The organism is Alteromonas sp. CyTr2 (assembly GCF_947311905.1).
GTDB lineage: Bacteria > Pseudomonadota > Gammaproteobacteria > Enterobacterales > Alteromonadaceae > Alteromonas > Alteromonas macleodii.
In genome coordinates this window covers 1-57,671 of record NZ_CAMZMZ010000008.1, presented here as the reverse complement: position 1 = coordinate 57,671, position 57,671 = coordinate 1, and the positions used below count along the sequence as shown (strand labels likewise).

49 protein-coding genes and 1 pseudogene (1 of these 50 running past the window's edge) are annotated in these 57,671 nt (G+C 43.2%); 35 read left to right on the top strand and 15 right to left on the bottom strand.

Annotation, left to right across the window (positions count from 1 at the left end; genetic code table 11):
• On the bottom strand, window positions 1–457 hold the beginning of the coding sequence (locus tag QME20_RS06820; RefSeq protein WP_281715674.1) for an FAD-binding domain-containing protein. Its footprint begins 1,175 nt before the window's first position; 457 of the gene's 1,632 nt are visible here — the first part of the coding sequence; it begins with the start codon at window positions 455–457; the stop codon falls past the left edge of the window.
• Window positions 458–469: 12 nt separating this feature from the next.
• Window positions 470–1,777, bottom strand: coding sequence for a DASH family cryptochrome (locus QME20_RS06815; protein WP_281715673.1), 1,308 nt, complete (start codon window positions 1,775–1,777; stop codon window positions 470–472).
• A 111-nt stretch (window positions 1,778–1,888) separates the two neighbouring features.
• Here QME20_RS06815 and QME20_RS06810 point away from each other — a divergent pair, with 111 nt between their 5' ends.
• From QME20_RS06810 to QME20_RS06790, 5 genes are all read left to right on the top strand, one after another.
• Complete coding sequence (locus tag QME20_RS06810) at window positions 1,889–3,313, top strand: deoxyribodipyrimidine photo-lyase (protein ID WP_281715672.1); 1,425 nt, start codon at window positions 1,889–1,891, stop codon at window positions 3,311–3,313.
• A gap of 3 nt (window positions 3,314–3,316) precedes the next feature.
• Window positions 3,317–4,855 (top strand): cryptochrome/photolyase family protein, encoded by a 1,539-nt coding sequence (locus QME20_RS06805; protein ID WP_281715671.1) that lies wholly within the window; start codon window positions 3,317–3,319, stop codon window positions 4,853–4,855.
• Window positions 4,842–4,994: a DUF2256 domain-containing protein gene (locus QME20_RS06800; protein WP_014949565.1), complete on the top strand. Its 153-nt coding sequence runs from the start codon at window positions 4,842–4,844 to the stop codon at window positions 4,992–4,994. The genes QME20_RS06805 and QME20_RS06800 overlap by 14 nt, the downstream gene beginning before the upstream one ends.
• A 163-nt stretch (window positions 4,995–5,157) precedes the next feature.
• Window positions 5,158–6,534: an MATE family efflux transporter gene (locus tag QME20_RS06795; RefSeq protein WP_281715670.1), complete on the top strand. Its 1,377-nt coding sequence runs from the start codon at window positions 5,158–5,160 to the stop codon at window positions 6,532–6,534.
• 80 nt (window positions 6,535–6,614) lie between these two features.
• Window positions 6,615–8,507, top strand: a complete 1,893-nt coding sequence (locus QME20_RS06790; protein ID WP_281715669.1) for an IucA/IucC family protein — start codon at window positions 6,615–6,617, stop codon at window positions 8,505–8,507.
• A 188-nt stretch (window positions 8,508–8,695) separates the two neighbouring features.
• Here QME20_RS06790 and QME20_RS06785 read toward each other — a convergent pair whose 3' ends face one another.
• The gene (locus tag QME20_RS06785) at window positions 8,696–11,671 is read right to left on the bottom strand and encodes a Tn3 family transposase (protein WP_049586311.1); all 2,976 of its coding nucleotides are present in this window, start codon (window positions 11,669–11,671) and stop codon (window positions 8,696–8,698) included.
• A gap of 234 nt (window positions 11,672–11,905) precedes the next feature.
• Window positions 11,906–12,820, bottom strand: coding sequence for a site-specific integrase (locus QME20_RS06780; protein ID WP_281084604.1), 915 nt, complete (start codon window positions 12,818–12,820; stop codon window positions 11,906–11,908).
• Window positions 12,821–13,024: 204 nt separating this feature from the next.
• Here QME20_RS06780 and QME20_RS06775 point away from each other — a divergent pair, with 204 nt between their 5' ends.
• The 7 genes from QME20_RS06775 to QME20_RS06745 all read left to right on the top strand — a co-directional run bounded on the left by QME20_RS06775 (window position 13,025) and on the right by QME20_RS06745 (window position 22,331).
• Window positions 13,025–13,975 (top strand): DNA-binding protein, encoded by a 951-nt coding sequence (locus QME20_RS06775; RefSeq protein WP_018624881.1) that lies wholly within the window; start codon window positions 13,025–13,027, stop codon window positions 13,973–13,975.
• 183 nt (window positions 13,976–14,158) lie between these two features.
• A complete protein-coding gene (locus QME20_RS06770; RefSeq protein ID WP_281715668.1) occupies window positions 14,159–14,461 on the top strand; it encodes a hypothetical protein in 303 nt (100 codons plus the stop codon).
• 98 nt (window positions 14,462–14,559) lie between these two features.
• Window positions 14,560–15,792, top strand: coding sequence for a TolC family protein (locus QME20_RS06765; RefSeq protein ID WP_045980007.1), 1,233 nt, complete (start codon window positions 14,560–14,562; stop codon window positions 15,790–15,792).
• Window positions 15,793–15,808: 16 nt separating this feature from the next.
• Window positions 15,809–17,119, top strand: coding sequence for an efflux RND transporter periplasmic adaptor subunit (locus tag QME20_RS06760; RefSeq protein WP_045980006.1), 1,311 nt, complete (start codon window positions 15,809–15,811; stop codon window positions 17,117–17,119).
• A gap of 16 nt (window positions 17,120–17,135) precedes the next feature.
• Window positions 17,136–20,330, top strand: a complete 3,195-nt coding sequence (locus tag QME20_RS06755) for a CusA/CzcA family heavy metal efflux RND transporter (protein ID WP_018624877.1) — start codon at window positions 17,136–17,138, stop codon at window positions 20,328–20,330.
• A gap of 176 nt (window positions 20,331–20,506) precedes the next feature.
• A complete protein-coding gene (locus QME20_RS06750) occupies window positions 20,507–21,409 on the top strand; it encodes a cation transporter (RefSeq protein ID WP_045980005.1) in 903 nt (300 codons plus the stop codon).
• A gap of 34 nt (window positions 21,410–21,443) precedes the next feature.
• Window positions 21,444–22,331, top strand: coding sequence for a cation diffusion facilitator family transporter (locus QME20_RS06745; RefSeq protein ID WP_045980004.1), 888 nt, complete (start codon window positions 21,444–21,446; stop codon window positions 22,329–22,331).
• Between the two features lie 980 nt (window positions 22,332–23,311).
• Here QME20_RS06745 and merA read toward each other — a convergent pair.
• From merA to merR, 5 genes and pseudogenes are all read right to left on the bottom strand, one after another.
• Window positions 23,312–24,949, bottom strand: coding sequence for a mercury(II) reductase (merA, locus tag QME20_RS06740; protein WP_012801201.1), 1,638 nt, complete (start codon window positions 24,947–24,949; stop codon window positions 23,312–23,314).
• A 10-nt stretch (window positions 24,950–24,959) separates the two neighbouring features.
• Window positions 24,960–25,405, bottom strand: a pseudogene (merC, locus tag QME20_RS06735) (organomercurial transporter MerC).
• A 13-nt stretch (window positions 25,406–25,418) separates the two neighbouring features.
• A complete protein-coding gene (merP, locus tag QME20_RS06730; protein ID WP_012801202.1) occupies window positions 25,419–25,694 on the bottom strand; it encodes a mercury resistance system periplasmic binding protein MerP in 276 nt (91 codons plus the stop codon).
• Window positions 25,695–25,728: 34 nt separating this feature from the next.
• A complete protein-coding gene (locus tag QME20_RS06725; protein ID WP_012801203.1) occupies window positions 25,729–26,076 on the bottom strand; it encodes a mercuric transporter MerT family protein in 348 nt (115 codons plus the stop codon).
• An 84-nt stretch (window positions 26,077–26,160) separates the two neighbouring features.
• Window positions 26,161–26,553 carry an Hg(II)-responsive transcriptional regulator gene (gene merR, locus QME20_RS06720; RefSeq protein ID WP_012801204.1) on the bottom strand — a complete coding sequence of 131 codons (393 nt, stop codon included), beginning with the start codon at window positions 26,551–26,553 and terminating at the stop codon, window positions 26,161–26,163.
• Between the two features lie 214 nt (window positions 26,554–26,767).
• Between merR and QME20_RS06715 the strand changes: the two genes are divergently transcribed.
• From QME20_RS06715 to QME20_RS06685, 7 genes are all read left to right on the top strand, one after another.
• Window positions 26,768–28,537, top strand: a complete 1,770-nt coding sequence (locus QME20_RS06715) for an IucA/IucC family protein (protein WP_281715667.1) — start codon at window positions 26,768–26,770, stop codon at window positions 28,535–28,537.
• Window positions 28,530–29,834 carry an AMP-binding protein gene (locus QME20_RS06710; protein WP_281715666.1) on the top strand — a complete coding sequence of 435 codons (1,305 nt, stop codon included), beginning with the start codon at window positions 28,530–28,532 and terminating at the stop codon, window positions 29,832–29,834. The genes QME20_RS06715 and QME20_RS06710 overlap by 8 nt, the downstream gene beginning before the upstream one ends.
• Before the next feature lie 74 nt (window positions 29,835–29,908).
• Window positions 29,909–31,162 carry a DUF6005 family protein gene (locus tag QME20_RS06705; protein ID WP_281715665.1) on the top strand — a complete coding sequence of 418 codons (1,254 nt, stop codon included), beginning with the start codon at window positions 29,909–29,911 and terminating at the stop codon, window positions 31,160–31,162.
• Window positions 31,159–32,004 (top strand): sugar phosphate isomerase/epimerase family protein, encoded by an 846-nt coding sequence (locus QME20_RS06700; protein WP_281715664.1) that lies wholly within the window; start codon window positions 31,159–31,161, stop codon window positions 32,002–32,004. The genes QME20_RS06705 and QME20_RS06700 overlap by 4 nt, the downstream gene beginning before the upstream one ends.
• 38 nt (window positions 32,005–32,042) lie before the next feature.
• The gene (locus QME20_RS06695) at window positions 32,043–32,378 is read left to right on the top strand and encodes a hypothetical protein (RefSeq protein ID WP_281715663.1); all 336 of its coding nucleotides are present in this window, start codon (window positions 32,043–32,045) and stop codon (window positions 32,376–32,378) included.
• A gap of 246 nt (window positions 32,379–32,624) precedes the next feature.
• Window positions 32,625–34,166 (top strand): PepSY-associated TM helix domain-containing protein, encoded by a 1,542-nt coding sequence (locus QME20_RS06690; protein ID WP_281715662.1) that lies wholly within the window; start codon window positions 32,625–32,627, stop codon window positions 34,164–34,166.
• 44 nt (window positions 34,167–34,210) lie between these two features.
• On the top strand, window positions 34,211–35,332 hold the full coding sequence (locus QME20_RS06685; protein WP_281715661.1) for a heparan-alpha-glucosaminide N-acetyltransferase domain-containing protein: 1,122 nt from the start codon (window positions 34,211–34,213) through the stop codon (window positions 35,330–35,332).
• Window positions 35,333–35,351: 19 nt separating this feature from the next.
• Here the strand turns inward: QME20_RS06685 and QME20_RS06680 are convergent, their stop codons facing one another.
• Window positions 35,352–36,725 (bottom strand): sensor histidine kinase, encoded by a 1,374-nt coding sequence (locus QME20_RS06680; RefSeq protein ID WP_281715660.1) that lies wholly within the window; start codon window positions 36,723–36,725, stop codon window positions 35,352–35,354.
• Window positions 36,722–37,411, bottom strand: a complete 690-nt coding sequence (locus tag QME20_RS06675) for a response regulator transcription factor (RefSeq protein WP_014949577.1) — start codon at window positions 37,409–37,411, stop codon at window positions 36,722–36,724. Before QME20_RS06675 ends, QME20_RS06680 begins: the two co-directional genes overlap by 4 nt.
• A gap of 160 nt (window positions 37,412–37,571) precedes the next feature.
• On the opposite strand from QME20_RS06675, the gene QME20_RS06670 reads away from it, so the two are divergent.
• From QME20_RS06670 to QME20_RS06660, 3 genes are all read left to right on the top strand, one after another.
• The gene (locus QME20_RS06670) at window positions 37,572–38,876 is read left to right on the top strand and encodes a DUF2254 domain-containing protein (RefSeq protein WP_281715659.1); all 1,305 of its coding nucleotides are present in this window, start codon (window positions 37,572–37,574) and stop codon (window positions 38,874–38,876) included.
• A gap of 1,755 nt (window positions 38,877–40,631) precedes the next feature.
• Complete coding sequence (locus QME20_RS06665; RefSeq protein ID WP_281715658.1) at window positions 40,632–41,828, top strand: tyrosine-type recombinase/integrase; 1,197 nt, start codon at window positions 40,632–40,634, stop codon at window positions 41,826–41,828.
• A gap of 204 nt (window positions 41,829–42,032) precedes the next feature.
• Window positions 42,033–42,383: a hypothetical protein gene (locus QME20_RS06660; protein WP_061095133.1), complete on the top strand. Its 351-nt coding sequence runs from the start codon at window positions 42,033–42,035 to the stop codon at window positions 42,381–42,383.
• Window positions 42,384–42,421: 38 nt separating this feature from the next.
• Here QME20_RS06660 and QME20_RS06655 read toward each other — a convergent pair whose 3' ends face one another.
• Window positions 42,422–42,778, bottom strand: a complete 357-nt coding sequence (locus QME20_RS06655) for a diacylglycerol kinase (protein ID WP_014976618.1) — start codon at window positions 42,776–42,778, stop codon at window positions 42,422–42,424.
• A 125-nt stretch (window positions 42,779–42,903) separates the two neighbouring features.
• Window positions 42,904–43,326 (bottom strand): universal stress protein, encoded by a 423-nt coding sequence (locus QME20_RS06650; RefSeq protein WP_014949582.1) that lies wholly within the window; start codon window positions 43,324–43,326, stop codon window positions 42,904–42,906.
• A 203-nt stretch (window positions 43,327–43,529) separates the two neighbouring features.
• Between QME20_RS06650 and QME20_RS06645 the strand changes: the two genes are divergently transcribed.
• On the top strand, window positions 43,530–44,006 hold the full coding sequence (locus QME20_RS06645; RefSeq protein ID WP_014949583.1) for a c-type cytochrome: 477 nt from the start codon (window positions 43,530–43,532) through the stop codon (window positions 44,004–44,006).
• A gap of 78 nt (window positions 44,007–44,084) precedes the next feature.
• Here QME20_RS06645 and QME20_RS06640 read toward each other — a convergent pair whose 3' ends face one another.
• Entirely contained in the window at window positions 44,085–45,716 is a 1,632-nt protein-coding gene (locus QME20_RS06640; protein ID WP_156086455.1) for an FMN-binding glutamate synthase family protein, read from the bottom strand.
• 339 nt (window positions 45,717–46,055) lie between these two features.
• Between QME20_RS06640 and QME20_RS06635 the strand changes: the two genes are divergently transcribed.
• The 3 genes from QME20_RS06635 (at window position 46,056) to bfr (QME20_RS06625) (ending at window position 48,706) form a co-directional block, all read left to right on the top strand.
• Window positions 46,056–47,627, top strand: a complete 1,572-nt coding sequence (locus QME20_RS06635) for a cation:proton antiporter family protein (protein ID WP_239240724.1) — start codon at window positions 46,056–46,058, stop codon at window positions 47,625–47,627.
• Between the two features lie 135 nt (window positions 47,628–47,762).
• A complete protein-coding gene (gene bfr / locus QME20_RS06630; RefSeq protein ID WP_014949586.1) occupies window positions 47,763–48,239 on the top strand; it encodes a bacterioferritin in 477 nt (158 codons plus the stop codon).
• Entirely contained in the window at window positions 48,239–48,706 is a 468-nt protein-coding gene (gene bfr, locus QME20_RS06625) for a bacterioferritin (RefSeq protein WP_014949587.1), read from the top strand. The genes bfr (QME20_RS06630) and bfr (QME20_RS06625) overlap by 1 nt, the downstream gene beginning before the upstream one ends.
• A gap of 122 nt (window positions 48,707–48,828) precedes the next feature.
• On the opposite strand, the gene QME20_RS06620 is transcribed toward bfr (QME20_RS06625), so the two are convergent.
• Entirely contained in the window at window positions 48,829–49,308 is a 480-nt protein-coding gene (locus tag QME20_RS06620; protein WP_156086457.1) for a hypothetical protein, read from the bottom strand.
• A 229-nt stretch (window positions 49,309–49,537) separates the two neighbouring features.
• Here QME20_RS06620 and ccoN point away from each other — a divergent pair, with 229 nt between their 5' ends.
• From ccoN to fnr, 9 genes are all read left to right on the top strand, one after another.
• Window positions 49,538–50,971, top strand: a complete 1,434-nt coding sequence (gene ccoN, locus QME20_RS06615; RefSeq protein WP_039220109.1) for a cytochrome-c oxidase, cbb3-type subunit I — start codon at window positions 49,538–49,540, stop codon at window positions 50,969–50,971.
• 15 nt (window positions 50,972–50,986) lie between these two features.
• Window positions 50,987–51,592 carry a cytochrome-c oxidase, cbb3-type subunit II gene (ccoO, locus tag QME20_RS06610; RefSeq protein WP_014979357.1) on the top strand — a complete coding sequence of 202 codons (606 nt, stop codon included), beginning with the start codon at window positions 50,987–50,989 and terminating at the stop codon, window positions 51,590–51,592.
• A gap of 1 nt (window position 51,593) precedes the next feature.
• Window positions 51,594–51,755, top strand: coding sequence for a cbb3-type cytochrome c oxidase subunit 3 (locus QME20_RS06605; protein ID WP_014949591.1), 162 nt, complete (start codon window positions 51,594–51,596; stop codon window positions 51,753–51,755).
• Between the two features lie 16 nt (window positions 51,756–51,771).
• Window positions 51,772–52,725, top strand: coding sequence for a cytochrome-c oxidase, cbb3-type subunit III (ccoP, locus tag QME20_RS06600; protein WP_156086459.1), 954 nt, complete (start codon window positions 51,772–51,774; stop codon window positions 52,723–52,725).
• Between the two features lie 224 nt (window positions 52,726–52,949).
• Window positions 52,950–53,429: a FixH family protein gene (locus tag QME20_RS06595; RefSeq protein WP_156086460.1), complete on the top strand. Its 480-nt coding sequence runs from the start codon at window positions 52,950–52,952 to the stop codon at window positions 53,427–53,429.
• Window positions 53,429–55,897, top strand: a complete 2,469-nt coding sequence (locus QME20_RS06590) for a heavy metal translocating P-type ATPase (RefSeq protein ID WP_281715657.1) — start codon at window positions 53,429–53,431, stop codon at window positions 55,895–55,897. Before QME20_RS06595 ends, QME20_RS06590 begins: the two co-directional genes overlap by 1 nt.
• 1 nt (window position 55,898) lies before the next feature.
• The gene (gene ccoS, locus QME20_RS06585) at window positions 55,899–56,129 is read left to right on the top strand and encodes a cbb3-type cytochrome oxidase assembly protein CcoS (protein WP_014949594.1); all 231 of its coding nucleotides are present in this window, start codon (window positions 55,899–55,901) and stop codon (window positions 56,127–56,129) included.
• Window positions 56,116–56,775: a sulfite exporter TauE/SafE family protein gene (locus QME20_RS06580; protein ID WP_156086462.1), complete on the top strand. Its 660-nt coding sequence runs from the start codon at window positions 56,116–56,118 to the stop codon at window positions 56,773–56,775. Before ccoS ends, QME20_RS06580 begins: the two co-directional genes overlap by 14 nt.
• Window positions 56,776–56,820: 45 nt before the next feature.
• A complete protein-coding gene (fnr, locus tag QME20_RS06575) occupies window positions 56,821–57,558 on the top strand; it encodes a fumarate/nitrate reduction transcriptional regulator Fnr (protein WP_014949596.1) in 738 nt (245 codons plus the stop codon).
• Window positions 57,559–57,671 lie beyond the last annotated feature (113 nt).

Here is a 57,671-nt window from a genome sequence, read left to right as displayed (position 1 = left end):
CCCAGTTCTGCTGCCATTGCTCACGGTGAGGCAAACCACGCATCACTGCGCCATACTGGGACTCAATATGGTTTATTTTCTTTTTCTTCAAATAGTTACTTACTGAAATATCACGGTTATGCGTAACGCTCAACCCTATTTCTTGGTAACTCCTAACCGCTGAAATGGCGTAGTGCTGGACAATAAGTTCGAGCGCATCAATAACTTCACAGTGTAAGGTCAGTAAACGGGCGTCTGAAGGCAACTGGGCGTTAATGTCGTCGATACTTTGCTGGATAAATTGCCAATGACGTATGTCCATATGCGGGTCGGCTATAAGGGAAGGTTCCCAACAAAAAAGCGGAAGAATGTTTTCGTTTTTTTCAACTGCACGGTAGAGAGGCTCGTGGTCTCGAAGGCGAAGGTCACGTTTAAACCATATGACAGTGACAGATTGTTTAAAATGTACTGGAACCATACGACGAACTAACTACAACCACTTTTTACGAAATTGGCCGTCCGAATCATAAATCTCAGTCTGCTTTTGAAGGTTGAACTGTCTGTGGCCGCGAGGGTCGCTTCCAACACCAGCTAAGTAAAGCCAATTGCCCCAATTACTCCCCGCATCGTAATCGATTAATTGATGCTCAAACCACGCTGCACCGTATCGCCAGTCCTGCCTTAGTTCGTGAACAAAACAGCTCGCAACCAGTTGCCTGCCTCGGTTTGACATATAGCCAGTTTCAGCGAGTTGTCGCATGCAAGCATCGACTATCGGGTAACCGGTTTTTCCTTCGCACCATAACGCAAAGGTTTCCGGACAATGCTGTGTCGACGGCTTTTTACCCTGGATACCGCTAAAACGAAACCAATTGGCCCCGTATTTATACTGTAACCAATGAAAAAATTCGCGCCAAAGTAATTCAAAGTATATCCAATAAGTGGAATCGTTTTTTTCAACGGTTGCTTCAAACTGTTGAACTTGCCGAATAACTTCCCGTGCAGACAGCGACCCGTTCGCTAACCAGGCCGAAAGCTTGGTACTGTCTTGCCAAGTATCTAAAGCGTTCCTTGTGTCTTTATACGTTGCTGCAGCTTTCCAATCGAAGAGATAAGTATTTAAATGCGTCAGCGCTGCTGTTTCACCTCCAACAAACGATGATTGAGACGGGCTTGGTAAATCAGTATCAATGGCGAATAAAAAAGACTCATCTAATTGCGGTGTAAAAGGGCTTGGTAAGCTTTCCATGGGTGGATGGACAGATAATGGCTTACAGTGCTTTTCCACTTTTCTGCGAAACGGACTAAAAACGTCGGGCATCTCTTCGATGTTGAAAGGAAGGGTTTGAGCATCAAATAAGCCAAACGTCGGAGTTTCTATTACTGTTACCGAATCGAAAAAGCGCTTTACTGTATTTAATTGTGCTCTCTCATCAAAACCACAGTGCTCGCTTACCCCAAGGTGAGAATATTGTCCGGACTTCATCAATTGAACTAAACACTCAGCAGGGTCGCCTTTGACAATGAGCAAATCATGTCCGAGCTTAGCTAATTGCCGTTTTAAATCCACAAGTGTTTGAAGCAGGAATGTGTGCCTATGTTTCCCCATAGGCGCAAAACCATATGTCGTAGGTGTAAACGCTTTATCATCAAGAATATAAAGAAAAGTAACCTGCTGAACTGCTTCACACAGCGCAGAAATAGCAGCATTATCGTGAAGTCTAAGGTCATGTCGAAACCAATATAAACCTCGTTGATTGTTGTTCGTACGTTTTGATTGTTGGTGGTGATTTATCATACTAATTTTGAGTACTTTTTTACTATTTCTACGGATCCTGAATCCGAGTTTTATCGTAGTACATGCAATACGAATAATATTAAGATTTGGCGCAATGCCTGAGGAAAAAAAGTGACCGTTCCCGTTAGTATAATGTGGTTCAGACAAGACCTTCGTGTAAAAGACAATCCGGCCTTAAACGCTGCCTGTGATATGGGAAAAATAGTACCCATCTACATATATGATGACACTGCACCTAATGGCAGAAAGCCTGGGGGGGCAAGTAAATGGTGGCTGCATCATTCACTCTCGTCGCTCAATAAACGCTTGAACGGACATTTACAAATATTTAGGGGTGACCCACAGACACTTATTCCAAAGTTAATGAAGTCATTTAACGCTAAAGGTATCTTTTGGAATCGGTGCTATGAGCCATGGCAAATAAACCGCGATAAAACGATCAAGAAAACCTTAATCGAGCATGATTATGAAGCCCATAGCTGTAACGGCAGCTTACTATGGGAGCCAATGAAAGTATTGAAGAAAGACGGTACACCGTATCGCGTATTTACACCCTACTACAAGAAGGGCTGCCTGCAGGTTGAAGAGCCTCGTTATCCCAAAGCACCACCCGCACGTATTACTTATGCGGATGTCGACAACGACAGCGATGGATTAACATCGCTAGATTTACTCCCTTCCATCAACTGGGATGCAACCATTGAAAAAGAGTGGTCACCAGGCGAAGACGGCGCCGCTGATAATTTAGCTGACTTTATTGAAAATTCAGCACGTAAATACAAAGACGGCAGAGACATACCGTCAGCCAATGGGACATCGCGTTTGTCGCCGCATTTACACTTTGGTGAAGTGTCTCCAAATCAAGTTTGGTACGCGATAAAAGACAAATTTGGAAATAGTGAAGACAAAAGCATTGAAACCTACTTGAGTGAGTTAGGTTGGCGCGAGTTCAGCTATTATTTGCTGTTCCATTTTCCTACTTTGCCTAATAAGAACTTCAACGAAAAGTTCGATAAGTTTCCTTGGCGCACAGATGCGAAAGCGCTCAAAGCGTGGCAAAAGGGAAATACAGGCATTCCTATCGTAGACGCTGGCATGCGCGAACTGTGGCAAACGGGCTACATGCATAATCGAGTTCGCATGATTGTGGGCTCGTTTTTAGTGAAAAATCTATTACTCAGTTGGCATGAAGGCGAGCGATGGTTTTGGGATACATTGTTGGATGCCGACCTTGCGAGTAACAGTGCCAGTTGGCAATGGGTTGCGGGTTCTGGTGCTGATGCTGCGCCTTACTTCAGGATATTTAACCCAATACTACAAGGCGAAAAATTTGATAAAAAGGGCAACTATGTGCGTAAGTATTGCCCTGAATTGAACAAGCTGTCAGACAAGTATATCCATAAGCCATGGGAAGCCCCTTCGGCGATATTGAAAGATGCAGGTATAGAACTTGGTAAGGAATACCCAAAACCTATTGTTGATTTAAAAGCATCGCGTCAACGCGCGCTAGACGCATTCCAAACATTAAAAGAGTAGGGTATGGCAGCACTCATTTTAGTTTTAGGCGATCAGCTTACCGAGACGTTGCCAGCGATTGCTAACGCAGTAAAAAGCAAAGACACAATTTTGATGGCGGAAGTACGTGAAGAAGCCACCTACGTTAAGCACCATAAGAAGAAGATAGCGTTTTTGTTTAGCGCAATGCGTCATTTTGCCAAAGCGTTGCGAGACGACAATTTTAACGTTAACTATGTTCATTATAGCGACAAAAACAATCAGGGCGATTTGCTCGCTCAGGTTAAGCATGAACTTAACGGAAATGATTTTGACGAAGTAAAGGTGACCATGCCCGGAGAGTACCGCTTACTCAAAAGCATGGAGCAATGGGAAAACGTGCTTGGCATACCCGTTAGTATATGTGATGACAATCGCTTTTTATCGTCCCCACAAGAATTTACGGACTGGGCTGAAGGCAAGAAACAACTTCGAATGGAGTTTTTTTACCGTGAGATGCGTCGCAAACACAACGTGCTCATGGAAGGAAAAAATCCCATTGGCGGTAAGTGGAATTACGATGCCCAGAATCGCGAAGCAATGCCTGAAACCCAGAGAGTACCGAAGCATTCTACGTTTGAGATTGATGACATTACTTCGAAAGTTATCGAGTTCGTAAAAAGCGAGTTTAGCGATCATTTTGGCGATATCAATCACTTCCACTTTGCGGTAACTCGAAAAGACGCACTCAGCGTATTGAATACTTTTATAGAAGAAAGATTACCTAACTTTGGTCAGTATCAAGACGCCATGGTGGAAGGCAAGCCTTGGCTTTACCATTCACATATCGCGTTTTATTTGAACTGCGGTTTATTGACGCCAAAAGAAGCCATTCATGCAGCCGAGCAAGCTTACCATGCAGGGCAAGTTCCACTGAATTCTGCTGAAGGGTTCATTCGCCAGATTCTGGGCTGGCGGGAGTATGTCAGAGGGTTCTACTGGCACTTTATGCCAAATCTAAAAACTGATAACTACTTCAATAACAGCCGCGCATTGCCCTCGTTCTTTTGGGACGCCCAGACGAATATGAACTGCATGCGCCAGTGTATTAAAGAAACGCAACAGAACGCTTATGCCCACCATATACAAAGATTGATGGTTATTGGTAATTTTAGTCTTTTAACTGAACTTAGTCCTGAAGAAGTGCAGGCATGGTATCTGTTAGTATATGCCGACGCATATGAATGGGTTGAACTTCCTAATGTTGCGGGCATGATTTTGTACAGCGATGGAGGTAACCTAGCAAGTAAGCCGTACGTCGCAAGCGGAAGCTACATCAACAAGATGAGCAATTACTGCAAAAATTGCGGATACCAAGTTTCTAAAAAGACCGGACCAAAAGCGTGCCCGTTTAACTACTTATACTGGCACTTTATTGACAAACACAAGGGAAAATTGAGCAACAATCACCGCATGGCCATGATCTATAAAACCTACGGGCGAATGAAAGAAGAAAATATCGAAACTATGAAGCAAGATGCCTCAACATTCCTGACTAAGCTAACGAAAAATGAAGAAGTCTGATTTACCCACCAAAATTTGTCCGGTTTGTCAGAGACCATTTACTTGGCGCAAAAAATGGGAAAAGAACTGGGAAAATGTACGTTATTGCTCAAAACGTTGCGCTTCATCAAAAAAGTCAAAACATCAAGAGCCTTGCTAACACAAAGCGAAAGCGCAGGTAATGAATTCATACCGTGAAAAATATTAACCCTTACCAAGACGAAAAAGCAACAATATATTAACAAGTGTGACAAATGTAACCTTAATTGATTGCGCCACATAACAAACTTAGGATTGCATTATATTGATTTAGAGAAGTAGTAATGTCACTTTCTACAAAAGATGCAATCTTACACAACCCGTTGCTCGGCACTTTTTTTAAGCAAGCTTTCTTATCGCTCATAGGGCTTGTTGCTTTAACGACTGCAAGTCTAGTCGATGGCATCTTTATAGGACAATATGTCGGTGCATCTGGGTTAGCCGCAGTTTCATTACTATTACCCTACATCACCTTTCTGGTCGCTCTCTCGTTAATGCTAGCCATTGGAGGAAGCGTATCGATTGGTACTTTTATGGGGAAGGGCGACACAAAATCTGCCAGTGCGCTATTTACACAAATAATCGTTGTTGCTTTAACGCTTAATATTATGTTGGCAGTGGTAAGCTTCGTTGCAGAGCCTTTTCTATTCTGGCTTCTTCACATTCCGTCCGATGTCGTACCGTTGACTAGAGAGTATTTGTCAGTAATCCGATGGGTGTTCATTTTTCAATTTTCTACGATGGTGTTTTACTATCTTGTCCGTGCAGACGGTTACACCAAGCTTGCAACTATTGCATTAGCATTGGGTGCAGTGACAAATATTTTACTCGACGCATTATTAGTGGCGTACTTGGGATACGGTATTAAAGGCGCAGCTTATGCAACGGCTGCTGCTCAAATTGTGCAGCTCTCTGTACTACTTCTTTATTTTGCTGACAAAAATCGTGCAATAACCTTTTCGACGTTTAATAAGCCATGGCGTCGTGTATTCAGAGCCGTAAAAAATGGATTATCTGAGTTTACTAATGAAATTTCTGTGGGTGTTCTTTTTCTTGTAATTAACACTCTGCTCGTTATCAATTCTGGCAGCATTGGCGTTGCGGCATATAGTGTAGTTAACTACTTTATCTTTTTAAGTATTATGCTTAGTTTCGGTATAGCAGATGCGCTTCACCTGCTCGTCAGCTACAACCGCGGAGCGAGCCACACGTCACGTGTCAATGCTTTCCTGCTTATAGCGCTAACTACAGCATTCATAGCAGGGCTAATATTGACGGTTTGTTTACTGTGGTTTAATCATGTTTTTGTGGCGCTTTTTATCGAGCCTTCCCAACAACAAGCTACTAAATACGCGTACACCATCATTTTATATGTTTGGCCACTGTTTCTTGTAAATGGCTGTAACGTACTACTCAGTGTATTTCTGACTGCAATTGAAAAACCATTACATTCCGCTGTCATAGCGTTAGGTAGAAGCATTTTATTCCCTGTTAGTTTCCTAGTATTGCTATTTCACTTCACGCCATCGCCCCTGGCTAATGAAGGCAACGACATCAACATTTCTTTCCTCGTTGCGCTGCCTGCGGCTGAATGGGTGACCTTTTTACTCGCAGTGGTTTTGGTTTATAAACATTACTACCTAAAAAATACCCACATGTAACAATTGTAAAATTTATTGCTAATGAGAACCATTCTCACTAGATTGACCCGGTAATTTGCTCATCTTAAAAGGGTCTGTACATGACTTCAGTAGCTAAGAAACAAGCTAATATCGCGTCGTTTCAAGCGTTTTTTAATGCTTATATTAAAGAAATCGATTCCGGTGTTTGGCACACAAAAGAAGACTGGGTAATTCGGACAGGAATACAGTTACAACCAAACGACAACTATGCCGTAGAGCTATATTTAACCTCTACTAATACTCGACTTTCAATATCAGCATCCTACCGCTCTACAGTAGGTCGTCATGCATTCACAGCAGTTTTCAAGCAACTCCCCAATAGTTTTCAATGGGAAGAAGTATCATTAGTGAACGCTATTTTGTTGCTTATTGACGAAATATACAGTGGTAGCAAAGAGAGCCATGAGCTAAATGATGCAGTCGACGAGCAGAGTTTAGAGCTTTACGCCAGAACAATCGAAAGCCATCAGATTATGGCGCTTTACTTAGAAAACCGTGCTGGCGATCCCGATCTCGCAAGTAATAAGTTTATTGATTCTGAACAAGCTATACTTTTTGGTCATTGGTTACACCCCACGCCAAAGTCAAGACAGGGCATGCACCGATGGCAGCATGAACTTTTTACCCCGGAGCTAAAAGGCCAATTTAGACTGCATTATTTTGCTGCCAAGCAGGATATCACTCTTTCTAATAGTGCTGAGTCAATTTCAGCCTTTGAGATACTAGAAGATATTGTTTTAAGCGATGGCAAAGATTCTACAAAAACACTTATCGAAAAACTTCGAAAAGACAATTTAAAGCTGCTGGCTCTGCATCCGCTTCAAGCGGATTGGTTGTGCGCTAAGCCTCACATTCAAGATCTGCTCAACAAAGGTGAGTTGATTCAATTGGGCGAATTAGGGCCTCTATTTACACCTACGTCTTCCGTCAGAACGTTGTATAACGCCGAGCTTAATTACATGGTTAAGCTATCGATACCAGTAAAAGTAACGAATTCGTTGCGAAAGAACATGCACCATGAGTTAGAGGCCGGAGTAACACTTTGTCGACTGCTTCAACGATGCGGCTTTTCAAGGCTTTATCCTAAATTCAAGTTCATCGACGACCCGGCTTATATTTCATTGAACGCTGGCACCTCAAAAGAAAGTGGGTTTGAGTTGATACTCAGAAAAAATCCATTTAACTCAAAAAATGAAATCACAGGGCTTGGCGGAACGCAATCTATAGCCGCCTTGGTACAAGAGCCACTTGTACCAGGAACTTACTCGCGACTTGCCAAAATAATCTATATGTTAGCCCAGAAAGAAGGCGAGGAATGTGCTGATGTCGCGCTAACTTGGTTTGATAATTACCTAGACTGTGCAATTGAGCCAGCAATCAGACTTTTTGACCAGTGTGGTATAGCGTTAGAGGCGCACCAGCAAAATTCGCTTTTGGATTTAAGCGAAGGTTACCCAACTGCTTACTATTATCGTGATAACCAAGGGTTTTATTTGTCAAAAGAAAGACAGCAAATTCTTGAGACTATGGAACCGCGACTCGCTCAGTGCGATGACCTGTTTTACGGTGAACAAATGATAATTAATCGCTTCACATACTACTTATTCTTTAATCAATTATTCGCTGTCATCAATCGCCTAGGTGCCGATCAACTTGTTCAAGAAGGTACGCTACTTCAAAAAGTGTACACCAGGCTAAATTCCATTCTTCCCACTTTAGGTTCGTTGGGCACAGCATTCGTCACATCGGTATTGGGCCGAGAAAAACTGCCTTTCAAGGCCAATCTTCTGACTCGCGTTGAAGACGTGGAAGAGTTAGAAGCCGAAGACGAGCTAGCTGTTTATGTTTGGGTAACCAACCCGTTTAAAAGCGTTGCGGTTCGAAGTGACACGCCATCGCTCGTTTGTAAACAAGCGAGTGAATTAGAAGAGGTGATTGCTGATGCTTGCTAGTTGAGGTACGGCCACGATTCGTAACAAATCGACCAATAAAATAATTAACCACTTGAATTAAAAGAAAAATTCAAGTCAAACTGTTGATTTTGCTTTGCGAAGTTATCAGATAAGTCTATTTGAAGTTTTCCATTTAATATATTTACCGACGCTGTATACAACAAAATGTAAAATCTCGTCCAACCGTATTACTGCGGGCTTTGGCTTTTTATGATGTCAAGTTTGTAGTTTAGGGGCTTTCGCTTTTTACTTAAATCGAGATGGTAATCGCCGAAGCGATTAATATGCTCAGTTCGATATGGCGAAAGAAACTTCAACACCTCTTCTGAAATTGGCATTTGACGTTGTTTCAATTGCGACAGAACTTCTGTCATGGATTGAACGTTATGCAAAATAACCAGATTAGCCACAAGCTGATTATACTTAATGACCTTCCGCTGTTCATGTCGCACATTTTCCGCAATAATACCGTCACCCCCAAAGAACAACCACTTGGTGAAGTTATTGAACTCTTCACTTTTATTGGTAGCAGAATGAATGGTGCGCCTGAGCTCCACATCGCTAATGTACTTCAGTAAGAATATAGTTCGTATCGCTCTACCCAACTCACGAAAGGCAAAATACAGTCGGTTTTTACGGCTGTAAGTTCCCAAACGTTTTAAAATTGTAGACGGTGATATTTTTCCTGCCTGAATAGACAGTGCCACACGTAACATATCGGGCAGGTGTCGTTCAATCAATGACCAATTGATATTACCTCGGAACAAACGGTTTATATGCTTGTACTTGGTTCGACCGTCAGCTTTGTAAAATACCAGCTTCTTGATGTTTCGTATTCGGGGCATCAAGTCAATACCTAGCAAATGAGCCAGGCCAAAAACGGTTGTGCTTTGAGCTTGAGTGTCTCCATGGATCACATCCGGCTGTATGTCCGATTCATTCTTAATGAGGCCATCAAGGATGTAGATAGCTTCATAAACGCCACACGGAATGAAGTGGCTGAATAAAGCTATGTAAGTGTCCGAGACGTGATAATAACCTATACCGCCATACCCCCCATAACGGATATGATACTCTGATAATAGGTTCTGTTCGTACACGTTCCACTTGGTACCATCAGCTGATGCTGATTTACCTGATCCCCAGAAGGATGGCAGCTCAAACTTGTTATAAGCATTCACGGTTTTTACAATAGCTTTTTCAAGTTTCTCTTCAGTGACATACTTTAAATTCAGCCAAGCAACTTGCTTACGGCTTAAGGTCTTGATTGAGCGAGCTGTTTGAGTTGGCCCAAGATTGCAGCCATAACAAAAAAGGGTCGATATAAAGCGTTTACGAGGATTATCAAGTTTGCTTTCAAATCCAGATACAGGCTTAAACAATTTGTGGGCGTCCAGCCATTGCTCGGATTCTACCAGAATATCGACAATGCTCTTTTCCTCAAGAGAGTCCCGTAAGGCTTCATCAAGCTTCTTGAGTTGTTGGGGCTCAGGGATATTCTGATGTCTTCTAATCACAAGCTGATCATTATTGAAATCAAGAAACTCATTGGATTGAAATTGCTCGTCCACCTGAGTTGATAATTCGCTGAGAGTTTTCTTTAATTCAGTTGCAAAGGTTTTGCTATCCTTTGAAAAACCTAGCATGTCAGTATATTCAGATAAACCTTGCTCGTATTCATCCCAACTGATTAGTTCTTTGCGATAATCTGAATGTTCCAGGCTGTAACGAATGAATAAATCACCTGAGCTGAGTTCATTCTTGATCCGAGACAGAACACACAACTCAAAGTATTTACGGTTGACCGTTTTCGTGTCTGCGTTGAATATCAGCTTCTTCCATTTATCGTTCACCCAGGGCTGCGCGACAAACTCCTCATAGTGACCCAGTTCCTGCTTGTGGGTATTTCGATACTCCAGAATGGTTTCTAGCGCCAGTAGAATCGAGCTATCTTCAGATGATGACCCTAACTCTAAAAGCTCCAAACAGTTCAGAAGCTGGGCACGTTGCGGTTTATACAATTTAAGCATAAAGGGATAATAATTATTTCCAGCATAGGCTAAGTGCTCTTCACACTCAGCTAATAGTATCGCTGGCTCTTCGCTCATGGCGTTTCGAATATCCGACAGTGATGGCGGTACGCCAGCTTCATTATCACCATAAGTTTTTAAGACATTACGAAACTGGCTGATAAGTTTTTCCGTTCGCTGTGTATGCTCCTGATGGTATTCCATCAGTCGGGTCTCCGCAGATTGGTGCAACTTATTCAATTTTCGTTTAAAGATACCCGCCACGTCGTCTAAGGATTGACTTAATTTTGATTGGATCATCAACACCATCAGTGTGTAACGTTTGGCCTGCTTCATTTCTTTTAAGTGAAAAGCATCCAATGAACGAGCCTCTAAAGTGAAATGATGTTTCTTCGTTAACGGTAGGAACTCCATATTTGGTAAGCGTTCGACTAGGCCTTGTAACCATTGTAAATGTTGAAGGTAGCTTTTGACTTCTTTATTCGTGGGTTTTTTAACTTCTCGTTTAATCGAGTCCCAGCGTGTTTTACTTCCAGAGCTATTAAGCATTCTATCCAACTCAGCTGTCAGCTCATGATTCAGCTTTCTATGCGTTTGCTTGAAATAGGCATCGTTGACTTGCTTTTTAGCTGATTTAGCGTATTTTACCAGAGTTGAGAAGCCGGGTAATTCATAGCGCTGTTTAACCAACCCTTCAATGACTATATTGATAATATCAGCGATTTCATGCTTTTTCTCAGATGCTTCGGATGACAGCTTATGAAGCAATAATGTTGTTTTATCATTGCTTTCAATTAGCTTAATGTCTAGATACCTTCTCACTAAAGCCTTTAACCGGGTTCGACTTCCACCTCTATCGAACCGTGATAAGTACTTTCTCGGAGCGCTCCTCATTTTCATCTGCTCAGAAATATGACTAATAATCTTGTTAGGGATGTCAGGAGACTTGAGAAAATACCCCAAACGCTGAGTTAATTTAATATGGACTAACAGGGCAAGCTGATCCAATTTGCGCCGGCGCTGCTGGCGAACATAGGCAATATCCTCGGGGGTGGGTGTATATACAGACTGTAATTCAGACTGACTCATGTTAGGTTTAATGCGCGGGTAAGCGGTTTCATTGATTGTTGTCATAGAGATATAAATACCAGCGACGGATCTCGAGGCCAGCTAGGAGGTCTGATTATTTGGTTACATTACAAAATGTTCGACTGTTTAGCTCAGCCACAATCACCTTGCAGTTTATCTAAAGTAATTTTAGTGCTGAGAAGTTTATTAAACTTGCGCAAGACGTTTAGTGTCCAAGTTCAATCTATACTGAATTCATGCTTAAAACTCATGATGAAGTGGCCCAGTCACTGTACTGCATTATTTTAGCTGTTCAATAAAGTGTTGCTGAATCTTATGCGATGAACCAATGTAACGAAGCGCCGTTTTTGGATCTTTCCAACCTACATATTCCATAAGCTCTTTAAGGCTCCAGCCATTACTGTCGGCCCAGGATGCGAACCCCCGTCGTAACGAATGACTACTAAAGGCATCAGGGTGTAATAGTCCAGCACCACTTGCACACTCTCGAACAATATTAATGATTGTATTGGATGTCATGCTCTTATGATTAAAATGTCCCCAGCGGTCGATCCCTACAAATAGCGGTCCTTTGCTTAATTCAGCGGCCGTAACCCAGTCCTGATAAGCAGTGACAGGGCAGAGTTTTTGCAAAGCTGGAACTTTATAGGTCACCCCTTTATTATCCCTATCGCCTTTCGTAGTAGGAAAATACAGTGACATTCCCTTGTTGGGGATCATGGTCACGTACTCAACATGGATATTAGTGAGCTCATCTGCTCGAAAAGCACGCCAGAACCCGAGTAGCAGAATGGCTTTATTTCGAATGAGTCTCAAGCCTTTCCTATAATCCTTTGACTCCTTTATCGACTCCTCAAGCCACTGAATAATGATTTTCAATTCTTCTAATTGGAGAGGCCGAGCCTGCTTGGTTTGGTATGCATGCGTTGCTCGGATACCTTTCATTACTTTTTTTACTAATGGTGCTTTCGTAGGATCTGGAAAACCGTATTCATGATGCCATTTTGCAAGTACGGCCAACCGGTGTGCTAAGGTGCTTGAAGTCAGCTTATCAGCGTAGTGACTGAGATACTGTGCAATCGCAGTTGGAGTGGCAGGTAAGAGTCCCCCCCAGTGACGCTCATAGTGTTCAATGGCGGTACGGTAACTGCGTACCGTATTTTCGCGAGTGGCTGCGTTGACGTAAAAACTCACTAAATCAATATTTTTAGAATCGGGCATATATGCGTGTTATGTACGACTTTATCTCATCATATCGTCCAAAAATGTCTATCACAATAGATAATCTACTATTATCTAAAATGAATTTTCGAAAGCTATAGACCACGTAGATAACACAGTAATAATATGTATATACATATTATGTATTACATTACAAAATAATCAGAGACTTAAAAAATGGCGCGCACAGGCATCTCTCAATTTGACGTTGAAAAAGCATATAAATCATTGACTTCACAGGGTGTAAATAACCCATCAATTGATGCAATACGAGCTGAGCTGGGTAACACTGGCTCCAAAACCACCATCTCAAAATACCTCAAAGACATTAAAAAGACCCGTACTAACGGTACACTCACCGAGGTCAAAGTCTCCGACGCCATTGGGCACCTGGTAAGCCAGCTTGCTGCCAGGCTCAACGCTGAAGCGAATAAAACCATTGAAGACATGGAGCAAGCCTTTGATAAAGAGCGTAAGTCTTGGAATCAAGAAAAGTCAGGACTTGAGGAGTCGTTAAGCCAAGCCACAGAGCAAAATAAAGCTCTAAGTGATAACATTCACTCACTACAGGCGAAGCTCAATACTGCCAGCCGTGAGAGTGAGCAACTGAACACTGAGTTGCAAGGTATTCAAAGTGACTTGAAAGAACTTACAGCTGTTTGTGGACAAAAAGATGAACGAATTATCGATCTGGAGAAGAGTCTGCAACACAGTTATGACAACTTGAGCCACTTCCGCGAATCCGCTAAAGAACAGCGTGATCAACAAGAGCGCAAGCACGCTGAAGAAGTGTCGGGATTGCGAGCAGAGCAGCGAAAGCTGGGGCAAACCATTGCCTCTCAACAGTCAGAACTCACGCAGTTGAACCGTCAGAACGCTGAGCTAATCACCGAAAAGCGGTTGTTGGCCAAGTCACAGCGCGAACTTCAAAACTCATTAAAAGCGTTAACTGAACAGGTGCAGTCAGCCAGTACTGACAGAGAGGAGCTACTAGCGCAACTTGATGCTATAACCAAAGAAAACAATGAGCTAAACACTTCCGTTGTTCAGCTAGAGCATGAGGTTGAGGAATTGAAATCGCCCGAGAAACTCGCAAAAAAACAGGAAGTAGCCAAGTCTAAAAGCTAGCCTTTAAGCACAAAGCTGTGTAATAGTTGGTTAGTATCCACTTATCTTTTGTGAACTAACTGATAATCTGCTAGTCTACTGCCCTGCATTTATGAGAACGAGTAGAGACTCTTTTTTACCGTGAACCGTCAACTTTTAACTTTCGCTCTAGCCATATTGATTGCCCTGCAATCGGTAGTTGCTGTGGCGGACGTTCATCAGTTTCATCAATCCGGTTCTGAGCATCTTACTTTTGATCACGAGCATCAAAAAGCTCACTCTTCTCCAATACCAGATGATGACAAGCGTTGGTTAGAATCAGAAAAGAGCAAAAGCTACCAGCTTGATTGCCACCATTGTTGTCACTGTCATGGCTCATCACACCCTTTCTTTCTGGGTCGCCAAGATATCTCTGCTTCTCTTTATCAAAAGGGTGCTATTTTAGGCAACCCTTCCCATTACCGTTCCCATATAGCCTTCCCTGATAATCCCCCTCCGATCAGTTAAATACAGTACAAATAAACTTTTATTCTGAGGTATAGCGTTGTGCAAATGCCAACCCAGCTGTACCTGATGTACTTTGATTTTAATTGTGAGGAAATTTCATGAAGAAACTATCCGTTTCTTATGCGATGTGTGCCGTTATTTATTTGCTGTCGGCTTCGGCGCAAGCGCAACCCGTTGATTGGGAGCGCTGGCTGGCATCACAGATAAAGCAGCACCCAGACATCATCGCGGCCCGCGAGCAACTGCAAGGCTCGGAAGCTACTGCGGACGCAGCGGAACAGCCACTTTACAACCCGGAGTTATCTTCTGAGCTGGAACAGGTTGGTGAAGAAAATAACTACCGTGTAGGTGTTTCTCAAACGGTTGACTGGTGGGATAGACGAGGTGCTAAACAGCAGCAAGCGGCTTTTATCCGACAAGCAGCCAAAGCCCAGTATCAGCAACAGGTTATGAGTAAGACTGCTGAGGCTCTATCAGCATTGGTTGAGTGGCGTGCCAGTAATGAAGCCGCCATTATTGCTCAGGCACAAAAAGAGCAGCTTAATGCATTATTGCAAGTGGCTGAAAAGCGCCAAAAAGCAGGGGATATAGGCACTATTGATGCTGAACTCACCTTTCTATCTTTATCAAAACAGCTGGCACAGGTCGCTGAGCTTGAAGTCGCTTTGCAAAAAGCAGAAAGCAGAGTGCGCGAACTTTTGCCACAGTGGACTCCTGAAAAAGGAGGCATTCCCGAAGATTTCTGGCCTTCGGAGCCAGTGTCCATTACTGACCAGGAGTTGTTACAACATCCCTATGTTGCCAGCGCTCAGGCTCGCTGGAAGTCCATCAAGGAAGAGGCCGTAGCAACCCGCCGCGCAGCCAAAGCAGAGCCGACCTTTGGAGTCAATGCTGGTCGCGACGGTGGAGAAAATACTGTCGGCCTGACCTTCTCGATTCCTTTGAATGTACGTAATGACTACAGTGCCGAAACTCGTGTGGCTAATCGTGCAGCACTAGAAGCAGAGGCCCGATTCTTGGCCGTTTATCGCAATCTACGGTTTGACTGGCAGGCTGCACAAGCTGCCTGGAAACGTTATGACGAGCAATACCGACGCTGGCTCGAGCTAGCTCGTGGCAGAGTTGAAAATAGTGCTGACTTGTTGGAACGCCAGTGGCGAAGCGGCGACCTATCAACAACTGACTACCTGCTCGCTCTCAACCAGCGTTCGGAGAGCCTGCTGGCAGGAATCTCACTCGAAAAGCACACACAACTTGCGTTAACCGAAGTGTTGCTGCACTCCGGCCAGCTCAGAGCTGTTGCACCAACTGCGACTAAGCCACTGAATTAAAGATAGGATAATGAACATGAATAGATTATTGATAGCGATGCTAAGCGCCGCAATGACTGCACCAAGCATAGGGCTTGCAGAAACGATGAGTGGTGAGGCGCACGAACATGATAAGAGCAAGCCTGCTCAAGAGGTTATTGAGCATAAGGATGATGCGTCTCACAAGGAGCACCCATCAAATGCCACGGATGAACATGAGCGTCATGGTGATACAAAACATGGGTCTAGCGATAGTTCCCACAATGAAAGTCATGATGATGCGGGACACAGCGAAAGTAATACTGAAGAAGATGGACATGGGCATCAAGAAGAAGCTTCTGCCACTACGGCACTAAATGCTACTCAAATGACGATTGCTGATATCCAGGTTGCTCCTCTCACTGCCGAGCGCGTTGATTATGAGTTCTACGCACCAGGGGAAGTTCTTTCTAATGGATACACTAGCTACATAGTGTCACCGCGAGTAGCTTCCGTTGTATTACGTCGTCACGTAGCATTGGGCGCTCATGTCGAACAAGGTCAGCCACTGGTAACCCTGTTCAGTGAGGATGTGGCGCAGGCCCAGGCAGACTATCGCACCGCTTGGCCTGAATGGGAAAGAGTCCGCAAGCTCGGTCGCAAAACCGTTGGAGAGCAGCGTTATATCCAGGCCAAAACCAGCTGGGAGGCTGCTCGGGCAACGTTGCAGGCCTATGGGTTAGCTGAGTCAGATTTGCAGTCTCTGGCATCGCAAGATATTAAGGCATTGGGCGAATATACCCTACGTGCCGAAACCGATGGTTCTGTGTTATCTGACGACTTCGAGCAGGGGCAGCGCGTCGAAGCTGGTTCTCCTCTGATCAAGCTGGCCAATGAGAAGCAGCTCTGGGTCGAAGCACACCTTCCAGCAGATCAGTCTATATCACTTCCGCTCGGTACATTGGCTGACATTGTGGCTGGTGATATCCGAATTCAAGGCAAGGTATCCCAAGAAGCACATACCATAAACCCCGTTACACGAACCCGAACAGTGCGCTTATTGGTGGACAACCTGGAGCATAGGCTGCATCCGGGACAGTTTGCAGAGGTCTTCTTCCGTTTTCGTACAGAAGAGCCGGTATTGGCTGTGCCAGAGTCAGCACTGATGCGAAATCCCGATGGAGACTGGGCAATTTTTGTAGAAGAGAGTCCAGGGCAGTTTCGCTCTCAAGAAGTTGAACTAAAGCGAGCACTAGGTTCGTTGCGTGAAATTAACGGCATTGTTCCCGGAACACGTATTGTTACCGACGGTGCCTTTTTTGTTGCTTCACAAATCGCCAAAGGCGGTTTTGATCCGCATAACCACTAAGCATTAAGGAGACTCTATGTTTAATCGAATTGTCGATTGGGCGGTCACTAACCGTTTGCTGGTGGCGATTGCGCTCATTACACTAACGGTCAGCGCCTTTTTTATTATTCCAAGGCTGAATCTTGATGCATTTCCGGATGTTACCAACGTTCAGGTCTCGGTCAATACTGAAGCTCCTGGCTTGGCTGCTGAGGAAGTCGAGCAGCTGATAACCTATCCGATTGAAGCTGTCATGTACGCTCTGCCTGATGTAGAAGAAGTAAGGTCTATTTCAAAGACTGGCTTGTCTGGCGTTACTGTTGTGTTTAAGGAAGGCACTGATATTTACTTTGCCCGGCAACTGGTATTCGAGCGACTTCAGGCTGCCAAAGAGCTGATTCCAGAGGGCGTTGGTACACCCGAAATGGGGCCAAACACTTCTGGGCTGGGGCAAGTCTATCAGTATTTACTGGTTGCCGAACCCGGTTCGGGTTTCGATGCCATGGAGCTACGCAGCTTAAATGACTGGGTGGTCAAGTTGTTGCTTATCCCGGCCGAAGGCGTGACTGATGTGCTGTCTTTCGGCGGTGAGGTGCGTCAGTATCAGGTCGATCTGAATCCGTCAAAGCTGTTATCTTACGATCTGACCCAGGACGATATCATGGCGGCTCTGGAGCGTAACAACACCAATGTTGGCGGCTGGTATATGAACCGTGGTCAGGAGCAATTGGTGATCCGAGGTACCGGCTGGCTCGATCATGGCAAGCAAGGGCTGGAGCAGATCCGTCAAGTTCCCCTGAAAACGGTGGATGGCACCACTATCACCGTATCGGATGTAGCCAAAGTGAATCTGGGTAGCGAAATCCGCCAGGGCGCAGTGACCATGACACGCCGAACTTCGGATGGGAAAGTTGAGACACTAGGCGAAGTCGTCTCAGGCATTGTATTAAAACGTTTAGGCGCCAATACCAAAAGCACCATTGATGGGGTTAATGCCCGTATCGAGCGTATTAATCAGGCGTTACCGGAAGGAGTTAAGTTCGAGGCTTACTATGATCAGGCCGATCTGGTGACGCAAGCGGTTGATACCGTTGTCAATGCTCTGTTACTGGCGTTTGTCTTCATTGTGGTCATTTTGGCGCTGTTCCTAATGAATTTGCGTGCTACCTTACTGGTACTGATCTCAATTCCAATTTCCATCGGTATTGCTTTGATGGTGATGGCGTGGTTTGGTCTTTCGGCAAACTTAATGTCTCTAGGCGGTATTGCCGTGGCCATTGGCATGCTCGTGGATGGCTCTGTAGTGATGGTCGAAAACATGTTCAAACATTTGACCCATCCCGATGCCACCCATGACAAAGATAGACAGACAATGGTTCAGGATGATCCAGATCCTGTTGATGCAGCTCATGATAGCCATGGGATTGCTTTACGCTTGCAAGAAGCTGGCAGAGAGGTAGCAAGACCTATATTTTTTGCGACAGCAATTATTTTAGTTGTCTTCATGCCGCTATTCAGTTTCGAAGGGGTCGAAGCCAAACTGTTCCAGCCGATGGCTATCAGTATCATGCTGTCTATGCTGTCCGCGCTGGTTGTAGCTTTAATCATAGTCCCAGCATTAGCCACCTACCTGTTTCGCAAAGGGATACGCCCGCGGGAGAGTTTCGTCTTGAAACCACTTGATAAACTCTACCGCAAGGGTTTGTCGTGGGCTATGAGCCACAGTAAGGTCGTCGTTGGTATTGCTGTAACGCTCGTGGTTGCGGCAGCTTTAGTAATACCGCGTCTGGGTACCGAGTTTGTGCCTGAACTCGAAGAAGGAACGGTCAACCTCCGGGTAACTCTCGCTCCGTCCTCCAGCCTGGATACTGCGCTTGAAGTCGCTCCAAAACTCGAAGCAATGCTGATGGAATTCCCGGAAGTCACCTATGCGTTATCACGCATTGGACGTGCCGAAATTGGCGGTGATCCAGAGCCAGTGAATAACATTGAGATCTATATTGGTCTTAAGCCAGTGCCAGAATGGACCAGCGCCGATAATCGTTATGAACTTCAATCCCTGATGGAGCAAAAGCTGGAACAACATCCCGGATTGCTGTTCAATTTTTCACAACCAATTGCCACCCGTGTGGATGAGCTGTTATCGGGGGTTAAAGCGCAACTAGCGATAAAACTCTTTGGTAAAGATCTTGATGTGCTGGCTGAAAAAGGGCAGGCAATTGAGGCAGTGGTCAAAAAGATCGACGGTACGCGTGATGTTGCCATGGAGCAAATTGTCGGTGAAGCTCAATTGGTCGTAAAGCCCAATCGCCGCGCATTGTCTCGTTATGGACTCGACGTAGCGGATGTCATGGAAGTGGTTCGAAATGGGCTTGGCGGTGCCAGCGCTGGACAAATCATCAATGGTAACGAACGTTATGATATCTATGTTCGGTTGGATGAACGTTTTCGCCAAGATCGCGAAACTATTGCTGACCTTCGTTTGCAGGCACCTTCAGGAGCCTGGGTTCGCCTTGGTGATGTAGCCTCTGTAAATATTGCTTCCGGCCCGCCGCAGGTTCGCCGCGATGATGTTCAGCGCAGAGTAGTCGTTCAGGCCAATGTGCAAGGGCGTGATATGGGCAGTGTGGTAGCAGATATTCGCGCAGCGATTGCTGAACAAGTTGATTTGCCAACGGGTTACTCCGTGGATATAGGTGGACAATTCGAAAATCAACAGCGAGCACAAAAGCGTCTGTCGCTGGTCGTGCCATTATCGCTGGCGCTTATTGCCTTGTTGCTTTACTTTGCCTTTGCTTCGGTTGGTCAGGCTATGCTGATCCTGGTAAATGTACCTCTAGCCGTTATTGGTGGGGTGTTCTCACTCTGGCTGTCAGGGCAGTATTTATCAGTGCCCAGCTCGGTCGGATTTATTACCCTGTTTGGCGTCGCGGTACTTAACGGTGTAGTGATGGTTGAAAGTATCAATCAGCGTATCAAGGATGGCCTACCTGTCAGTGAAGCCGCTTTTGATGGTGCCGTATCCAGGCTTAGACCGGTATTGATGACAGCAGTGACATCTGCGTTAGGTTTAATACCGATGTTGCTATCAAATGGCGTTGGCGCAGAGATACAAAAACCGCTTGCCAGTGTTATCGTAGGCGGGCTGATAACAGCCACATTTTTAACACTGTTTGTGTTGCCCGTTCTGTTTGCCTGGTTTTCAAAAGGTAAGTTGAAGGAGAAACACTAACTAGCAATCTGCCGGCTCTATTTTGGAGTCGGCAATACTTTATAATAGCAAGATGGTTTGAACCAACACCCCATTAATGCTGAAAGCTCGCCCATTTTCGTATCGAGGACTCTCCGCTTTAGACTATAGTGATCGGGGAGGGGGAAAGCCAATATCAAAAAATGCAAGGTATACCTATGAGCCAGAAATGTAACCGTGACTGCAAAGCAGATGCTACAGATGAAACACAAGATATTACTAACGACGACAAGTTATTTGAAGGGGCACATGTAAGCGAATACCACGTTCCTAAAATGGACTGCCCATCAGAGGAAAGCATGATCCGAATGGCACTGGACAGTCTTGAGCCAAGTGTAATCCTCGAGTTTGATACACATAAACGCATAGTTAGAGTGCTTCATCACCTTGAACTCAGGGACATGGTAGAAGACCGGATAACGTCTCTTGGGCTTGGGGCTAGATTGGAATCAACTAACGCTGTGGACAGCGAGATTATCCATAAAGCAAGGTTGACGGCACAAAATGAAGAAGCAGAGGAAGCTGGGATACTTAAAATGCTATTAGCTATTAATGCAGTGATGTTTATTACAGAACTTGTTATCGGCTGGTGGGCACAATCGACCGGATTGATAGCTGATTCATTGGATATGTTTGCCGATGCAGCAGTGTATGGGGTGGCACTATACGCCGTTGGGCATGGCGTCCGAAAAAAACTCCGTGCAGCGCATATATCAGGATGGTTACAGATTATATTAGCTCTGGGTGTATTAACAGAAGTTGTGAGGAGACTGGTTCAAGGGAGTGAGCCTGAGTCAAACCTTATGATGGTGTTTGGCTTAATTGCCTTGGTAGCAAATGTCTGGTGCTTAATCTTAATTGCCAAAAAGCGAAATGGCGGCGCTCACATGAGAGCAAGTTGGATTTTTTCTGCTAACGATGTCATCGCTAACGCAGGCGTTATTATTGCCGGAGGATTAGTGGCATGGACGGGCTCACAATATCCAGACTTAATCATTGGGTTTATCATTGGATTAATTGTTTTAGTTGGCGGTATTCGTATATTGAAGATCAAATCCTAAGGTAGGAATAGAGCTCCACAAGAGGTAATCTTAAATGCATGATCATTCGCACTCACATGGTTCAAATAATCGTATAGGTTGGGCATTTTTTCTGAATGTCACCTTTACCATTATCGAATTTATAGGAGGTATCTTAACCAATAGTACCGCCATCATGGCCGACGCCGTTCATGATCTTGGCGACAGTTTATCCATCGGATTTGCTTGGTTTCTCAGTAAAGTTAGTGAAAAAGGTTCAAATTCAGAGTTCACCTATGGTTACCGCCGGTTATCATTGTTCGGTGCACTTATTAATGGTCTAGTCCTCATTATTGGTTCCGTCTGGGTTCTGACAGAAGCTATCCCTAAACTCCTGCAACCAGAAATGCCTATAGTTGAGGGCATGATCGCCTTAGCCGTGTTTGGGGTGCTAGTTAATGGGTTTGCGGCTTATAAATTAAGTAAAGGCAAAACTCTTAATGAGCGTGTACTCAATTGGCATTTATTGGAAGATGTACTGGGTTGGGTTGCAGTTTTAATCGTTTCCATCGTACTTCTTTTTGTTGACTGGCCCATTCTTGACCCAGCTTTATCAATTCTTTTCACTCTCTATATTTTAATTAATGTTGCTAAAAACCTTTGGCACACTATAAGGTTATTTTTACAGGCAATCCCTGACAAAGAACTGTCAAAATCAGTTTATAAAACCTTAATAGAACTCAAAGAAGTGGATAGTATCCATCACCTGCACTTGTGGTCATTGGATGGAGAGCATCATGTACTTACTGCTCATCTAGCTCTACAAGAGGCACTGTCTACTCAACAGCAACTGGAGTTAAAAAAGTCCATAGCAGAACGATTGAGTAAATTTAATTTAGAGCATACGACCATTGAGCTTGAAATGACAAATGAGCAATGTCGCGATGATTCTCAAGCTCTGTAATTGGGAGTGTACAGCTATAATTTATATTGTGGCCGCACTGTAACTGGTACCCTTGACCTATGCGTCGATTAATTTATTTCGTTGAATCAAATCTTGTTTGGTTTGTGATTATTGTAGCTGGAGTTGGCCTGATATTGCCCGAATCCGGGAAGTACCTCGACTCCTCAATAGCCCCTTTACTTGTGATTCTGATGTTTGTGATCAGCCTTACATTTGATGCACATGCCGTACGAATAGTCTTTCGCAAACCGTCAAGACAGTTTTTGGCAATGGGGCTCGTCTATGGCCCGATTCAATTGCAGGCTTCTTGACTGGTCGCCTTTTTCAATGCGGTCAATACAGCCTTTTCTCCTTTCGTAGTTCCGCTCCTTTTTCTATGGCTGACAGGGATACAGCTAGAAGTCCCTCTCGTTTCCATCATCCTGGAGTTAGCTCTAGTTGTTTTAGTGCCTACAATTCTCGGTGTAACCTTACGCACCAACTTTCCGACGATTATTTCAAAGCATGATTCGACTTACGCAGGAATTGGGTCAGTCTTCTATCTTGTAATATTACTTGCGGTAGTGGCTTCCAATGCAGAAACCATCATTGGTTATGGATAGTATGCTTTTGTAATTGCTGGAGCAGCTTTAAGTCTAAATCTTTGTGGCTACTTAATTGGAATGGCTTCACGGTTTATAACGACAGACCGACCGGAAGTCATCGCATACCTATTTACTGTCAGCAAAAAAGAATTTAGCATTGCAGCGGCTTTTGTGGCTGCATCCCGGTTGCCATCAGAAATAGTAATACCAGCCACATTCTTTGCAGTAATTCAGATGATCACATCTCCTATTGTGGCCAAATATCTTGCTTGAGGCTAGCTCTCAAACAGTTACTGAAGAAACTTTCCACGAAGAAATATGCAGTAAATTGGTAGTACCGTATCACTGGAAACCAAAAGCAGACTCATAAATATCTTTTCTGACGAAAGATAAAGCTTACCCAGCACAGCAAGACAGTTCTTTAATATCTTTACTGAAAGTTTGTGCACAAAGCTTCAGGCCTTCCACCATAGTTAAATAAGGAAACAATTGATCCGCTAAGTCATCCACTGTCATGTGGTTGTGAATCGCCAGTGCCGCGCTCTGGATAATCTCGCCGCCATCATGAGCTAATACTTGGGCTCCGATCAGGCGTTGGGAGCCAGCTTCAACCACCAGTTTGATGAAACCCTGAGAGTCGAAGTTAGCCAGTGCTCGAGGCACGTTTTCCAGTGGCAATACTCGACTTTCGGTCTCAATATTCTGTGCATGAGCTTCTTGTTCTGACAACCCTACCGTTGCTACCTGCGGTTCGGTAAAGATCACGGCTGGCATCGCGGATAGATTCAACCGAGCTTCACCCCCTGTCATGTTAATCCCTGCACGACTGCCTGCCGCTGCCGCGACATAAACCAGTTGCGGCATGTTACTACAATCACCTGCTGCGTAAATATGTGACTGTGATGTGCGCATCTGATCACCTACAGTGACCGCTCCATTGGCCTCTTTTTCTACACCGGCAGCGGCAAGATTAAGCTTACCGGTATTAGGTGCACGGCCGGTGGCGACCAGCAATTTATCGCCACGAATTTCTCCTTGCTCGGTATCAAGGATAAACTTATTATCTTCATAAGACACCTGACTGGCTTGGGTATGTTCCAGTACGCGAATGCCTTCCTGTTCAAAAGCTACGGTTAAGCCTTCTCCCAACAGTGGGTCTTCACGGAGCAATAAAGTACTGCGAGCCAAGATAGTGACCTCTGCACCCAGCCGACGATAAGCTTGAGCAAGTTCGACAGCCACAACTGAAGAGCCTATCACTAACAAGTGCTCAGGTAGCTCAGTTTCGAATAAAGCTTCCGTCGAAGTCCAATAAGGGGTATCAACCAGGCCTGGAATAGGAGGAATAGATGGCTGACTGCCGCTGGCAATCAAAAAGCGATCTGCAACCAGCTCTTGCTCGTAACCATCTTTGTTGCGAATAGTTAAGGTATGAGTATCTTTAAAAGATGCATAACCTTGTACCAATGACAATGCTGGATTGGTATCCAGAATATGCTGATATTTGGCGGCACGTAACTCTTCCACGCGTGCAGTTTGTTGTTTCGCTAACAAGCTACGATCCAAAGAAGGTTCATGATTTTCTAGACCGTCGAAAGGATTGTTACGCTGCTGTTCAGCCAGCTGGGCAGCCCGGAGCAGAATTTTCGAAGGTACACAACCGACATTAACACAACAACCTCCGATCACATCTCCAGCTTCAACGAGTGTGACTTGTGCTCCATTTTCCACTGCCTTGATAGCACAAGCAAAAGCAGCCGAGCCAGTACCGATGATAGCGACATGCAGCGACTTTTTGTCAGTCACATCTTCACTATCGCAGCCATCTAACGCGACAGGTTGAGCCGTGTAGCCAAGAGCTTTGATGGTATTGATTAGCGTCTGTTCATTGACATCAGATTCTGCTTCGACGACTGCACTGGATTTCGTATAAAAAACGGTGGCATTTCTGACGCCAGGCATGACGATCAAGGCATCTTCGATCTGCTGAGGGCATCTTTCACAAGTCATTCCAGAGATGGAGAATTTACGCATAAAGACCTCCTTATGGATTTGAGTGAGTGTTGTCGGCAGGAAGCACACAACTTTCATTGTCACAGCGTTTATTCGCTGGCGAAAAAATATCCCAGATTGATACCGCTACCATCAGTGCCAAGGCTGAGTACGTCACATAAGTGCTCCAGGCATATTGAAAGAACGGATAAAGTGATAGCAACAACAGAATAGGCCCTAGCATACCAAGCAGGTTACGATGCCACTGCTTGTGACCAATCCAGCCAAGTCCGTTAACTATTAGGCTAACCCAAGCCAATATAGGCAAGAGTGTATTGATAAAGAACCACTACCACTGACTGAGGAACCCTGCCCGATGGCTGCCCCCAAGCTGGCGATGGCCGGAAAGCACATGGCACAACCCATGGCAGACACCACGGCACCTAATGAGCTGGCTTTGTCGCCAATGCGGGTAAAAAGACTCAGCAGGTTCTTCATTAGTATTCGTCCTTTATTGCTTTACCACAGATGGATAGCCGGCATTTTTTGTGGCCTCGGTCAGCTTTTCCACCGTAGTTTTTTCATCATCAAAAGTGACCACGGCTAACTTATCTTCGAAGGTCACTTCAGCTTTGGTAACTCCCTCAACCTGTTGCAATGCTTTTTCCACCGTAATCGGACAAGTTACGCAGGTCATCGTGGGAACTTCAAGCATGACTGTTTGCTGCTTGGCAAACGCACCCAAGCTAAGTATTGATAGTAGGGATAATAGTGCAATTTTTTTCATCTTCTTCTCCAAGGGTTATTTCTCAACGATATAATTAAGCAAACCAGATAATCCAGTAATTGCTAGTGACTAATATTAATGCAATGAAGGCGGTTACCCAGAAAATGATCTGCCGGCGCTTACGTACTTGTGGCATTGCACAAGCGGTTCCAGGCTCACACTCTTCTATAGGTCGATAAACTTTCCAACCGGCAAAACTAAATAAAACCAGTACCAGCAAGATAAAAATAGGGCGGTATGGCTCCAATACGGTCAGATTGCCAATCCAAGAACCACTAACGCCTAGTAGTAACAAGACTAAGGGCCCAGCACAACAAAGCCCAGCACCAATAGCAGCAGCAATACCACCAACTAGCGGTAAACTGGTATCGTTTTTTGCCATGGCTTACTCCACTTCAAATGTTCTGATAGAAAACAGTATAAACTCCGTATCCAAGTACGGAGTCAAGGGGTTTAGCGATTGTTATTAGTTGTTTTCTGGGAGAAGGGAAGTAATAATCGGGCAATGTGCCTGTTCAGTGTTGCTTGCACATTGTTTCAGTAAATCATTAAGACTGGTTTCTAAGCGGCGTAGATCAGCCATTTTTGCACGAACACTGGCAAGTTTGTGGTTTGCTATACTTTGTACTTCTTGGCAAGAAGTCTCTTCCAGCATCAGCAAGTTAGCGATCTCATCCAAGGAAAACCCTAACTCTTGAGCACGTTTGATAAACCGAATGCGATTCAAAGTCGTCTCAGGATAACGACGATAACCTTTAACGGGTTTTTGGGGCTGTTCAATTAAGCCGCACCGTTCATAATATCTAACGGTCTCAACGTTTACGCTTGCCAATTTGGCAAGTTGACCAATTACATACATAATTTAACCGTATTGTCGGTACTGAAGTGGGTAGTAAAATTCTAAGTTGAAAGTACGAATATAACAAACAGTGTATCAATAGCGCAAAGTCTGCTGTTAGTTCGTTGAGATATTCAATATATTTCATATGGTTAAACTATTTTTTGGTCGATTTATCACGAATCGTGGCCGTACCTCTAGTTGCACTTTAGACACTACCGAAGAGCATCTCAGCGTGCTTACAGGAACAAGGGGAAAAGTATCGTGTAAAAACGAGAAACGCGTTGTTCGACAATTATTTGAAGCGCTTATCTTCGAAGGCTTAGTTGATTTCTGTTTTGAGGATGGACTTTTCACTTTTCAAGTGGGCGACAATTTTGTAACAGCTAATGGCCAACAAACGCTTTTCAGTCGGGTTCGTCTAGATGCCAATTCTATTAAGATAAACGGTGACCCTCTTACGTTATCTGACGCAGCAAAAGTTATCCATACGCTTCCTTGCAGCAGAGAAAGACAAAATAAGCTAGTCGAAGAGTTAAAACATACACTGTTACTTTGCCGCTGGAATCAACAAAACCTGCTACAACTCTCAAGTAGACGAGCACTGAGCTATATTCGCTTAGAATCTGCTCTGATTGAGGGCCACCCGTACCATCCATGCTTTAAATCAAGAAGTGGCTTTAGCATTGAAGACCACGAAAAATATGGGCCTGAAGCAAGCAATACGTTTAAGCTTCATTGGCTTGCAGTAAAGCGTGAATACTTGTCCGTAAATTTCAACGGTGAAGTTGAGCAAAGTTTTTGGAAAAGAGAGCTAGGCCAATCTACCTATAAAAATCTGTCTGACAGCTTACGTAAACACGGCGGGGATAATCTACGTTACTGTTTTTTACCGGTTCATCCGTGGCAATATAACAAGCTAAAGCCTTCTCTTGAAAAACCGTTATCAAACGGTGACGTTTATTCTCTGGGCTTAGCTGGAGACGATTATCAAGCCAGTATTTCATTAAGAACCTTGCTCAATACAAGTAACGTTAACAAAGCGAGCGTCAAACTGCCGCTCAATATCGTCAACACGTCCTCTTTGCGCACTATTGAACCTCATTCAGTTTGTACTGCGCCACATATTTCAAATTGGTTGACTAACCTAATAGCCGAAGATGAATGGCTACAAAGCCGTGATGCGCTATCTATACAAAGTGAATACGCGGGCATTGCGCTAAAGCAATCAGCGGATAGTGGAGAAAATGGCAGTTGGGCTGATGATTTATCCCCAAGCCTTAGTGTTATCTTTCGCGATGCCAGTGTGCTGAACGAACCGAATTATCAAACTGTACCATTCGCCGTACTTGCAAGTACCGAAGTTGACGGAAAGCCTTTCGTGGCGCACTGGATTGAGAAACATGGAGTAGAAAAACGGCTAGAAGCGCTTTTTAACACGGTTGTTCTTCCCGTCTGGCATTTATTGACTCATCACGGTATAGCCATTGAGGCACATGCTCAGAATACGTCCGTTGTACTGAAAGATGGATTACCTGTGAAAGTCATTCTGCGGGACTTTCACGAAAGTTTAGAGTTCGTGCCTGACTTTCTTGCGAACAAAAGTAACGTACCAGAATTCGATAAGATTAATCCAGAGTATGTTAACGCACCTGCCAATCTTTACTACTGGATGGAAGACGTCGAAGCCTTGCGAGAGCTATTTGTCGATACCGTGTTCGTCTATAACTTGACCGAGCTGTCGTTTCTTTTCTCTGAGCAGAATTATTGTGATGAGAACACTTTTTGGTCAAAGGTATGTAGTGTCTTACGTTCCTACAACGATAGTGGTGTGACGCCACATAGCCGAATTAACCGTCTCAATATATTTGAAACACAGGTTATTACTGAGTCGCTTTTGAAGAAAAAACTCTACGCAAGCAATGCGCATGAAGAGTTCCACCATACCATTACAAACCCTTTAGCAAAATTTGCCAAAGATACCTGCGGAGAATCGTATGCTTAGTATTGACGATAATGTCCTCTCAGCCCAAGACATCAGCTCGAAATTTAAAATATTTTCAAACGCCCCCTATCTGAGCTCAAAAAAGGGTAGTGTGGCTGTGTGCATAGAAAGCGTCAGCGACTGGCTTTCACTGTGTTTTTACGCGAAGGAAGCGGGCCTTACCGTGATGCCAATTAATGCCAGTACGCCAGAAAAACTAGCGAAAAAATACGCGGAAAATGCCGGTTGCTATGCCCTCATTTACCAAACTCTAAACAATGTAATTATATTCCCTAAAAACGAAAAGCCTGATAATACTCCAGGATTAATTCAAATGAGCTCTGGAACCACTGGTGCACCAAAGAGCATAAAACGGTCTTGGCGTAGTATCGATCAAGAGGTGTCTGCTTATGTTGCACATTTCAGTGCACCCAATTCAATGACTCCGGTGATTGCTTGCCCTGTTACTCATTCTTACGGGCTTATTTGCGGTATATTCGTTGGCCTTGCCAGAGGCAAGCATCCCAGAATCTTTACCAGTATAAATCCTAAACATTTGCTAAAAGCATTGCTCAAACTTGAGCAACCATTGCTGTATTCGTCACCGTTAATGATAGATACCGTATGTATGCTATGGCCCAAGACAAGCAAACTTCACGCTGTAATGACCTCTGGCACACTCATGTCAGGACCTGTCTTTGAGCGAGCCAAATCAAAAGTGGAACATTTTTATCAACAGTATGGATGTTCTGAGGCCGGGTGCGTTGCAATAAGTAAAACCTTTGAAAGCACAAATGTAATAGGCGAAGTCCTTCCTCACCTTAATGTTAAAGCAGGCAGCAGCCAAAGCGCTCCCAGTGAAATAGTTATCAAAATCAAACAACCGCTTGATGGACAATCGGCCGAAATTTATACCAATGATCTCGGTTATTTTGAAGACAAAGATGGTGTGCACCAACTGTGCTTCGTTGCCCGCCAAGACGATACCATTATTGTATCGGGGCTTAATGTGTACCCCAAAGACGTGGAAGACGTTGTTCTTAGTCACCCTGACATTGACGATGCCGTTTTATTTAAAGTACAGGACAGAAGTACAGGCTATCGAGCTTATCTTCAATTTTGCGCGCCACATCGTTATTCGAATGAAGATAAGGCCGCGTTGCGAAGTTGGTGCCACAAGCAACTAGCCACATATCAGGTGCCGTTCGATTTCATACAGGTTGATGCGATCAAGCGCTTACCCAATGGGAAAGTAAATCGCAACGAAATTGCAAAGAATTTCCAGTTAGAAGCAGAAACAACAGCAGCTACAGCCTAGAGTACGTTATGAATTCAGAGTCCTTAATAAACACAATTGAACACGTGCTGGCACATGACATGGATTGCAAGCACATGCAAAAATTTTCTCCACGAGCTCGTTTAAACGAAGATCTCTATATTGATTCAGTGTTGCTTATGCAGTTGCTTATCCATTTAGAGTTGAGTCACGATATTGAAATACCGGAAAGTGCAATATCTCAGGAGGATGTTAATACTGTCGAGAGCCTTGCTCACTTCATTTTATCTTATCAGCAAACCAACAACATTGAGGTAAGTGATAGTGTAGATGAAGTGCCGTTCGAAGACATTAAAGTCCACTGTTTTGTAAGCTGTTTGTGTGAATGTATAAAAGCATCCCCCAAAGTCGATCATCGTCCTTTTTATTTTGGTGTGTGGGACGCGGAGGTAGTCGTCAATGAAGACCACATGCTTGCCTATCACGACGAATCTATTAGCCACGGCTTTTTTATTCAATGGTATAAGGAAATTTATGGCGTAGAGGTTACCTCTTGGTATAACAATGAACAGACGAAAGCTCAGAACATTGCCAATTTGGAAAGGTTGCTCAATGACGCAACGCCTTCCCAGAACATCATGGTAATGCTAGATATGTACTTATTACCTGAGCGAGAAAATAAGTTTAACCAGAATCCTTTCCCTCACTATGTAATGCTGAAGAAGACGGAAGATACGGAACGGTGGCTTATGTTGGACCCAGACTTCAGGTGGGAAGGAGAGGTTAAGCGTAAGGATGTTCTCAACGCTATTTCATCACCACATGTTGCGGGGGGCTACGTATTTGATAGTAATCATATAACGCATTCTTCTCTGCAAGCTATTTCCAGTTACTTCAATGCTACATTTTTCCCTGAACACAACGTGTTAACGGATGCTATCCGGAAAGTCATTGTAGCTCATCAACAAAAACCTGCTGATAGAGCATTGCTGGGTAATGCCCTTAAGCAAATCCCCGTTCTTGCAATTAGGAAATATGCCTATGAACATGGCTTTGCTTTTTTCTGGAGAGACATTGGATTTCCAGAAGTAACATTCGAGCTCTGGTGTGATGAAATAGAAAAGCTGGTTTCTACATACAAAGCAATACAATACCGAGCGATCAAGCTCTCTGAATTAGCTAAAGAGAATCAAGACACATTACCGTTGTTTGATGAACTTTTCACATTACTCAATGAGCAAGATACCACGGAGAGAAAAATTAAATGTAAGCTTCAAACTGTGTACCAAGACTGGCTAGTTTTTCACAACCTTCAAGATAAAAAAGCTAACAATACCGCGGGCGTAGAAAACTTGGAGGCCGCCGTATGAATCTTTCAGTATGCACTATCACTTTTAGGCACCAACTTATCTCAATCGCCGAAATTGCAAAATGGTCTGTGGCAAATGGTTTTCAGGGGATCGAATTATGGGGTGCACATGCTACGAATTTAGAAGACCAACCCGAGTATGGGAAAGAGTGGCTCTCTAGCTACGCGTTGAAAACATCCATGCTAAGCGATTATCTGCCACTTTTTGATGGGAACGACGCTTTGTATTTTAAGGTTCATCGCCTCTGTCGTTTGGCTAAACACTGGGGGGCAACCAAGATTCGCACATTTGCTGGCAACGAAAGCAGCGCAGCCATACCTGAAGACCGAAAAAACCTGCTTTTCGAGCGGTTACAACTTGTCTGTGATTGGCTTAGCGACTATGGGCTTAACTTAGTTATAGAGACACACCCTAACACTTACGCTGACTCGGTGGGTTCTACCATTGAATTGTTTGAAAAAGTTAACAAAGACAATTTGCAACTAAATTACGATGTGTTGCATGTATGGGAATCTGGCGCTGACATTATTGCCTCTTGTGAACGACTCGCGCCATATATAAATCATTTTCACTTTAAAAACATAAGTAGCAGTAAACACTTAAGTGTATTTGCTCCAGACAATGTGTATGCCGCAGCAGGCTCGCGAGAAGGCATGGTTCCCATTTTCGACGGTGCGGTAGATTATCAAGGGTTTATTGAATATCTGTACTCGAAACCATCTCTGCGAAATATTGACTCTTCACTCGAGTGGTTTGGGAACAATTGCAAGAATATCCTCAGTCAGGACAGATATAAATTACAGAAAATGAGCCAGGCCGCGACTACCGCTCAAGCCATTTAAGTATAACTGCAGAAATATATACAAAAGGACTTGTCGATATGTTTTCGATTTCAAATGTTCTCGCTTTACAAGCCATTTTCTGGGGATGTACAGCGCTTTATTTTTCGTCGGATCACCAAAGAACGTTCACTCAATCAATGCCAAAGGCTTTAGGCAACACGCTTTTTGTTGCCACTATCGTGCTGGCGGCCTTTCTTCTAGGAATGCAATACAACGCTTGGGCAATGATCTTTTCTACGATTACCATGATTATTTTTAATTTAGCGCTAGTGACATTTACGGGTGCACACGAAAATCGTCCCTTAAGGCTACTTGCATATGGAACAGGCGTTAACGTTGTATTAGCGCTCATAGGAGGGGTTTGTGTGGCGTAAAACCTATCTGTCCTTTCTAATTGGATTACTACTTAGCACAAGCATCATTTTGAATCTTAACCACTTTTTACCATTCGATGTAGATGTCAAATTGCTGGTGGGTTACATACTTGGATTTTTGATTTGGGCGGGGTTAATGAGTTACTTTTTCTGTTTCGAAAAGACTAAAAAGCCAGCGCTTCAATGCCTTTCCGTTTTGACTTTTTCACTTGTGCTTAATGTACTAATTAAATTAGGAGTAGTTGCATGAAAGCCAGCGTGATTCGTTCAGCCTTGGAAGGTCACGGATGGATAGGGTTATTTATTTCCATTCCTCTATTCATCGTTTTTTGGGCAGGCTCTCTTACTTTGTTTTACCCGGAAATCAAAGCATGGTCTGTTCTACCTCATACAGAATATCGTTCAGTCTCGGACCAGCTGCCACTTAACAACATATTGGACACAGTGTTTTCAGAATATGATGTGAATACGCAACAAAGAATGTTTGTAGTCCTTCCAACTGAAACAATGCCTCTATACGAGCTTCATCTTCCAGTAAATAAAACCCCGTCGGCTAAAAATGCACTGACTTCAATTTATGTTGATCCGGTTAATGGAGAAAAGGTAGCGTCTATAGACAGTTTTCACTTAGCTGATTTTCTCTATGGCCTCCATATTGACCTGAATTTGCCACTGGGTGACCACATTGTCGGTATTGTGACCCTGTTTTTTACCGTTGTCATTTTCACTGGGCTAGTCGTTCAGTTCAAAAAGCTGATCACGCACTTTTTCTACTATCGAGGTGGCAACGCTACACTTCGATATCAACTTACAGACATGCATAACGTAGTAGGGGTCATGAGCTTACCCTATACATTCATGTACGCGCTTACCGGTCTAATGTTTAATTTAGGTTTGATTTCTCAGATTGTGACACTCTTGTTTATCTACGATGGAGACAGGACTGCGCTACTAAACGATACAGGGTTTCCAAGAGTAACCGAATCTTACACTGGCATTGAAAGAGAAATGCCAGACCTGAATACCCTTATAACTTCGTGGGAAGAGAAAGAGAATGCAAAAGCTTCCTCCCTCAGGCTTACAAACTATGGTGATGAAAACGCGCTAATTCGTATTATTGGGCAACATAGATCGAACTTTTCGCAACGGATAGATATGACCTCCCGTGTGCGTGAAAATGAATTTTCAGCAGATTTAAATCCCGCTGAAAGAAATGCCTTCGCCGATGGGACACGTTTTCTGTACGCACTGCATTTTGGGCACTTCGCAGGCGTCGATATAAGAATTGTTTTTTTCATACTCGGGCTGGGTGTATGCGGCTTAATTGTTGTTGGCAATATGTTGTGGCTTACTAAGTTTCAAAATAATCGCAGTATTTCTAGTCGCTTTAAACACAGCATATTTGCACTTACATTAGGTGGATGTGCTGGCATCGTGCCGGCGACAGCGTTTGCGTTTTTACTCGAGAGAGTGCTTGGTACAGATTTAAACAACAGGTCGTTTATTGTTGAAACTGCTTTCTTTGCGGTCTATGCCATATCGATCATAGGTGCGTTTTTCACTAAGCATGTACATTTAGCGATAAGCCGAACAGCACTGGCAAGCGGTCTCATTCTTGCACTTTTATCCCTTATTGAGGCACTTGGCCATAACCAAGCAATAATCCAATTTCTAAATAATGGCTACACCGGGCCTTTTTCAATTTCCTTCGTCTCTTTTGCTTTTGCCTGCCCGTTATTTTGGTTGGGTATAAAGTTTTCTGAGAAAGATGAAAAGAGCAAAGAATAGCAACATCAAACATTTAAAAGACAAAATAAAAACAAGTGAAAACTATGAAACTATTTTATGTACCTAGTCACTTTGGCACGCCAAGTATTAACAGGCAGAAAACTTTTGACGTAGCAAAAGGTGTTGCTGTTTTACTCATGGTTATGATCCATGTATTAGACTTTTATGGCTTACCTGAAGTGCGGTTTAGTGCATTTGGATCCACGGTAAAATTCGCATTGGGTTGGCCAGCAGCATCAATGTTCGTCTTTATCATGGGGATTTTTGTTGGCCTATCTCCATCATCGACACTGAAAGCGGATATCAAACGAGCAATATCTCTGTTTGTATTAGGTTACGCACTAAATTTTGTTCGCGGAACCATTCCCATGTGGCTTTCGATTAAAATTGGGCTCGTCACGTACCAAGATGTTGCTCCACACACTCCGCTGAGTGAATTTTTAATTGGTGATGTCTTTCAATTCGCAGGTATAGCGCTACTCCTTTGTACAGGATTGAAACATGCAACCAATAAAATCTCTATTTGGATCGGCACGGCTATTGCCATTGCGTTTTTATCACACAGCGTCTGGGATAGGTACACGTCACTACCTATACTCAATGAATTTTTGAAGCTTTTTGTAGGAAACGAAGAAGCGGGAGTTATGTTTCCTATTTTTCCTTGGGCGGCATACCCAATTGCTGGTATGGCATTTGGTCGCTTCTTAAAGCAACATAATAAAGGCACGTTAAACTTTGTTTGGTGCCTTAAATTAGGCGTAGTTTGTGTAATCCTCGGTACAGGGCTCACGCTCACTAACCCTGAATATCACATTGTAACAAACCTAAGAAGCGGTCCTGGTATTGTTCTTTTAATGACAGGTATCGTGATGCTTTTTATTTACACCACTCACATACTCGTTGAACGCTTTAAGCAAAATTATGTGGTTACGCTATTCGCTTTCTGGGGTAAAAACGTCACTGCACTATATGTTTTACAATGGATATTAATTGGATGGGGGCTAATGCTCGTTGGGCTGCAACAGCTTACAATGACATTTACTTTGGTAGCCATGATAGTTGTTTTGTTGGCCTGTCACTATCTAGTATTACCTTGGCATGAATATAAGGCTAAGAGTAGTAAAGCGTCAAAGCCCCATGTTTCTGCCGTTCCTTTGAAGCCTTGAATATAACGTTTGTATAACGCTACCTTTTCGGTAGCGTTATATCAATTTGTAAACCTCCAACGCCTGCTGAGTCAGCTATCAAGTGGTTAAACGCTTTGATTTTTCCTCCAACAGCGGTTATTTGCCGCTGCGCTAGTGCCAGTCCTAAACCAAACCCGCCGCGTTTTTGTCCAACAACATGAAGGCCATGAGACTTATCTACTCTAAAAAAAGGCTTAAAAATATCGCTAAGCATGCTTTCTGGAACACCATTTCCAAAGTCCAGGACGGAAAGCATATAGACATCTACATTTTGCTTTAGCGTTACAACAACACCGCTATGCTCTGGCGTATATTTAAGCGCATTCCGGATAATGTTCTCTATCGCTTGGCCGAGGGCTTGTTGACTACTCTTATCAATTACCGCGTTGTTAGGTAATTCGACATTTAGTCTTGTTTCGGAATACTCAAAAGCTGCATCGTCACAAATAACCTGAATCAATTCAGCAAGGTCAAAAGTCTCGGTGTTAAGTACAGGCGATTCATTGTTAAGCCAAGCAAGTGTCAACGTGTCTTCGACTAATGCCCGCATATTGTTGGATTCATAGCGAAGCCGAGTTAACGTATCACTGTCATTGATACCATTTTCAATAGTATCGATGGCCATATCCATACGCGTTAGCGGAGTTCTTAATTCATGAGACAGATCGGATAAAAGTTCTCTCTGGTTGTAAATTAATTTTCCAATTCGTGTGGCCATACCCTCAAATGTTACGGATAAGTTGAAGAGCTCATCGCTTCTATTGCTAAATGATTTACTAACGCGCACATCAAACTGCCCTTGACTGAAAGCTTTCGTGGCATGCTCTAACTTTCTTAATGGCACCATTACGTGCCTGTAAAGCACTAAACTCACTACACACAGAACGACAAAAGGCAGTGCGACCTTGAGCAAAATATCCACAAAGGTGAGATAAACACCCGGTCTCATTCGCTGGGGTAATTGGATTAATAGATGTGATTTCTCATCTAAGAAAGGAACCTCCATGATAGGGTTATATTCAAAGTAGAGGTGAATTTTCCATTCCACGCTGCGGCCTATTCTAAATTCATCAATGTACTTTTGAGGAATGACGCTTCCCGCAATAGGTTGAATGTTTGACTTTACTACTGCTGCCCATGTTTTTTCTTTATCTTGAAATTCATGAAGCCAGTTCGATAAACCCAATTCACCTTCTTTTCGGTAAATTAAATCAGCCTCTTTGCCATATTCAACGAGTTCACGCTGATCCTCTACTGATAGGTGACTCATTGTTGTTTCTGTATGTGCTGACAACCAATCAATAACCCAAATAAGAATAACCGTCCCTGAAGCTATAGTGACCAATAGCTTTCTAAATAACACTTTTTTCATGAGAATAAGTAGCCTTTGCCGTGCTGGGTTGCTAGACGAGTAGGGGACATTCCAGCTTCGATAAGTTTCTTTCGCACTCGGGACATGTGCATATCTAAGCTTCGGTCGTACCGGCTGAAACTTCTTTCCAGAACAGTTTGATAAAGTAATGGTTTGCTTAAAACCTCATTCTGATTTTCAAGCAGAACCCACAGAAGCTTAAACTGAGTCGACGTTAAATCTAGTGCTTTGCCAGCAAAATTGGCCTTCAGGTTTCTTCGGTCAAGTGTTATTTCGTCAACGACGATCGAGTTTCTCGTTACTTCATTTGATTTTACATTTAGAGAGCGACGCAATAATGCTTCAATACGAAGCATCATTTCCACAAAACTAAACGGCTTTGGCATGTAGTCATCTGCACCGTTACTATAGCCTTTTATACGCTCTTGTTCGGCACCACATGCAGTAACCATGATGACAGGAGTTTGTTTCCGTTTGCGAAGTTGGCTTAACAGCGAGAAACCATTTAGGTTAGGAAGCAATACATCTAAAAGAATAAGGTCGAACCTTTCACGAAGTGCAGTCACCAGACCTTGATTGCCGTCGTGGCATTGATGTACGTCGAAGCCTCGGTCTTTTAGCAAGGCAGCGATTTGTTTATTAAGAGTAATATCATCTTCAATGATAAGAATTTTTGTAGCGTCCATATTGATAACCTTAAAACTGTTTTAACCAATTTTGTTGATATTGATTATCATTATCAATAAGGTTTTATGCTAAGGCGGATCCTGCTAATTGAGTTGGGACAAATCAGAAAACACCTAACTGCCGTATTAAGTGAAATAAAGTTAATAAAAAGAGAAGAATGTGGAAGCCCCGATTACCGTAGATAGACTGCGTTTCCTTTTATACAGTGTAAAAGAAAAGCTTTGGGTAAAACCTCTTGGCTTTTGTTTGCTCTCAATCTTTGCTGTATTCGTCGCGAAAGTAGCAGACGGGACTTCATTGGCTGAGCATATTCCTGAAATAAAACCCGAATCAGTTGAAACACTGCTTTCAATAATGGCATCTAGCATGATGGTGATCGCCACGTTTTCTGCAGGTACCATGGTTAATGCTTATGCTTCGGCCAGTCAGTCGTCAACGCCGCGTTCTCTAAGCCTTATAATATCCGATGATGTATCACAAAATGCACTGTCAGTTTTCATAGGCGCATTTATCTATAGTGCTGTAGCGCTTACTGCAATGACTCAAGCTTTTTTCGATGAAGCCGGGCTTTTCATTTTATTTTGTCTAACCTGTCTGGCTTTTTCGATAGTTATTTTAACCTTTATCCGGTGGGTAGACAGCGTTGCACGATTAGGGCGCGTGGGGTCAACGTTATTAAAAGTGGAGCACGCCACGACGCGCGCAATTAAAAATAGAATAGATATGCCGTGCTTAGGCGCAGTACCGCAAGAGCAAATAAAAGAGCAGGGGACGCATGCCATTTATACTAAACAAGTGGGCTATATTCAGCTTATAGACATTGCCAAACTGCAACACTGGGCTAATAAAAACGACGGCTTTATCAATGTTGCCATGTTACCCGGTGAGTTTGTCTCTCCAGAGCGTGCCATAGCTTATTCGAATAAAAAGGTAGTATCAGATGAAATTGTTGACGCATTTACTATAGGTGAAGCCAGGTCCTTTGAAGCTGATCCTCGCTTTGGCTTTATCGTACTAGCCGAAATTGCATCTCGTGCATTATCGCCATCGGTTAATGACCATGGTACTGCAATAAATACCATTAGCAGCATTACACGCCTTATGTTGTTGTGGCACAAGCCCAAATCCGAAACTGAAACCGAAAACTCACAAAACGATAGCACTCAGCATGAGGAGTTTAAATATGACCGCATTTCATTGCCTACGTTAAATGTGAATGATCTTTTTGACGATGCTTACACCAGCATTGCCCGTGATGGTGCTGCTAATATTGAAGTTGCTATCCGAATACAAAAGTCACTAAAAACAATTAAAGCGTGCTTTAAAGATGGAGGTACAAGCATAGAAAGAGATTTTGTTGAGGCGGCGTCTAAGTTAGCGAAGCAAAGTTATGAACGTGCAAAGTTGGCATTGGATTACGAAGACGATATTAAGCGAATTGAGCGCGTTTATAATGATAACTAAACTTGTAAATTATTACTGCCAAAATCACTGCTAAGAATGCTGCTAAAAATGCTTAAAGTAAACAGCTAGCCAGTCTATATAATCTCTGCATACCACAAACCATGTAATCTACGTAAATGATCGATCGAGTTTATTTTTGTAGTTAATCAGATTTAATCTGATTAACTACAACTCAGATAAACACAGCAACATTCTAAATAGCTAAAAATCCACATTGAATAAATTAAAGCCTAGTATAAAAATTCAAAGACTGCGTCTTTCTGTTTGTTAGTTATACCCATAATTAATCAAAAAACTAACGTGACGCTACGTGAAATAAAATACATTTTGCGAGGTGTAGTGCTACAGATTTCACGTAGCGCACGATTTATAAATTCCATGTCTAAATCCAAAGTTCATAGCAACTTTCAATAAAAACCACTGACACAAGTGAAGCAATTGCGGTAAGGCCGAAGCACTAAAACAGCTGCCGCGCATAAAGGTCTGTAAGTAATCACAGTCAACAAACCAACCAAATAGAGCGACATTAACGCTTTAATCTTCCAAACACCCAATTACGCATAATGTATATTATGTTAAATAGAACATCAAAGTTGATGGTGAATGAGCCAGATGGAGCTTTGCAAAGTGCTTTACGCTATCCTTCTCGTAATATTTAGGTATTCGCAAGGTTTAATGACAACTAGCACAGATAAATAATAGACTTAATCATGTTCCTAAAAACATTTATCAGGCTTTATTCTTCTTTGCTTTTTATAATGAATGTACAGCCAGTAATATTAATTATTAACTCAATCAGCCAAAGGCTTAACGCTGATGAATTAAATAAAGGATCCTAATTATTTCTAAGATAAGACGACTAGTTGTAAGGTTAAGGTTTTTCTAACATTTAGCGTTACATGTAATAATTACGGCCCGTAAAACTCATTTATTGATTGCTCTTTATTTTAAATATCATCAATTATCTATACTTCTTATTAAATTAAACATCGTGCATGAAGACCGTTCGTTGTTTTAAAGTTGGGTGGCGTGGATAGCACGTAGAATTAAAACATAATCGACGCGATGTTTATTGAATTCATATCTGCGTAGACGTCGTTTATTCGGCTACGTACCGTATCGACGTCTTATTATCGTCGTACTGTAGTCGCCATTAGATAGGCGCTCTATGAAAAGCGTATAAAAAGCAAAGGTAATAGCTTCTAGGTTATCGCCTATTCCGCTTTTGTAACGTTTATTTTTAACTCGTTTGGTTTTGAAAAATGTGCGATTAGCCAGCAAACATGTTGGGAGTAAATCATGTGAAGTATTTCTTTAATAAATAAGCTCTTAGGGTGTTTTTTCATTACTTTTCAGCTTATTTTTTAGGCGCCGCTACGTGAAATCTGAGCGCACATTCGGGGTGTTACCTTGCAGATTTCGCGTAGCGCACGATTTAAATTGCACAAAAAACGTACTCTCTCAGCAGGCCACAAGCCTTATCTAGCGATATGGTTTGGAATAATTACGAGATAGGCCAACAATTGACGGCATTGAAACACCCAAACTGTTTATATATACAGTAATATGATAGAGTAGCACTGTACTTGAGATTATAATAGTAAAGCGGTTTGTGGAGTGATGAATGGATTAGTGCGTAACTTCACGCATGATAATTACAGTTATCATGCGTGAATATTGTTATATATCAATAGCTTATCAAGTTCTGTTAAAACTAGCATAATAGTCACAATAATGTCTTCACCAGGTTGCTCAATGCCCTCAAAAACTAATAGCTCATACTTGCTCACAACTCAATTAGTTAACAGCAACAGTGATAGCAGCTCACAGCCACAAGAATCAAGTAGCGCGACGGTTCCAGCTTTTGGTATCGAGTACTCTCGTGGTAAGCAGCACACGTCAGGTTCTGACGACCTAACAACAAGTCAATGTTCATCTTCTGATAAAAACGTTGAAAGCTATTATCAAGATATTTTTACCAAGCTTCCATACAACACACAACGGGCATACATTAGTGACTACAATGAGTTCGCAATTTTTTGTAACCAAGCTGGATTAAGTGGCTTTAAGAACAACTTCGAACACAATGAGATCTGCATTAAACAATATGTTGAAGCGTTGTGTCGTTCTCCCCTAGCCTATAGAACCATTAAGCGTCGGTTATCTGCCCTTAGTAAATTTTTGGGCGTGGCTAAATTGCCAAACCCCATTATTAGATCTGCGTATCTAAGAGACTTTATCCGTTTATCGCTTATAGAGAATAGAAAGTTTCGCTTGTCTCACAAACAAGCGGTTCCGCTTACCATAGATATGCTTGAACAAATAAACAATGCAATTATTCCTGATTCTTTATTAGAACTCCGCGACCTTGCAATCATTAACCTGATGTTTGATGCATTGCTTCGCGCTGATGAATTAGTTCGAGTTTGCATCGAGGATATATCTGCGCGTAATAACACGCTGTTGGTTGTTTCTTCGAAAAGCGACCAGTCTGGTCAAGGTCAATATCGCTATATTTCTTCCAGCACTATATCAATGGTTCAAGAGTATATTAACGAAGCTAATCTTGACCCAAAAACTAAAGCAACCCGCCTTTCTTCAGATTTACGCGGCCTGCACAAAGGCGTTTTGTTTAGACGACTAACAAACCATAAAACTGCACTTTTGCCATTCGATGAGAACATTCCCAGCCATAAGGCAAATGTACTTAACTATTCGAGTGTCTATCGGATTTGGCAACGCATTGCTCAACGCGCAGGTATTAGCGAAAACATTACCCCTCATAGCGGTCGTGTTGGTGGTGCAGTTTCTCTAGCCGAAGATGGTGCATCGTTACCCGAGCTTCAACTGGCTGGAGGTTGGCAATCACCGGAAATGCCTGGGCATTATACAAAACAGGCTAACGTAAAGCGTGGTGGAATGGCTAAATTGTCGGCAAAACGGAAAAGATAAAGCTCATTAAATACACTAACTTAATTAATAAAGGGTTACGCATAACCAGAGGCATCAGTAACAATGTCTAATTCACCTACTCTCTTCATTCTTTTACCAATCTGAAACTGTATAACTCGCGTATCAAAAGGTAAATTTGCCTTAAACCTATATTAATGAATAGGTTTTCTAAGTTGGCAAACATTTTAGTAAAAGGAGTGAAATATGAGTAGCGGTATTGATACAAAGCATGGAAAATTACTCGCGGAAATGGTGGTTCCCTCGTCGTCATGGAATGTCCAACCCGAGAAACAAGACCCTTTCAAGTCACAAGAAGCAGCACTAGATTATTTAAACTCAAATAATGAGCCGTTATATCTCCACGTGCCATTAGCTCAATCTGATGATTACGTGAGAATCTGCATAACTTCACGAGGCGATGATGTTGTTTTTACGATAAAAGATATCAATAACGGTGGTGAAACTTCATTGCATTATTCGCACATTAAAAACTTAGATAGCACAATTAGAACCTTAGTATCAGAATGTTGTGACCAGAAAATCAAAGCCCTATAAATTAGGGCTTTCTTTCCGCCTAAAAATCGCAAATTGCACTACCAAAGAATGCTAATCCACGTAAAGCCGGCCATCATTAGGCTAATGAACACTGCTGCAGAGCCGATATCTTTAGCTCGCCCTATTAATAAATGGATGTCTGTGCTGACATGATCACAGAGTTTCTCAATAGCCGTGTTGAGTAGCTCAGTGATAAGCACTATCAGTAAAGATATCACCAGCAATATACGTTCTACATGCGTAACGTCGATGAAAAACGCTACAGGTGTCATTATCAATATTGCGAAAATTTCTTGTCTGACCGCAGCTTCACTTAAAAAGGCTGCTCGAAGCCCCTTAAGTGAATAGTAAGTGGCATAGAGTACGCGTAATATACCTGTCCGTTTCGTTATCATGATAAGTAATTTTAAGATTAGTTACAGCCTTTCAAAACGTAACTGACCTTCATTACATCTACATGACGGCGAAGGTATTTATCATGGATATTTAAAGCATTTTCGACGCTAATCGCCGCATTAATTTATACTTTCACAGCTAGCACGTCTGTTTTAACACCATGTAGTACTGCATTGGCCGTTGACCCAAGTAACAAACGAAGACCGCTCTGGCCATGGGTGCCGACAACAATGAGATCTGCATTAATCTTTTCGGCCATATGGTGAATCTCATCAGCAGGAGAACCTATCTCTACATTGATGTGGCTGTAAGGTATATCATGTTTTGCGGCAACGTCTTTTAATTGCCTTAATGCCTGCTCTCTTACTTCCTCTGAAAAATCCCGTTCTAAAAATAGTCCGTAAGGCTCTACATTGGTTTGTGGATAAGCAACATACAGAAGGTGAATTTTGTGACTATTGCCCGCTATTGCAATGGCTTTCTCCACCACTAATTCGTAGTCAGAATAAATATCTATAGGTACTAAAATTGTCTCGTAACCTTGCATTGTGGCTGTCCTCAATTTTTGTTAGGTAGCAGTGCTTTTCTACCATACCGTTAACTAATTCCATTAAATAGTAGTGCTATACAAATAATTATTCTTTGAGCTAGGTCAATGATTAGTCTGCAGCCTCATTCATAATCAGTGTATACACATTAGTTCTAGCGAACGTTACGCATCTTTACCGTAAAAGAAAGAGGGAAATGAGTATGAAAACGGCAATAGTTGTTATAGCAACGCTTCTCCTTTTCGCCTGTGACCAGGGCGCGCAGTCACCTCGCGGCTTTAGCTTGCCCGAAGGCAATATGGAAAAAGGCTATTTGGTATTTAAAAAGTATCAGTGCCAAGACTGTCACAGAATTGCAGGAGAAAAAGAGTCCGACAATGCGCAATACCTAGTCGCGAAGCCTATTCCGTTGGGAGGCAGCAGTGGAAGAATTAAAACTTATGCAGAGTTGGTGACAAGTATTATTAACCCATCACACAAACTTACTCCTCGACAGCCTGCCAGTTTCACCAGCGAAGACGGTGTGTCATTAATGCGAGTTGTAAACGACGAGCTAACCGTTTCCGAACTAATAGATTTAGTGGCGTATCTTCAGCCTAAATATAAAGTAACACCCTACAGGACTAGTGATTACCGCCTCTATCAACTGCGTATTCCAAGCGAGCAATCTAAAGATTAACTCGCAGTTTTAGGCATTAAAAATCGTTAAGCGTGACTCCACAATCGGTATTTGATTAGGAGTCACGGCTTAGTTTTTTTAAGATACCGCTTTCGTTTCTTGCTCTATTTCTGCCAATAAACTACAAGGCATAAAGCTTTCAGAATTTGCTTCTTTTAAGTGTAATTTAAATCTATCGGGAACGTCGTCGGTTAAGAAACTTCCTGTTTTAACTAACGGGAAAATTTCGTCGTAACGCGCAATATTACACTGATCTACTCGCCTAAATATATGGGTACGATTTAGTTCGCTAGTTCTCACATGTCCTGTAGAAGACAAGATATCCATCAGCGCATGAATAGTTTTTTTGTGAAAGCGGTACACGCGCTCGTACTTGTCTTCAACGTTTAAGCCCTTGGCAAGCTTGGGGTCTTGCGTTGCTACACCGGTCGGACATTTATTCGTATTGCATGACAGCGACTGAACACATCCAAGTGCCAACATCATTCCTCTGGCACTGTTACATAGATCGGCGCCTAAACTTAGATTTTTCGCTAACTGAAAAGCGGTAATGATTTTTCCAGAAGCAATGATTTTAATTTTGTCGCGAATACCAAAACCAGTGAGACAATCGTCAACAAACGCCAAGGCTTCACGCAGAGGAAATCCTATAGAGTTTGTGTACTCAAGGGGTGCGGCGCCGGTACCTCCTTCGCCCCCGTCTACCGTTATAAAATCTGGCGTTACGTCCTTCTCTACCATGGCTTTGCACATGGCAATAAACTCACTTTTTCTACCCAGCGCCAGCTTAATACCCACTGGTTTATATCCACTTAACTTGCGTAACTGACTAATAAAATCAACCATTTCTAAAGGCGTTGCAAACGCTTTATGTCTAGGGGGAGAATCAACTTGAGTTCCAGGCTCAACCCCTCTTATTTTAGCTATTTCAGGGGTATTTTTATACGCAGGTAAAATACCACCATGTCCAGGCTTAGCGCCCTGGCTTAGCTTTATTTCTATCATTTTTACATTGTCGAGTTTGGCTTTTTCTTCAAAAAGAACAGGATCGAAACCGCCATCTTTACTTCTACAACCAAAGTATCCCGTACCAATTTGCCAAACGATATCGCCACCATTTTCGAGGTGATATGGGGTTAGACCACCCTCACCTGTGTTATGGTAAAACCCGCCTTTTGCAGCACCTTTATTTAGCGCCAAAATGGCATTTTTTGACAAGCTTCCAAAGCTCATTGCGCTTATGTTAAGTATGCTTGCACGATACGGCTTTTTGCAATGAGGGCCACCTACCGTCACTCGGGGATCTTCATCCATGTCTTCCACTTCGCGAGCAGATAAAGAATGGCCAATCCACTCATAGCCATCTTTATATGTATCTAGCTGAGTACCGAAGGGAACAGTTTCTCTACTGTTTTTCGCACGTTGATAAACAATCGAACGAAACATGCGGGAAATAGGTGCTCCGCCAGTATCGGTTTCTATGATGTATTGCTGGATGTAGGGCCTTAGTCCCTCGACGGTCCATCGTACCCTGCCAATTAATGGAAAGTTCTTTAAAATGGCATGTTTTGTTTGGAAGGCATCATATAGACCAAAAATGAGTAGCGTGACTGATAAGAGTAAAAACCACCACACGGGCGCCCACAATACGCCAATCACCACATTGAAAGCGACCAGCAGGGTTAGCACAGTTAGAATTGTTAAACGCATTCAAAGTCCTTCTTTATTTTTGGTCATATCAAAACAAAATAATATGCCTACAACCCTGTTCAATACACCTGAAATCGGGAACTAGATTTACTTTAGCGGTAAATGACTGATTTAGGGGTTAAATATACTGAGCCGGCTTTTAGCTCAATTGGGTTACGCGTTACCAAAATATGCAATTACAATGCTTTTTTAGCTGCGAAAACAAGCCATTGCATGCTAGTCTAAAACCTTTCAATTAGCGAGTTGAGAGAGCGATTTGTAGCTATCACTGGTTAATAGATGATGTGACCTATACAAAGGTAACGGATTTTACGTTCAACATTTTCTGAAAGGTAATTCATGGAGTATGCATTTCTTCTTTTCGCATTTGTTTGCGGCTTAACGGTTAAACTTATTGGCATTCCTCCTTTAGTTGGCTACTTGGTAGCTGGCTTTTTATTAAATTTTGCAGGCTACACGCTCACTGAAGATTTAACCCAAATAGCCAACTTGGGCATCACCATTATGCTCTTCACCATCGGTCTGAAACTCAACATCCGCGATTTGAGTCGACGAGAAGTTTGGGCGGGAAGCGTTTCACATACCTTAGTATGGGTGGGCGTTATTACCTGTTGCGTCTATGCGATTGGTGCGGTTGCTGCAAATTTCGTTGATGGGCTTACATGGAAAAGCGCTGCGCTTATCGCTTTTGCCCTTAGTTTCAGTAGCACAGTGTGCGTGGTTAAAGTATTAGAAGAAAGTGGCGAAAGTAAAACCCGCCACGGCCGCCTTGCCATTGGCATTTTGGTCATGCAAGACGTTTTTGCTGTTATCTTCCTTGTTGCAGCAACTGGAAAGCTCCCCTCTGTGTGGGCGCTAGCGTTGTTGGCCTTATTCCCAGCAATGCCAATCATAAACAAAATGATTAATAAGTCGGGCCACGGTGAACTGCTTCCGCTTACTGGCTTTATCCTCGCCTTAGGTGGCTATCACTTGTTTGAGCTGGTTAACATTAAAGGCGATCTTGGGGCACTAATCTTTGGAATCATGTTAGCGCAACATGAAAAGGCTTCGGAGCTAGCGAAGTCGCTGCTTAGTTTTAAGGATCTCTTCTTAATCGGCTTCTTCCTTACTATCGGTCTTACCGCCCTTCCCGATCTTAGTATGATTGTCCTAGCTATCGTGTTCTGCTTATTTATACCGTTAAAAGCAGCACTCTTTTTCGGCTTATTTACGTCACTTCGCCTTCGCGGTCGCACGGCTTACTTGAGCAGCTTGGTGCTTTCAAATTACAGTGAATTTGGGCTTATTGTTGGCGCACTAGCCGTTTCATTAGATTTATTGGCAAACTCTTGGTTAGTGGTGATTGCTTTAGCCGTATCTATTTCATTCGTTATTACCAGCGTGCTCTATCGCAATTCTCATTCTCAATATCACAATCATAAACACACCATTAAACGTTTTGAGAAAAACGAGCGCTTAAAAGAAGACATTTATCCTACTCTCCACAACGCGGAATTTTTAGTGTTGGGGATGGGACGAGTTGGTCGCGGTGCCTTCAATGCGTTATCTAAATTAAGTGATGTGAGCGTATGGGGAATGGACGCCGACCGAGTAAAAGTAAAAGAGTTATCAGACGAAGGCTTAAACGTAATATGCGGCGACGGTGAAGACGTCGATTTGTGGGATAATTTAGATATCAAACAAATTCAGCTTGTTTTGCTTGCTCTGCCTTCTATCCAGGACTCAATAAACATCACACGTCAGCTTAAAAACGCGGGCTATGTTGGAAAAGTTGCAGCCATTGCACGATATGAGGATGAAGTATCACATCTATTAGAAAACGATGTAGATAAAGTCTTCAACTTCTTTACCGAAGCAGGGCTTGGTTTTGCTGAAGAAAGTCTTGCTTATGCGCATGCACAACAGTAATGCTGTTCTAAATGCGAACAATGGATGAATTGAGAAACGTTATCGTTTGTAAACAACTGTTTTACAAAGACTTTTTTTGACATACAGTCAAATTTAGACTAAACTTCACGCAAATACGTTAATAAGGTTTACACAATGCAAGGTGATAAACAAGTTGTTGCAAAATTGAACGAAGTACTGACAAGTGAACTTACTTCGATAAATCAATACTTTCTGCACGCTCGTATGTTCAAAAACTGGGGTTTTTCTGAACTTAACGAAAAGAATTATAAAAAGTCTATCAAGGACATGAAGCAAGCGGACGATCTTATCGAGCGCATCTTATTCCTTGAGGGCCTTCCTAATCTTCAAGCGTTAGGCAAGCTTTATATCGGTGAAGATACCGTTGAAATGCTGTCATGTGATGCGCGTTTTCAAAAGGAACAGCTTCCACTACTTCGTGAAGCTATCGCGCTATGTGAAGAAAAGCAGGATTATGTTTCTCGTGATTTGCTTGAAGACCTTCTTGAATACGAAGAAGAGCACCTAGACTGGATTGAAACGCAAGAATACCAAATTGATGCTATGGGTATAGAGAACTACCTACAAGCGCAAGTAATGGGAGATGACTAATGAAAGGTAACCAAGCAATCATCAATGGCTTAAACGAACTACTCTCTTATGAGTTAGCCGCCATGGATCAGTATTTCATTCACTCTCAGATGTATCTTGATTGGGGTTTGAATAAACTTTATGAACGCATCGATCATGAATTTGATGACGAGCGTGGACATGCAACTAAGCTAATAGAACGCATGCTGTTTTTAGAAGGTACGCCTGACATGACGAAGCGCACAGGCTTCAAAGTGGGTAAAGATGTACCTGAAATGCTTGAAAGCGATTTACGTGTTGAATATGAAGTTGATGCAAAGTTACGTGAAGTTATTGCGCTTTGTGAAACCGAAAAAGACTATGTTACTCGTGACATGCTAATTGTACTACTAGACGATACAGAGATGGATCACGCACACTGGCTAGAGCAGCAGCTTGGCCTTATTAAGCGACTAGGTATTCAAAACTACCTTCAGTCGCAAATGTAAGAAATAGCGTTCACGCTACAATTTACAGGTAATTAATAAAAGGCCGCTCTTAAATAAAGAGCGGCCTTTTTTGCTTGTTTACTCCCCTTTCTTTAGGGAGAGTCTTATTGCTTTTAATACAGTTACTGCTGTGTAACAAAATACAAATAGCTGGGGCTTTCTTTATCTTTAATATTTAGACGTAGCTGCCATTTCATCACTGGCTCACTACAGCTACCTAACATAAACCAACCTGACCACTTTCCTTCCCCGTCGTTATCTAACAGCACGGGAATTTTGCCCATATACATGTTTACCCCCTCAATCCATGCGCTCTCTATTTCCTCTCCCTCAGGAACTAAGAGCTTAACCGTTACTGACTCTTCGGCTTCAGGCATGGCTGAAAAAGTGGCAATTGCTAACCTGTCATCAATTAAGAATTCGCAAGTTTCATTGACAAAGTTGCAGCTGTTTCCTATTCCATTAACTACGCTCGTGTCTTTTAACACCGATGACTGGAATTTATGTGCAAGGTATACACACACGGCCACAATAATAATAGCCACTAATGGAAGCTGGGAATGTAAAATTTTTGATCGTTTATTGTTATCGTTATTTAGCATTTCTTAAATTTTGTGTATTTCTTCATTGACGGAGATCAAGCTTAGGTAGTTTATGGTATCTTTTTGTAATTAAAAACCTTATCATCCGCGTACCAACTGGCTTGGAGACAATAATTATTACTCTTTCCGAGCTCGGTGTGAAGCGTTATTCCTTAGCTGATACACGTCTCGACCGCACTATTCCGGCAGTTGGAGACCATAGTTCATTTGAAGTGGAAGATTCATTAAAATGAGTGAAATAAGCCAAGCACAACCTGACTACAATTATAAAGTAGTTAGGCAATTTACCATCATGACCATAGTCTGGGGTATCATTGGTATGGGCCTAGGGGTATTTATTGCCGCGCAGTTATTTGCACCTATGCTTAACTTTGACACACCATGGCTAACATTCTCACGTTTGCGTCCGTTGCACACTAACGCCGTTATTTTTGCCTTCGGCGGCTGTGCGCTATTTGCAACGTCATACTACATCGTTCAGCGTACCTGCCAGGTAAGACTGTTCAGTGACAAACTTGCCGCATTTACCTTTTGGGGTTGGCAAGCCGTTATTGTTTTAGCTGTAATTACCCTACCTATGGGTTTAACCAGCACAAAAGAATACGCTGAACTAGAATGGCCAATTGATATTCTTTTGGCACTGGTTTGGATCGCTTATATCATTAACTTTTTCGGAACCCTAGTAATCCGTAAAGTTTCGCACATTTATGTTGCAAACTGGTTCTTAGGCGCGTTCATGTTAACTGTTGCAGTTCTTCATATTGGTAACAGCATGGCTATTCCGGTATCTTTCACTAAATCGTATTCACTGTATGCAGGCGCAGTAGACGCTATGATGCAGTGGTGGTACGGCCATAACGCGGTAGGCTTTTTCCTAACTGCGGGCTTCCTTGGTATGATGTACTACTTCGTACCTAAGCAAGCTGGTCGCCCGGTTTATTCATACAGACTATCAATTGTTCACTTCTGGGCACTTATCTCTCTGTATATCTGGGCCGGTCCTCACCACCTTCACTACACTGCCCTACCAGACTGGACTCAGTCACTAGGTATGGTGATGTCTATTATCCTATTCGTTCCATCTTGGGGTGGTATGATTAACGGTATTATGACGCTATCTGGCGCGTGGCATAAACTTCGCACCGACCCAGTATTGCGTTTCCTTATTGTTTCATTGTCTTTCTACGGTATGTCTACCTTCGAAGGCCCAATGATGGCAATTAAGACCGTTAATGCACTATCTCACTACACTGACTGGACAATTGGTCACGTACACTCTGGTGCTCTAGGTTGGGTTGCAATGGTTTCAATTGGTTCAATTTACCACTTAATTCCAGTGCTATTCGGTCAGCGCGCTATGTATAGCACCAAGCTAGTTAATGTACACTTCTGGTTAGCAACTATCGGTGTTGTTCTATACATCGTAGCAATGTGGATGTCTGGTGTACTACAGGGTCTAATGTGGCGTGCAGTAAATGCTGACGGTACGTTAACCTATAGCTTTGTTGAGTCATTAGAAGCGTCTAAGCCTTTCTATGTGGTTCGTTTCATTGGTGGTTGTTTCGTGGTAGCAGGTATGCTTGTAATGGCATACAACACATGGAAAACCGTTCGTGCACCTAAAGGCAGTATCGCTGCAGACCCAGCGACTCAGCCAGCGTAGTAAAGGAGACGAATAATGAAAAACGCACATGAGTTAATTGAAAAGAACGTCGGTCTGTTAACGGTACTAATTCTTATCGCTATCAGTTTCGGTGCCATGGTTCAAATTACGCCGTTGATGTTTCAACAGCAAACCATGGAACCGGTAAAAGGCTTACGTCCATATACCGCGCTTGAGCTTGAAGGCCGTGATATCTACATCCGTGAAGGTTGTGTAGGTTGTCACAGCCAGATGATCCGTCCATTCCGCGCCGAAACAGAGCGTTATGGTCACTACAGCGTTGCTGGCGAATCAGTATGGGAGCACCCCTTCCTTTGGGGTTCTAAGCGTACTGGTCCTGATCTAGCACGTGTTGGTGGTCGTTACAGCGACGAATGGCACCGAGTTCACCTGCTTAATCCTCGCAACGTAGTACCAGAGTCGAACATGCCAGGCTTTCCTTGGCTTGCGGAAAACACGCTTGATGGTGAGTTAACAGCTAAAAAAATGGAAGTATTCCGTGGATTTGGCGTTCCGTATACCGACGAAGATATCGCGGGCGCGAAAGCGGCAGTACAGGGTAAAACGGAAATGCAAGCCCTTATTGCTTATCTACAATCTCTTGGCACACATTTGAAATAATATGGACCAGGGAATTGTAGGCAGCATTTTTACTGTCATCGTCTTTGTAAGCTTCATCGGTGTTGTGTGGTGGGCATTTAGCAGCCGCAACAAGAAAAAATTCGATGAAGCGGCAAACCTAGTGTTTGCAGACGAAGAAAAAGAAAAATCAAAAGAAGATTAGCAGGAGTCTCGAACTCATGAGTATGTTTTGGACAATTTGGATTTCAGTGATAACTCTAGGGTTAATCATTGGTTGCTACTTCCTTCTACGCTGGTGCCTTTCTAACAAGACTGGCGTAGCTGAAGGTGAGTCAATGGGCCACAAATTCGATGGTATTGAGGAGTTGAACAATCAACTTCCTCGCTGGTGGACAATTATGTTCTACATGACCATCGTTTGGGGCTTTTTATACCTAGCGCTTTATCCTGGCTTAGGTGCGTTTGAAGGTATTTTGGGTTGGAAGAGCTCTAACCAAAATATTCAATCGCTAGAAGAGTCAGCTCAGGCGCGTATTGATGCTAAAGAGCAAGGCTACCTAGTAGAATATGACCGTGAACTAGATTTCGCTGCCGAGAAGTTCGATCCGATCTTCGAAGCGTATGCACAAGTTCCTGTCGAAGAACTGGCTAAAGACCCAGAAGCAAATAAAGTAGGTCAGCGTTTGTTCCTACAAAATTGCTCTCAGTGTCACGGTTCTGATGCACGAGGTCAAAATGGCGGCTTCCCTAACCTAACGGACAACGACTGGTTGTACGGTGGTTCAGGTGCAAAAATCGTTGAAACTCTTACGCTTGGTCGTAAAGCGGCTATGCCAGCATGGCTAGATGCCATGGGTGAAGACGGTATCGAAGAAGTGGTTAACTACGTACTTAGTTTAAGCGGTCGCGATGTGGACCCTCAGCTTGCAGAAGCGGGTAAAGCACGTTTCGCAGCGTGTGCGGCTTGTCACGGTATGGACGGTAAAGGTAACCAAGCACTTGGTGCACCAAACCTTACTGACAATATCTGGCTATACGGCGGCAGCCACAGAGCGGTAACAGAAACGCTTACTTACGGTCGTAACGGTGTAATGCCGTCATTCAAGAAAACCTTGGGTGATGACAAAATTCACGTTGTTGCAGCGTATGTATACAGCCTTTCAAATGATTAATGATTTAAATCATTAAATATCTTAAAAAGCCTCGTTACTACGGGGCTTTTTTTATGAGAAAATACAGCGATATAGACAGCGACACAGAAAGTGCCGTTGCGAACACATTTTGTGCGCCTTAGACCTGCGTCCCCAACACTATATTTATTGTTATTAACTGATGTAGCAATAATAAATATGTTGTTAGCGACGTTGCTAGTGAAGTAAATACGAGAAAGATTTCGATGAATAGACCCTGGTATAAAGAGTTCTGGCCCTGGTTTTTAATTGCCGTACCTATCATTACACTCATCATGGGTGGCGTGTTATTAAACCTTGCTATTAGCACCGAAGATAGCCTGGTGGTGGACGACTACTACAAGGAAGGAAAAGCGATCAATGCCCGTCTGGACAAAGAGGCCATAGCCCGCCGCAAGAATATCACTACCGATTTAACCATTGAAGATGGCAGCATAGCGCTAGAGTTTCATTCAGGTATTCCACAAGAAGGTAATGCGGTTAAACTAAGCTTTTATCACGTAACGCTTGAAGAGCGTGATGTCAGCGTTTTATTAAGCCGCGACGCTAACGGTATTTATCGCGGTTTTGTCGAAGAAGATCTTGATGGTAAATGGCGCGTATCGCTAACCCCTATTGATGATAGCTGGAAAATACAAAATACCATCTATCTGCCCCACTCTGGCAAAATGAAATTCAATCCATAATGGCCAAGCACGACTGTTACCATTGCGGCTTGCCTATTGCGGGCTCAGACGATGGAAAATTTACTACTGTCATTTTAGGGCAACAACGAGACATGTGTTGCCCTGGCTGCTTAGCGGTAGCTGAAGCGATCGTTAACAACGGCCTTGAAGACTATTACCAGTTTAGAACCGAACCGGCGCAAAAATCTGACGACAGTATTTTAGAAACGTTAGATAAGCTAAAAGTCTATGACGACCCTTCCCTTCAAGAAGAGTTCGTGTTTGAAGAAGGTCAGGACAAACAGATTCAGTTGACCCTTGAAGGTATTACATGCGCTGCGTGTGGCTGGCTTATCGAAAAGCAGTTGTCAAAAGTTGAAGGAATAAAGCAAGTCGCGGTGAATGTACAAGAGCGCCGCGCTTTAGTCACTTGGTCACCGTTTCAAATTAAGCTTAGCCAAATTCTATCTACGCTAAAACGCATTGGTTATGTTGGGTCACCATTTCACCCCGACGAACACGAAGCCAGCTATAAGCGCGAACAAAAAACCTTTCTTAAAAAGCTTGGCCTAGCAGGCATTATGACCATGCAGGTAATGATGCTGATGACGGGGCTTTATTTTGATTGGTTTGGCGCCATTGAGTTAGAGACCCGCCAATATTTTTATTGGGTTGCCCTTACACTTACTACACCTGTGGTGCTGTATTCAGGCAGCAACTTTTATATGGGCGCCGCTAAAGCGCTAAGCGCCAAAACGGTTAATATGGACGTACCCGTTACGCTCGCAATATTCGGTACTTACATTGCTGGAATTCGTTCTACAGTATTAGAGCAAGGTGAAGTGTATTTCGAATCCATTTGTATGTTTATTTTTCTGCTGTTACTTAGCCGATTCTTAGAACATCGCAGTCGTCATCGCGCCGCACAAATCTCTGCCAATATGATGCAGTATGTGCCCGTATCAGCTACCAAAGTAAATCCGGATGGCAGCCTAACCGAGTGTCTGGCAAAGCAGTTAAGAATTGACGATGTGGTGCTGGTTAAGCCTGGTGAAACAGTCCCCATTGATGGGGTGGTAACCGACGGCAACGCAGCGGTTGACGAATCTATGCTTACCGGCGAGTTTAACCCCGTGCGTAAGTCGAACAGTAGCCCGGTATACGGCGGCACGGTTTGTCAAGATGGTACGCTAACCATTACGGTTACGCAGACCCTTAAAAATGCGCTGGTAAATCAAATTGTACGACTGCAAGCAAGTGCCATGGCGAGTAAACCTAAAGCAGCGCAGATAGCCGATAATTTTTCTCGCTATTTCGTTACCGCGGTATTGCTGATTTCGGCGTTAACCTATGGCTTTTGGGCGTATCAGGGTAGCGACGAGGCATTTTGGATCACCATATCGGTGCTGGTTGCAACCTGCCCTTGCGCATTAGGGTTGGCTACGCCATCAGCGTTAACCTGCGCTATGGCAAAATTAAACAGACAAGGTATTTTACTAAAACGCGCCGATGCGCTTGAACAAATTACTGACATTGACACCATCGCATTAGACAAAACCGGCACGCTCACAAAAGGCAAATTTACTATTTCAAATGCCTGGTACGCTGACGGTGTGGATAGTAATAGTGCGCTATCAATTGCCCGCGCTTTGGAGTCACGCTCTGAACATCCGATTGCCAAAGCCTTTAGCGACGATATAGCCTTTAGCGACGGTGTAGCCCTAAGCGAGATTTCTGCCTCTAGCGGCAGTGCTGACGCTATCGATAACACGGTACACAAAGTGACTAATTTTACCGTTACGCCAGGAGGTGGTATCAGCGGTGAGATCAATGACACGTTGTTTTCTATGGGATCTGTAGCATTCAGCGTTCACGAATCACAGCTAAAACTCATTGAAGCGTTCCCTTCAGCTAACGTGTTTCTCACGGTTAAGGGGCGTATTATGGCGGCGTATGAAGTAAAGGATTCACTAAGAGAAGATACGCAAGAAACTCTCGATATATTAGCTGCAAGCCATACTCTCGCCGTTTTAAGTGGTGATACACAGCAAAACGTTAATGCGCTTACCGCACCATTGCCAATTTCGACCGCTAAAGGTGGCCTAACACCTGAGCAAAAGTACGAAGCCGTTCAAGCTATGCAGCAATCTGGCGCGAAAGTAATGATGATGGGTGACGGTATTAACGACGCTCCAGTTCTTGCCAGCGCTGATGTGGCAATTGCAGTGGGTAATGCCACAGACGTGGCTAAAACTGCCGCCGACGTGATACTGCTTGGCGATCAGCTGCTTTCTGTACCAGAACTTATTCGAACTGCGCACCAAGTGAAGCAAAAAATAAGGCAAAATATTGGCTGGTCGGTAGGTTACAACGTTTTGATCTTACCTTTCGCCGTATCAGGCCTACTTTCACCGTGGATGGCTGTTGTTGGTATGTCGTTAAGCAGTATCATTGTGGTCACAAACTCAACGCGACTCTTGAGCAAATAGCATGAGTATTATTTACGTATTAATTCCAATCGCCATCATCATTGTTGCCGTCGCTATCGTGATATTCTTTTGGGCGGTGAAAACCAATCAATTTGAAGATTTAGATCGCCAAGGGTATAGCATACTGTTTGACGATGATCTTCCGCCAGAAGAAAAAAAGCTAGCTGAGCAACGCAAGCAACTTCAAGACAGTAAAGTAGACAAAAGCCAAGCGCCACATGGAAGGGATTAACTACTTCTCTGCCTTTCTTATCGGCTTAGCCGGCGGAGTTCACTGTGTGGGAATGTGCGGTGGAATCGTCGCTGCGCTAAGGATGGTATCGCCTAAAGGCGCTTCAGCACTACCCTATACCCTTGCCTATAACATGGGACGTATGGTGAGCTACACCATCGCCGGAGCAATAACCGGGGCAATTGGAAAAATTGCAGCAGATTATATACCTCTTGCCAACTATGCCCTTTCCCTACTTAGCGGAATCATGTTGCTTCTACTGGCGTGTTATTTGGGTAAGTGGTGGACTGGCTTAACGGTGCTGGAAAATGCTGGTAAAGGCCTATTTTCCAAAGTCCAGCCGCTTTCAAAACGCTTTTTGCCATTTAAGACCCCTTTAAGTGCATTGCCTTATGGTTTTATTTGGGGTTGGCTTCCTTGCGGTTTGGTGTATTCCACACTTACCTGGTCTCTCGCAGCGGGTAATGCGCTAGAAGGCGCAGCTATTATGTTCTTCTTCGGTTTGGGTACATTACCCACCTTACTCGCCGCAAGCGCTGGTAGCCAATATATTGTTCAAAGTTTTCAACATAACCATTTTAGACAAATTATTGCAGTAATAATGGCAATATATGCAGCTTATCTTATTCATAGCGCAATCGTTTAAAAATGGGTGTATTATTGTCGGGTATTCTTTTAGAGAGCGTGCATTATGAGCAAAGGAAGCCAATTTTCTATTCACTGTCAAAACTGTAGTTTCAGTCACCTGTGTTTACCGGTGGCGTTAAACAAAACAGAAATCGAGTCTCTTGACGATATTATTGAACGCAAGAAGCCGCTTCATAAAGGTGACACGCTGATTCAAACTGGTGATAAATTCCGTTCTCTATTTGCAGTGAGAACCGGTTCATTCAAATCATTTGTGACTAATACCGAAGGTGAAGAACAGATTACCGGCTTCCACTTTCCTGGTGACATTATCGGTTTCGATGCATTAAGAGAGAACAAACACCAAAGCTATACTTCTGCGTTAGAAACTGCCATGGTGTGTGAGCTTCCCTACGAGACCCTCGACGAAATGTCAGTGCAATTTCCAAAGCTACGCCACCAGATCATGAGCTTCATGAGCGCTGAAATAAAACAAGATCACGACATGATCATGCTTTTAAACAAGCGAACTGCAGAAGAGCGCTTACTGTATTTCATCTCACACCTGTCGCAACGCTTTGAAGAGCGTGGCTTTTCCCATAGAGAATTCCACTTAACCATGACGCGCAACGAAATTGGAAACTATTTAGGATTAACGATTGAAACGATTAGTCGTCTGTTAAGCCGTTTTCAAAAAGACAACATCATAAAAGTAGACGGCAAGCTTATTACTATCTTGGATTTCGATAGACTAAACACCAAACTAGCGGCGCTTAACGGCCCAAGCGTTGTCTGCGGTTAGCCGTTTTTAGGTGTTAAACAAGGCGCGCACTAAGCGTAATGCCAGTCAGTTAAGCTGACTGGCATTTTTCTTTGTGGGGTATTTAGTCGGTCTTTTCCTCACTACTCTGGGGT

What these genes read in the sequence shown, in the direction of transcription:
- merP (WP_012801202.1), bottom strand. Translation starts at nt 25,694, where the DNA reads ATGAAAAAAATTGCACTATTATCCCTACTATCAATACTTAGCTTGGGT.
- QME20_RS06675 (WP_014949577.1), bottom strand. Translation starts at nt 37,411, where the DNA reads ATGGACGCTACAAAAATTCTTATCATTGAAGATGATATTACTCTTAAT.
- ccoP (WP_156086459.1), top strand. Translation starts at nt 51,772, where the DNA reads ATGAGTATGTTTTGGACAATTTGGATTTCAGTGATAACTCTAGGGTTA.
- ccoO (WP_014979357.1), top strand. Translation starts at nt 50,987, where the DNA reads ATGAAAAACGCACATGAGTTAATTGAAAAGAACGTCGGTCTGTTAACG.
- QME20_RS06705 (WP_281715665.1), top strand. Translation starts at nt 29,909, where the DNA reads ATGCAAAAATTTTCTCCACGAGCTCGTTTAAACGAAGATCTCTATATT.
- QME20_RS06655 (WP_014976618.1), bottom strand. Translation starts at nt 42,778, where the DNA reads ATGATAACGAAACGGACAGGTATATTACGCGTACTCTATGCCACTTAC.
- QME20_RS06645 (WP_014949583.1), top strand. Translation starts at nt 43,530, where the DNA reads ATGAAAACGGCAATAGTTGTTATAGCAACGCTTCTCCTTTTCGCCTGT.
- QME20_RS06680 (WP_281715660.1), bottom strand. Translation starts at nt 36,725, where the DNA reads ATGAAAAAAGTGTTATTTAGAAAGCTATTGGTCACTATAGCTTCAGGG.
- QME20_RS06620 (WP_156086457.1), bottom strand. Translation starts at nt 49,308, where the DNA reads ATGCTAAATAACGATAACAATAAACGATCAAAAATTTTACATTCCCAG.
- ccoN (WP_039220109.1), top strand. Translation starts at nt 49,538, where the DNA reads ATGAGTGAAATAAGCCAAGCACAACCTGACTACAATTATAAAGTAGTT.
- QME20_RS06805 (WP_281715671.1), top strand. Translation starts at nt 3,317, where the DNA reads ATGGCAGCACTCATTTTAGTTTTAGGCGATCAGCTTACCGAGACGTTG.
- QME20_RS06660 (WP_061095133.1), top strand. Translation starts at nt 42,033, where the DNA reads ATGAGTAGCGGTATTGATACAAAGCATGGAAAATTACTCGCGGAAATG.
- QME20_RS06605 (WP_014949591.1), top strand. Translation starts at nt 51,594, where the DNA reads ATGGACCAGGGAATTGTAGGCAGCATTTTTACTGTCATCGTCTTTGTA.
- QME20_RS06790 (WP_281715669.1), top strand. Translation starts at nt 6,615, where the DNA reads ATGACTTCAGTAGCTAAGAAACAAGCTAATATCGCGTCGTTTCAAGCG.
- QME20_RS06755 (WP_018624877.1), top strand. Translation starts at nt 17,136, where the DNA reads ATGTTTAATCGAATTGTCGATTGGGCGGTCACTAACCGTTTGCTGGTG.
- merA (WP_012801201.1), bottom strand. Translation starts at nt 24,949, where the DNA reads ATGCGTAAATTCTCCATCTCTGGAATGACTTGTGAAAGATGCCCTCAG.
- QME20_RS06595 (WP_156086460.1), top strand. Translation starts at nt 52,950, where the DNA reads ATGAATAGACCCTGGTATAAAGAGTTCTGGCCCTGGTTTTTAATTGCC.
- QME20_RS06785 (WP_049586311.1), bottom strand. Translation starts at nt 11,671, where the DNA reads ATGACAACAATCAATGAAACCGCTTACCCGCGCATTAAACCTAACATG.
- QME20_RS06710 (WP_281715666.1), top strand. Translation starts at nt 28,530, where the DNA reads ATGCTTAGTATTGACGATAATGTCCTCTCAGCCCAAGACATCAGCTCG.
- ccoS (WP_014949594.1), top strand. Translation starts at nt 55,899, where the DNA reads ATGAGTATTATTTACGTATTAATTCCAATCGCCATCATCATTGTTGCC.
- QME20_RS06775 (WP_018624881.1), top strand. Translation starts at nt 13,025, where the DNA reads ATGGCGCGCACAGGCATCTCTCAATTTGACGTTGAAAAAGCATATAAA.
- fnr (WP_014949596.1), top strand. Translation starts at nt 56,821, where the DNA reads ATGAGCAAAGGAAGCCAATTTTCTATTCACTGTCAAAACTGTAGTTTC.
- QME20_RS06580 (WP_156086462.1), top strand. Translation starts at nt 56,116, where the DNA reads ATGGAAGGGATTAACTACTTCTCTGCCTTTCTTATCGGCTTAGCCGGC.
- QME20_RS06815 (WP_281715673.1), bottom strand. Translation starts at nt 1,777, where the DNA reads ATGATAAATCACCACCAACAATCAAAACGTACGAACAACAATCAACGA.
- bfr (WP_014949587.1), top strand. Translation starts at nt 48,239, where the DNA reads ATGAAAGGTAACCAAGCAATCATCAATGGCTTAAACGAACTACTCTCT.
- QME20_RS06590 (WP_281715657.1), top strand. Translation starts at nt 53,429, where the DNA reads ATGGCCAAGCACGACTGTTACCATTGCGGCTTGCCTATTGCGGGCTCA.
- merR (WP_012801204.1), bottom strand. Translation starts at nt 26,553, where the DNA reads ATGTATGTAATTGGTCAACTTGCCAAATTGGCAAGCGTAAACGTTGAG.
- QME20_RS06635 (WP_239240724.1), top strand. Translation starts at nt 46,056, where the DNA reads ATGGAGTATGCATTTCTTCTTTTCGCATTTGTTTGCGGCTTAACGGTT.
- QME20_RS06695 (WP_281715663.1), top strand. Translation starts at nt 32,043, where the DNA reads ATGTTTTCGATTTCAAATGTTCTCGCTTTACAAGCCATTTTCTGGGGA.
- QME20_RS06725 (WP_012801203.1), bottom strand. Translation starts at nt 26,076, where the DNA reads ATGGCAAAAAACGATACCAGTTTACCGCTAGTTGGTGGTATTGCTGCT.
- QME20_RS06760 (WP_045980006.1), top strand. Translation starts at nt 15,809, where the DNA reads ATGAATAGATTATTGATAGCGATGCTAAGCGCCGCAATGACTGCACCA.
- QME20_RS06650 (WP_014949582.1), bottom strand. Translation starts at nt 43,326, where the DNA reads ATGCAAGGTTACGAGACAATTTTAGTACCTATAGATATTTATTCTGAC.
- QME20_RS06800 (WP_014949565.1), top strand. Translation starts at nt 4,842, where the DNA reads ATGAAGAAGTCTGATTTACCCACCAAAATTTGTCCGGTTTGTCAGAGA.
- QME20_RS06700 (WP_281715664.1), top strand. Translation starts at nt 31,159, where the DNA reads ATGAATCTTTCAGTATGCACTATCACTTTTAGGCACCAACTTATCTCA.
- QME20_RS06765 (WP_045980007.1), top strand. Translation starts at nt 14,560, where the DNA reads ATGAAGAAACTATCCGTTTCTTATGCGATGTGTGCCGTTATTTATTTG.
- QME20_RS06745 (WP_045980004.1), top strand. Translation starts at nt 21,444, where the DNA reads ATGCATGATCATTCGCACTCACATGGTTCAAATAATCGTATAGGTTGG.
- QME20_RS06640 (WP_156086455.1), bottom strand. Translation starts at nt 45,716, where the DNA reads ATGCGTTTAACAATTCTAACTGTGCTAACCCTGCTGGTCGCTTTCAAT.
- QME20_RS06750 (WP_045980005.1), top strand. Translation starts at nt 20,507, where the DNA reads ATGAGCCAGAAATGTAACCGTGACTGCAAAGCAGATGCTACAGATGAA.
- QME20_RS06795 (WP_281715670.1), top strand. Translation starts at nt 5,158, where the DNA reads ATGTCACTTTCTACAAAAGATGCAATCTTACACAACCCGTTGCTCGGC.
- QME20_RS06690 (WP_281715662.1), top strand. Translation starts at nt 32,625, where the DNA reads ATGAAAGCCAGCGTGATTCGTTCAGCCTTGGAAGGTCACGGATGGATA.
- QME20_RS06685 (WP_281715661.1), top strand. Translation starts at nt 34,211, where the DNA reads ATGAAACTATTTTATGTACCTAGTCACTTTGGCACGCCAAGTATTAAC.
- bfr (WP_014949586.1), top strand. Translation starts at nt 47,763, where the DNA reads ATGCAAGGTGATAAACAAGTTGTTGCAAAATTGAACGAAGTACTGACA.
- QME20_RS06665 (WP_281715658.1), top strand. Translation starts at nt 40,632, where the DNA reads ATGCCCTCAAAAACTAATAGCTCATACTTGCTCACAACTCAATTAGTT.